This is a genomic window from Streptomyces sp. DSM 41931 (genome assembly GCF_050271085.1).
GTDB lineage: Bacteria > Actinomycetota > Actinomycetes > Streptomycetales > Streptomycetaceae > Streptomyces > Streptomyces albogriseolus.
Map to the genome: position 1 here is coordinate 2,907,936 of NZ_CP189902.1, position 54,545 is coordinate 2,962,480.

57 protein-coding genes, 3 tRNA genes and 1 pseudogene (2 of these 61 cut by a window edge) are annotated in these 54,545 nt (G+C 70.8%); 20 read left to right on the forward strand and 41 right to left on the reverse strand.

All coding sequences use genetic code 11. The annotated features are described in order from the left end of the window. Positions 1–577, forward strand: the 3' portion of a protein-coding gene (locus ACP7TJ_RS13315) for a MerR family transcriptional regulator (protein WP_093765605.1). The gene continues 89 nt to the left of window position 1, outside the view; 577 of the gene's 666 nt are visible here — the last part of the coding sequence; its start codon lies beyond the left edge, outside the window; the stop codon is at positions 575–577. Positions 578–585: 8 nt separating this feature from the next. Here the strand turns inward: ACP7TJ_RS13315 and ACP7TJ_RS13320 are convergent, their stop codons facing one another. Next, positions 586–1,386, reverse strand: a complete 801-nt coding sequence (locus tag ACP7TJ_RS13320) for an exodeoxyribonuclease III (protein WP_367548242.1) — start codon at positions 1,384–1,386, stop codon at positions 586–588. A 51-nt stretch (positions 1,387–1,437) separates the two neighbouring features. Here ACP7TJ_RS13320 and ACP7TJ_RS13325 point away from each other — a divergent pair, with 51 nt between their 5' ends. Together ACP7TJ_RS13325 and ACP7TJ_RS13330 are read left to right on the forward strand one after the other, a co-directional pair. After that, the gene (locus ACP7TJ_RS13325; RefSeq protein WP_093765672.1) at positions 1,438–1,914 is read left to right on the forward strand and encodes a GNAT family N-acetyltransferase; all 477 of its coding nucleotides are present in this window, start codon (positions 1,438–1,440) and stop codon (positions 1,912–1,914) included. 24 nt (positions 1,915–1,938) lie between these two features. Then, entirely contained in the window at positions 1,939–2,289 is a 351-nt protein-coding gene (locus ACP7TJ_RS13330; RefSeq protein WP_380796636.1) for a hypothetical protein, read from the forward strand. Positions 2,290–2,431: 142 nt separating this feature from the next. Here the strand turns inward: ACP7TJ_RS13330 and ACP7TJ_RS13335 are convergent. From ACP7TJ_RS13335 to galU, 7 genes are all read right to left on the reverse strand, one after another. Further along, positions 2,432–2,505: transfer RNA gene (locus tag ACP7TJ_RS13335), tRNA-Ala, on the reverse strand. Between the two features lie 60 nt (positions 2,506–2,565). Beyond that, positions 2,566–3,816, reverse strand: coding sequence for a divisome protein SepX/GlpR (sepX, locus tag ACP7TJ_RS13340; RefSeq protein WP_167743367.1), 1,251 nt, complete (start codon positions 3,814–3,816; stop codon positions 2,566–2,568). Between the two features lie 173 nt (positions 3,817–3,989). Further along, entirely contained in the window at positions 3,990–4,649 is a 660-nt protein-coding gene (locus tag ACP7TJ_RS13345; protein ID WP_093765603.1) for a GNAT family N-acetyltransferase, read from the reverse strand. A 17-nt stretch (positions 4,650–4,666) separates the two neighbouring features. Beyond that, positions 4,667–5,188 carry a MogA/MoaB family molybdenum cofactor biosynthesis protein gene (locus tag ACP7TJ_RS13350; RefSeq protein ID WP_266546824.1) on the reverse strand — a complete coding sequence of 174 codons (522 nt, stop codon included), beginning with the start codon at positions 5,186–5,188 and terminating at the stop codon, positions 4,667–4,669. After that, on the reverse strand, positions 5,185–5,700 hold the full coding sequence (moaC, locus tag ACP7TJ_RS13355) for a cyclic pyranopterin monophosphate synthase MoaC (RefSeq protein WP_093765601.1): 516 nt from the start codon (positions 5,698–5,700) through the stop codon (positions 5,185–5,187). Before moaC ends, ACP7TJ_RS13350 begins: the two co-directional genes overlap by 4 nt. Positions 5,701–5,785: 85 nt before the next feature. Then, on the reverse strand, positions 5,786–7,108 hold the full coding sequence (glp, locus tag ACP7TJ_RS13360) for a molybdotransferase-like divisome protein Glp (RefSeq protein WP_093765600.1): 1,323 nt from the start codon (positions 7,106–7,108) through the stop codon (positions 5,786–5,788). Continuing rightward, positions 7,105–8,016: a UTP--glucose-1-phosphate uridylyltransferase GalU gene (galU, locus tag ACP7TJ_RS13365; protein ID WP_093765599.1), complete on the reverse strand. Its 912-nt coding sequence runs from the start codon at positions 8,014–8,016 to the stop codon at positions 7,105–7,107. The genes glp and galU overlap by 4 nt, the downstream gene beginning before the upstream one ends. 167 nt (positions 8,017–8,183) lie before the next feature. On the opposite strand from galU, the gene ACP7TJ_RS13370 reads away from it, so the two are divergent. After that, positions 8,184–8,744, forward strand: a complete 561-nt coding sequence (locus ACP7TJ_RS13370; RefSeq protein WP_246532086.1) for a 5-formyltetrahydrofolate cyclo-ligase — start codon at positions 8,184–8,186, stop codon at positions 8,742–8,744. A gap of 67 nt (positions 8,745–8,811) precedes the next feature. Here ACP7TJ_RS13370 and ACP7TJ_RS13375 read toward each other — a convergent pair whose 3' ends face one another. Beyond that, positions 8,812–11,622 (reverse strand): penicillin acylase family protein, encoded by a 2,811-nt coding sequence (locus ACP7TJ_RS13375; protein ID WP_385999813.1) that lies wholly within the window; start codon positions 11,620–11,622, stop codon positions 8,812–8,814. A 228-nt stretch (positions 11,623–11,850) separates the two neighbouring features. Between ACP7TJ_RS13375 and ACP7TJ_RS13380 the strand changes: the two genes are divergently transcribed. The 5 genes from ACP7TJ_RS13380 to ACP7TJ_RS13400 all read left to right on the forward strand — a co-directional run bounded on the left by ACP7TJ_RS13380 (position 11,851) and on the right by ACP7TJ_RS13400 (position 17,081). Continuing rightward, positions 11,851–13,425: a potassium/proton antiporter gene (locus ACP7TJ_RS13380; protein WP_266404203.1), complete on the forward strand. Its 1,575-nt coding sequence runs from the start codon at positions 11,851–11,853 to the stop codon at positions 13,423–13,425. 224 nt (positions 13,426–13,649) lie between these two features. Further along, the gene (locus tag ACP7TJ_RS13385) at positions 13,650–14,942 is read left to right on the forward strand and encodes an MFS transporter (RefSeq protein WP_427763267.1); all 1,293 of its coding nucleotides are present in this window, start codon (positions 13,650–13,652) and stop codon (positions 14,940–14,942) included. 67 nt (positions 14,943–15,009) lie between these two features. Further along, the gene (locus ACP7TJ_RS13390; protein ID WP_093765595.1) at positions 15,010–15,321 is read left to right on the forward strand and encodes an FmdB family zinc ribbon protein; all 312 of its coding nucleotides are present in this window, start codon (positions 15,010–15,012) and stop codon (positions 15,319–15,321) included. Between the two features lie 125 nt (positions 15,322–15,446). Next, a complete protein-coding gene (locus tag ACP7TJ_RS13395; RefSeq protein ID WP_176710722.1) occupies positions 15,447–16,289 on the forward strand; it encodes an S-methyl-5'-thioadenosine phosphorylase in 843 nt (280 codons plus the stop codon). Between the two features lie 195 nt (positions 16,290–16,484). After that, entirely contained in the window at positions 16,485–17,081 is a 597-nt protein-coding gene (locus tag ACP7TJ_RS13400; protein ID WP_266546838.1) for a hypothetical protein, read from the forward strand. A gap of 50 nt (positions 17,082–17,131) precedes the next feature. On the opposite strand, the gene ACP7TJ_RS13405 is transcribed toward ACP7TJ_RS13400, so the two are convergent. Further along, positions 17,132–18,160 carry a P1 family peptidase gene (locus ACP7TJ_RS13405; RefSeq protein ID WP_266397981.1) on the reverse strand — a complete coding sequence of 343 codons (1,029 nt, stop codon included), beginning with the start codon at positions 18,158–18,160 and terminating at the stop codon, positions 17,132–17,134. 43 nt (positions 18,161–18,203) lie between these two features. Here ACP7TJ_RS13405 and ACP7TJ_RS13410 point away from each other — a divergent pair, with 43 nt between their 5' ends. Then, the gene (locus ACP7TJ_RS13410) at positions 18,204–18,377 is read left to right on the forward strand and encodes a hypothetical protein (RefSeq protein WP_093765592.1); all 174 of its coding nucleotides are present in this window, start codon (positions 18,204–18,206) and stop codon (positions 18,375–18,377) included. Here the strand turns inward: ACP7TJ_RS13410 and mscL are convergent. Next, on the reverse strand, positions 18,368–18,856 hold the full coding sequence (gene mscL, locus ACP7TJ_RS13415) for a large conductance mechanosensitive channel protein MscL (RefSeq protein WP_093765591.1): 489 nt from the start codon (positions 18,854–18,856) through the stop codon (positions 18,368–18,370). The genes ACP7TJ_RS13410 and mscL overlap by 10 nt on opposite strands. A gap of 333 nt (positions 18,857–19,189) precedes the next feature. On the opposite strand from mscL, the gene ACP7TJ_RS13420 reads away from it, so the two are divergent. Beyond that, positions 19,190–19,936, forward strand: a complete 747-nt coding sequence (locus ACP7TJ_RS13420; protein ID WP_093765590.1) for a DUF6227 family protein — start codon at positions 19,190–19,192, stop codon at positions 19,934–19,936. 213 nt (positions 19,937–20,149) lie between these two features. On the opposite strand, the gene ACP7TJ_RS13425 is transcribed toward ACP7TJ_RS13420, so the two are convergent. The 5 genes from ACP7TJ_RS13425 to ACP7TJ_RS13445 all read right to left on the reverse strand — a co-directional run bounded on the left by ACP7TJ_RS13425 (position 20,150) and on the right by ACP7TJ_RS13445 (position 26,234). Continuing rightward, entirely contained in the window at positions 20,150–20,437 is a 288-nt protein-coding gene (locus tag ACP7TJ_RS13425; RefSeq protein WP_367453800.1) for a hypothetical protein, read from the reverse strand. A gap of 112 nt (positions 20,438–20,549) precedes the next feature. After that, a complete protein-coding gene (locus ACP7TJ_RS13430) occupies positions 20,550–22,658 on the reverse strand; it encodes a PTS fructose transporter subunit IIABC (protein ID WP_427763271.1) in 2,109 nt (702 codons plus the stop codon). A 109-nt stretch (positions 22,659–22,767) separates the two neighbouring features. Beyond that, positions 22,768–23,715 carry a 1-phosphofructokinase gene (gene pfkB, locus ACP7TJ_RS13435; protein ID WP_093764736.1) on the reverse strand — a complete coding sequence of 316 codons (948 nt, stop codon included), beginning with the start codon at positions 23,713–23,715 and terminating at the stop codon, positions 22,768–22,770. Further along, positions 23,712–24,473 carry a DeoR/GlpR family DNA-binding transcription regulator gene (locus ACP7TJ_RS13440; RefSeq protein ID WP_093764735.1) on the reverse strand — a complete coding sequence of 254 codons (762 nt, stop codon included), beginning with the start codon at positions 24,471–24,473 and terminating at the stop codon, positions 23,712–23,714. Before ACP7TJ_RS13440 ends, pfkB begins: the two co-directional genes overlap by 4 nt. Positions 24,474–24,704: 231 nt before the next feature. After that, complete coding sequence (locus ACP7TJ_RS13445) at positions 24,705–26,234, reverse strand: MFS transporter (RefSeq protein WP_189910898.1); 1,530 nt, start codon at positions 26,232–26,234, stop codon at positions 24,705–24,707. Positions 26,235–26,296: 62 nt separating this feature from the next. Between ACP7TJ_RS13445 and ACP7TJ_RS13450 the strand changes: the two genes are divergently transcribed. Continuing rightward, positions 26,297–27,280 carry a helix-turn-helix transcriptional regulator gene (locus ACP7TJ_RS13450; protein ID WP_167743376.1) on the forward strand — a complete coding sequence of 328 codons (984 nt, stop codon included), beginning with the start codon at positions 26,297–26,299 and terminating at the stop codon, positions 27,278–27,280. A 70-nt stretch (positions 27,281–27,350) separates the two neighbouring features. Here the strand turns inward: ACP7TJ_RS13450 and ACP7TJ_RS13455 are convergent, their stop codons facing one another. Continuing rightward, positions 27,351–28,064: a TetR/AcrR family transcriptional regulator gene (locus ACP7TJ_RS13455; RefSeq protein WP_266397997.1), complete on the reverse strand. Its 714-nt coding sequence runs from the start codon at positions 28,062–28,064 to the stop codon at positions 27,351–27,353. Positions 28,065–28,518: 454 nt separating this feature from the next. Further along, positions 28,519–29,517 carry a sigma-70 family RNA polymerase sigma factor gene (locus tag ACP7TJ_RS13460; protein ID WP_093764731.1) on the reverse strand — a complete coding sequence of 333 codons (999 nt, stop codon included), beginning with the start codon at positions 29,515–29,517 and terminating at the stop codon, positions 28,519–28,521. A 194-nt stretch (positions 29,518–29,711) separates the two neighbouring features. Here ACP7TJ_RS13460 and ACP7TJ_RS13465 point away from each other — a divergent pair, with 194 nt between their 5' ends. After that, a complete protein-coding gene (locus ACP7TJ_RS13465; protein WP_093764730.1) occupies positions 29,712–30,230 on the forward strand; it encodes a GNAT family N-acetyltransferase in 519 nt (172 codons plus the stop codon). 48 nt (positions 30,231–30,278) lie between these two features. On the opposite strand, the gene ACP7TJ_RS13470 is transcribed toward ACP7TJ_RS13465, so the two are convergent. After that, complete coding sequence (locus ACP7TJ_RS13470) at positions 30,279–31,040, reverse strand: dioxygenase family protein (RefSeq protein ID WP_093764737.1); 762 nt, start codon at positions 31,038–31,040, stop codon at positions 30,279–30,281. Between the two features lie 164 nt (positions 31,041–31,204). Between ACP7TJ_RS13470 and ACP7TJ_RS13475 the strand changes: the two genes are divergently transcribed. Continuing rightward, entirely contained in the window at positions 31,205–31,723 is a 519-nt protein-coding gene (locus tag ACP7TJ_RS13475) for a MarR family winged helix-turn-helix transcriptional regulator (RefSeq protein ID WP_167743378.1), read from the forward strand. Between the two features lie 88 nt (positions 31,724–31,811). On the opposite strand, the gene ACP7TJ_RS13480 is transcribed toward ACP7TJ_RS13475, so the two are convergent. Both ACP7TJ_RS13480 and ACP7TJ_RS13485 read right to left on the reverse strand, forming a co-directional pair. After that, positions 31,812–33,368, reverse strand: a complete 1,557-nt coding sequence (locus ACP7TJ_RS13480; protein ID WP_167743379.1) for an MFS transporter — start codon at positions 33,366–33,368, stop codon at positions 31,812–31,814. A 147-nt stretch (positions 33,369–33,515) separates the two neighbouring features. Then, on the reverse strand, positions 33,516–34,163 hold the full coding sequence (locus tag ACP7TJ_RS13485) for a TetR/AcrR family transcriptional regulator (protein ID WP_167743380.1): 648 nt from the start codon (positions 34,161–34,163) through the stop codon (positions 33,516–33,518). 350 nt (positions 34,164–34,513) lie between these two features. Here ACP7TJ_RS13485 and ACP7TJ_RS13490 point away from each other — a divergent pair, with 350 nt between their 5' ends. The 3 genes from ACP7TJ_RS13490 (at position 34,514) to ACP7TJ_RS13500 (ending at position 36,992) form a co-directional block, all read left to right on the forward strand. Continuing rightward, positions 34,514–35,806 carry a M6 family metalloprotease domain-containing protein gene (locus tag ACP7TJ_RS13490; protein WP_367496146.1) on the forward strand — a complete coding sequence of 431 codons (1,293 nt, stop codon included), beginning with the start codon at positions 34,514–34,516 and terminating at the stop codon, positions 35,804–35,806. An 85-nt stretch (positions 35,807–35,891) separates the two neighbouring features. Beyond that, entirely contained in the window at positions 35,892–36,704 is an 813-nt protein-coding gene (locus ACP7TJ_RS13495) for an SAM-dependent methyltransferase (RefSeq protein ID WP_167743382.1), read from the forward strand. A 215-nt stretch (positions 36,705–36,919) separates the two neighbouring features. Then, positions 36,920–36,992: transfer RNA gene (locus tag ACP7TJ_RS13500), tRNA-Arg, on the forward strand. A gap of 108 nt (positions 36,993–37,100) precedes the next feature. On the opposite strand, the gene ACP7TJ_RS13505 is transcribed toward ACP7TJ_RS13500, so the two are convergent. The 18 genes from ACP7TJ_RS13505 to ACP7TJ_RS13590 all read right to left on the reverse strand — a co-directional run bounded on the left by ACP7TJ_RS13505 (position 37,101) and on the right by ACP7TJ_RS13590 (position 51,648). After that, positions 37,101–37,229, reverse strand: a complete 129-nt coding sequence (locus tag ACP7TJ_RS13505; protein ID WP_427763276.1) for a hypothetical protein — start codon at positions 37,227–37,229, stop codon at positions 37,101–37,103. 201 nt (positions 37,230–37,430) lie between these two features. Next, the gene (locus ACP7TJ_RS13510) at positions 37,431–38,006 is read right to left on the reverse strand and encodes a hypothetical protein (RefSeq protein WP_427763278.1); all 576 of its coding nucleotides are present in this window, start codon (positions 38,004–38,006) and stop codon (positions 37,431–37,433) included. Continuing rightward, positions 38,003–39,364 carry a tetratricopeptide repeat protein gene (locus ACP7TJ_RS13515; RefSeq protein WP_427763280.1) on the reverse strand — a complete coding sequence of 454 codons (1,362 nt, stop codon included), beginning with the start codon at positions 39,362–39,364 and terminating at the stop codon, positions 38,003–38,005. Before ACP7TJ_RS13515 ends, ACP7TJ_RS13510 begins: the two co-directional genes overlap by 4 nt. A 713-nt stretch (positions 39,365–40,077) precedes the next feature. Then, positions 40,078–41,208 carry a tyrosine-type recombinase/integrase gene (locus ACP7TJ_RS13520; RefSeq protein WP_427763281.1) on the reverse strand — a complete coding sequence of 377 codons (1,131 nt, stop codon included), beginning with the start codon at positions 41,206–41,208 and terminating at the stop codon, positions 40,078–40,080. Further along, positions 41,208–41,420, reverse strand: a complete 213-nt coding sequence (locus ACP7TJ_RS13525) for a helix-turn-helix domain-containing protein (RefSeq protein WP_427763283.1) — start codon at positions 41,418–41,420, stop codon at positions 41,208–41,210. The genes ACP7TJ_RS13520 and ACP7TJ_RS13525 overlap by 1 nt, the downstream gene beginning before the upstream one ends. Next, complete coding sequence (locus ACP7TJ_RS13530) at positions 41,413–42,759, reverse strand: replication initiator (RefSeq protein WP_427763285.1); 1,347 nt, start codon at positions 42,757–42,759, stop codon at positions 41,413–41,415. Before ACP7TJ_RS13530 ends, ACP7TJ_RS13525 begins: the two co-directional genes overlap by 8 nt. An 88-nt stretch (positions 42,760–42,847) precedes the next feature. Further along, positions 42,848–43,153 (reverse strand): SpdD-like protein, encoded by a 306-nt coding sequence (locus ACP7TJ_RS13535; RefSeq protein WP_427763287.1) that lies wholly within the window; start codon positions 43,151–43,153, stop codon positions 42,848–42,850. Positions 43,154–43,173: 20 nt separating this feature from the next. Next, positions 43,174–43,329 (reverse strand): hypothetical protein, encoded by a 156-nt coding sequence (locus tag ACP7TJ_RS13540; protein ID WP_006134826.1) that lies wholly within the window; start codon positions 43,327–43,329, stop codon positions 43,174–43,176. A 15-nt stretch (positions 43,330–43,344) separates the two neighbouring features. Continuing rightward, a complete protein-coding gene (locus ACP7TJ_RS13545) occupies positions 43,345–43,524 on the reverse strand; it encodes a mobile element transfer protein (RefSeq protein ID WP_048456998.1) in 180 nt (59 codons plus the stop codon). 12 nt (positions 43,525–43,536) lie between these two features. Beyond that, positions 43,537–44,235, reverse strand: coding sequence for a DUF2637 domain-containing protein (locus tag ACP7TJ_RS13550; protein ID WP_427763289.1), 699 nt, complete (start codon positions 44,233–44,235; stop codon positions 43,537–43,539). 84 nt (positions 44,236–44,319) lie between these two features. Further along, on the reverse strand, positions 44,320–45,675 hold the full coding sequence (locus ACP7TJ_RS13555) for an FtsK/SpoIIIE domain-containing protein (RefSeq protein ID WP_427763291.1): 1,356 nt from the start codon (positions 45,673–45,675) through the stop codon (positions 44,320–44,322). 5 nt (positions 45,676–45,680) lie between these two features. Then, the gene (locus ACP7TJ_RS13560) at positions 45,681–46,028 is read right to left on the reverse strand and encodes a hypothetical protein (RefSeq protein ID WP_427763293.1); all 348 of its coding nucleotides are present in this window, start codon (positions 46,026–46,028) and stop codon (positions 45,681–45,683) included. 243 nt (positions 46,029–46,271) lie between these two features. After that, the gene (locus ACP7TJ_RS13565; RefSeq protein ID WP_427763295.1) at positions 46,272–46,628 is read right to left on the reverse strand and encodes a DUF6233 domain-containing protein; all 357 of its coding nucleotides are present in this window, start codon (positions 46,626–46,628) and stop codon (positions 46,272–46,274) included. 28 nt (positions 46,629–46,656) lie between these two features. Then, entirely contained in the window at positions 46,657–47,481 is an 825-nt protein-coding gene (locus ACP7TJ_RS13570) for an integrase (protein ID WP_427763297.1), read from the reverse strand. Continuing rightward, positions 47,478–48,329 (reverse strand): sigma factor-like helix-turn-helix DNA-binding protein, encoded by an 852-nt coding sequence (locus ACP7TJ_RS13575; protein WP_427763299.1) that lies wholly within the window; start codon positions 48,327–48,329, stop codon positions 47,478–47,480. The genes ACP7TJ_RS13570 and ACP7TJ_RS13575 overlap by 4 nt, the downstream gene beginning before the upstream one ends. Before the next feature lie 175 nt (positions 48,330–48,504). After that, positions 48,505–48,894, reverse strand: a complete 390-nt coding sequence (locus ACP7TJ_RS13580; RefSeq protein WP_427763301.1) for an ATP-binding protein — start codon at positions 48,892–48,894, stop codon at positions 48,505–48,507. Between the two features lie 97 nt (positions 48,895–48,991). Further along, on the reverse strand, positions 48,992–49,840 hold the full coding sequence (locus tag ACP7TJ_RS13585; RefSeq protein ID WP_427767355.1) for a helix-turn-helix domain-containing protein: 849 nt from the start codon (positions 49,838–49,840) through the stop codon (positions 48,992–48,994). 386 nt (positions 49,841–50,226) lie between these two features. Then, positions 50,227–51,648: a PIN domain-containing protein gene (locus ACP7TJ_RS13590; protein ID WP_427763302.1), complete on the reverse strand. Its 1,422-nt coding sequence runs from the start codon at positions 51,646–51,648 to the stop codon at positions 50,227–50,229. Between the two features lie 524 nt (positions 51,649–52,172). Between ACP7TJ_RS13590 and ACP7TJ_RS13595 the strand changes: the two genes are divergently transcribed. Further along, a tRNA-Arg gene (locus ACP7TJ_RS13595) sits at positions 52,173–52,250 on the forward strand. A gap of 68 nt (positions 52,251–52,318) precedes the next feature. Here the strand turns inward: ACP7TJ_RS13595 and ACP7TJ_RS13600 are convergent. Then, positions 52,319–52,405, reverse strand: a pseudogene (locus ACP7TJ_RS13600) (tyrosine-type recombinase/integrase); the annotation flags it as partial. Positions 52,406–52,638: 233 nt separating this feature from the next. On the opposite strand from ACP7TJ_RS13600, the gene ACP7TJ_RS13605 reads away from it, so the two are divergent. Beyond that, positions 52,639–53,283, forward strand: coding sequence for an SMI1/KNR4 family protein (locus tag ACP7TJ_RS13605; protein ID WP_313896707.1), 645 nt, complete (start codon positions 52,639–52,641; stop codon positions 53,281–53,283). 137 nt (positions 53,284–53,420) lie between these two features. Here the strand turns inward: ACP7TJ_RS13605 and ACP7TJ_RS13610 are convergent, their stop codons facing one another. Beyond that, on the reverse strand, positions 53,421–53,921 hold the full coding sequence (locus tag ACP7TJ_RS13610; RefSeq protein WP_176710940.1) for a YfbM family protein: 501 nt from the start codon (positions 53,919–53,921) through the stop codon (positions 53,421–53,423). Between the two features lie 253 nt (positions 53,922–54,174). Here ACP7TJ_RS13610 and ACP7TJ_RS13615 point away from each other — a divergent pair, with 253 nt between their 5' ends. Further along, on the forward strand, positions 54,175–54,545 hold the 5' portion of the coding sequence (locus ACP7TJ_RS13615; protein WP_093769268.1) for a hypothetical protein. Its footprint extends 94 nt past the window's final position; the window shows 371 of its 465 coding nt (coding positions 1–371); it begins with the start codon at positions 54,175–54,177; its stop codon lies off the right edge, out of view.

Consider the following 54,545-nt stretch of genomic DNA (forward strand, 5'->3'; position numbering starts at 1 on the left):
CCGCTTCTACCGCGAACGCAAACTGCTCCCGCCACCGCGCCGCGAGGGCCGCATCGCCTGGTACGACGACCACCACCTGGCCCGGCTGCGCACCATCACGGCGCTGCTGGAGCGCGGCCACACCCTGAACGGCATAGCCGAGCTGGCCGAGGCCTTCGACCACGGCCGCGGCGTCGGCGACCTGCTCGGCATGGAGGTCCCCACCGAGGAGACCCCGGTCCGCCTCACCCCCGAGGAGCTCGCCGACCACTTCGCCGGCGAGGTCACCCCCGAGAACCTGGCCGCCGCCCTGGACCTCGGCTACCTCGGCGTCGACGGCGAGGAGATCGTCCACATCAGCCGCCGCCTGCTGGAGGTGTCGTCCGCGCTGGTCCGCGAGGGCATCCCGCTCGGCGAGGTGCTCCGCACCGGCGCGGAGGTCCGCACCCACGCCGACACCCTCGCCGACCTCTTCGCCGGCCTCATCCTCCGCCACGCCCCCGAGGAAACCCTCCACCGCCTGCGCCCCCTGGCCCGCAGCGTGGTGGACGCGGAACTGTCCCTGGCGCTGGACCGGAGACTGCGGAAGCGGGACTGAGCTCGGGCCTACCCGTAGACGACCGTCACCGGCGCGTGGTCCGACCAGCGTTCGGCGTGCGTCGCCGCCCGCTCCACGTACGCCTTCACGGCGCGGCCCGCGAGCCCCGGGGTCGTCATCTGGTAGTCGATGCGCCATCCCGTGTCATTGTCAAAGGCCCGCCCCCGGTACGACCACCACGAGTACGGGCCGTCCACGTCCGGGTGCAGGGCGCGCACCACGTCGACGTAGCCGCCGTCGGCCGGGTCGAGGACCCGGGAGAGCCACTCCCGCTCCTCGGGCAGGAAGCCGGAGTTCTTGGTGTTGCCGCGCCAGTTCTTCAGGTCGGCCTTCTCGTGCGCGATGTTCCAGTCGCCGCAGACCACGACCTCGCGCCCGTCGGCGGCGGCCTTCTCCCGCAGCTCCTTGAGGTACGCGAGGAACTCGTCCATGAAGCGGACCTTCTCGTCCTGGCGCTCCGTGCCGACCTCGCCGGACGGCAGGTACAGGGAGGCGACGGTCACACCGGGCAGATCCGCCTCGACGTACCGTCCGCTGCCGTCGAACTCCGCCGAGCCGAAGCCGATCCGCACGCGCTCGGGCTCGCGCCGGGTGTACAGCGAGACGCCCGCGCGCCCCTTGGCGGCGGCCGGCGCGTGCACCACGTGCCACCCCTCGGGCTCCCGCACCGTCTCGGGGAGCTGCGCCGCCTCGGCCCGCACCTCCTGGAGGCACAGCACATCGGCGGAGGTCCCGGCGAGCCACTCCACGAAGCCCTTCTTCGCGGCGGCGCGGAGTCCATTGACGTTGACAGAGGTCACGGTGAGCACCAGGGCACGATACGACACGCGCAGGTCCGGGCATGTTTTACGGTGTTCGTCATGGAAATCCGCCCGGTCCCCTACGACCATCCCGACGCCGTGAAGCTGGACGCAGCCGTCCAGGCCGAGTACGACATCCGCTACGGCGACGGCGGCGACGCCACCCCCATGGACCCCGCGGACTTCCGGCCCCCCAACGGCATCTACCTGATCGCCTACGACGAGCTCGGCGTCCCGGTCGCCTCCGGCGGCTGGCGCGTCCAGGACGCCAACGGGGAGGGCAACCAGGACGGCGACGCGGAGCTGAAGCGCATGTACGTCGTCGAGGAGATGCGCGGCCGGGGCCTCGCCCGCCGCATCCTCGCCGCCCTGGAGGACGACGCCCGCGCCGCCGGCCGCGTCCGCATGGTCCTGGAGACCGGCACCAAGCAGCCGGAGGCCATCGCCCTCTACGCCTCCAGCGGTTACGAGCCCTGCGAGAAGTTCGGTTACTACCGCTTCCACGAGGAGAGCCTCTGCTACGCGAAGAAGCTGTAGGGCGCCTTCGGGCCAGGTGTGCCGGTGGTACGCCTTGTTGGCGATCCGCCGGCCCGCGTCGGTGCGGTACTCGTCCAGGGACCAGGAGCCGAACCTTCCGTCCCGCAGCCCCTCGACGGCGATGTCCGCCGCGGGGCGGCCGACGCGTCCGCGAGCAGCGCCATGCTGGCCCTGGTCGCCACGGGCCACGCGGTCGCCCTGGTCCCGGGCGTCCTGGCGCGCGCCCTGTGCCCCGACGTCACACCGGTCCCCCTGGTGGACCCCCCGACCCGGGGCATCCACGCGATCGCCCCTCGCCGCGACCCGCATCCCCTGACCGCACCACTCCTGGACGATCTGACACGGGTCTTCGCGGCGTCCGGGCGGCGGGGCTGATCCGCGCGCCCGACGGCGGGCCCGGCCTGACGCGCCCTCATGTGGGGCCGCTCACGCCTGCCGGTCCGTGGCCCACGTACGCTCTCGAAGCCCCGACATGCCGAAGCCCCGACCGGGTGAACCCGGCCGGGGCTTCGTTGCGTGGACCTGAGGGGATTTGAACCCCTGGCCCCCTCGATGCGAACGAGGTGCGCTACCGGACTGCGCCACAGGCCCTTGCAACGAGTGAAACTTTAGCATCCCGATCGGGGTGCTCAAAAATCCGTTGGCCGGGCGTTACTCGTTCGCGGCCTTGGGACGGTCGCCGTCCTCGTACTGGTCGAAGAGCGGGGTGCGTCCGCGCTCGCGGGAGCGGCGGGCGGAGGCGGCGCGGCGGGCGTCGGTGCGGCCGTCGCCGGGGTCACGGTCGTCGGCCGCCGGAGGCTCCGGTTCCTCGGCCGCCGCCCGCGCCTTGTCGGCCGGTACGGCGCTGGAGCGGGCCGAGCTCCAGGTGTCCGGGGCGCCGAGGTCGACGTCGCCGGAGGCGCGCGGGGCGACCGGGGCCGTCACGTACGTGGGCAGCGGGACGGGGACCGGGTCCCAGCTGTCGCCGCCCTGACAGGGCCGCCGGCTGCGCTCGCGCTGCTGGTCGACCCACTCGGCGTGGTCGGTCTGCTCGACCAGCGCGCGCCGGTCCGCGGCGAGCGCGGACAGACCCGGGTCGGTGTCGGCGCCCGCTTCCGGGCCCTCCGGTTCGTCCGGGTCGGCCTCGTCGGCGACGGGGCGGCGACGGGGCCGCCGCTCGCGCAGCCGCTGGGCCGCGGCCTCGGCCTGGCGGCGGTCCATCTGGTAGGCGAACCGGCGGCGCTCCTGGGAGCGCAGGTAGGCGATGTAGGCGCTGAGCAGCACGGCGGGCACGCCGGGCGCCCAGAGGAACGCCAACCCGCCGACGGCGGCGACGACCGCGCCGAGCGTGAAGGCGAGGAAGAGCATCGTGATGGTGCGCCGGCGGCGCGCGAGCGCCTTCGAGCGCCGGGCGCGCTCGGCGGCGGCCCGCGCGGTGCGGTCCCGGCGGACGGCGTCCGGGGAGCGGCGCGCGGCGGGGACACGTCCCTGGGCGGCCGGCTCGTCTCGCGTGGACGCCGGTTCGCCGCGCGGGGCGGGCGCCTCGGGCGCGTGCGGTGTGCCGCGTTCCTGCGGGGCCCGCCCGCCGTGGCCGGGTTCCGGGTGCTCGTCCGGGAGGGGCGGTACGGGCGCCTGGGTCTGCGGACGGGTCTGGGACACGGCGAAGGCCCGGACGTCCACCGAGTCGGTGATCGCATCCGGGTCGTGGACGCCCTGCTCCCCCTCGTCGGCGGAGCGCGCCCGCAGGTCCTTGGCGTACCGGCGCTCCATGCCCGCCCGTCCGGACAGCAGTCGGATGGCGGTGCTGAAGCGTTCCGTCGGACGTGCCTCGTTCAGCTCGTCCTGCCTACGGAGCCACATCGGCACCAAGTAGGCGGCCCAGGCCCCGACGATGACTGCGTAGATGAGGCCGCTGCTGCTCACGCCTCACACCGTAGAGGGGTTTGCACGGGGCCATAGGCCAATTGGGCCGGTGTGTCGCACGATCTGGCTGATATTTCGAACTTTTCTTGTGATGGATGCGATCAGACAGTCGCCGGATCCCGGTAATTGCCGGTTCCGAGTCGGTCACCCGGTGTCGCAATTCGAACGTATATTCAATTACCGGGACCGTGCGGGATTCCGCGGTCGCGCTGTTCGCGTCCGGGCAGCTCACGGGACCGCTCCTGCGCGCGGGTACGGCGCCAGCGGGCGAGGAGACCGTCGGGGACCTCTTCCGCGGTGAGCGCGAACACGAGGTGGTCGCGCCACGCGCCGTCGATGTGGAGATAGCGCGGACGCAGCCCTTCCGCGCGGAATCCGAGTTTCTCCACGACCCTGCGGCTCGGCCCGTTCTCGGGGCGAATGCAGACCTCGATGCGGTGCAGTCCGACGGTGCGGAAACAGTGGTCGACGGCCATCGCCACGGACGTCGGCACCACGCCCCGTCCGGCGACGGCCTCGTCCACCCAGTAGCCGATGTGCCCCGAGCACATGGAGCCCCAGGTGATCCCGGCGACCGTCAACTGCCCGACCAGGCGCCCCTGGTACTCGATGACGAACGGCAGCATGCGGCCCGCGCCGGCCTCGGAGCGCAGGTGGCGCACCATCTGCCGGTAGGTGGGGCGGTGGGTGACGGGGCCGCTGGGCGTGGGCGGCGGGATGGTCGCCTCCCAGGGCCGCAGCCAGTCGCGGTTGCGGCGGTTCACCTCGCGCCAGGCCTTCTGGTCGCGCAGCTTTATCGGCCGGAGGACGATGTCGCCGTCCACCAGCTCCACGGGCCAGTACGGGGTGTTCAGCGCGCGCCCCCGTCGTCGTCGGCCGGCCGGGGGTGGTCCCCGCCGCGCAGCTGGTCCACCGCGTGCCTCAGCAGCGGCTCCAGGACGGCGAGGCCGTCCTTCACCCCGCCGCTGGAGCCGGGGAGGTTGACGATCAGCGTGGTGCCCGCGACGCCGGCGAGGCCGCGGGAGAGGGCGGCGGTGGGCACCTTGTCCCGGCCGTACGCGCGGATGGCCTCCGCGATGCCGGGGACCTCGCGGTCGATCACCCGGCGGGTGGCCTCGGGGGTGCGGTCGGTGGGCGAGATGCCGGTGCCGCCGGTGGTGACGACGACGTCGTACCCGGCGTCGACGGCGGCGCGCAGGGCGGCCTCCACGGGGTCGCCGTCGGGGACGACCCGGGGGCCGTCGACGGCGAAGCCGAACCGCTTCAGGCCGTCGGCGATCAGCGGGCCGCCCGTGTCCTGGTAGACGCCGGCGGCGGCCCGGTTGGAGGCCGTGACGACGAGGGCCCGGTACGGGGCCGCGGGGGGCGTCATGACCGGCTCCAGTCGCCCGACTTGCCGCCCGTCTTCTCCTCCACCCGCACGTCCGTGATGACCGCCTCCTTGTCGACCGCCTTGACCATGTCGATCACGGTGAGCGCGGCCACGGACACCGCGGTGAGGGCTTCCATCTCGACGCCCGTGCGGTCCGTCGTCCGTACGGTCGCCGCGATCTCCACGGCGTCGTCCGCGACCGACAGGTCCAGTTTCACACCGGACAGCGCCAGCGGGTGACACAGCGGGACGAGGTCGGGGGTGCGTTTGGCGCCCATGATGCCCGCGATGCGCGCGGTGGCGAGCGCGTCGCCCTTGGGCACGCCCTCGCCGCGCAGCAGCTCGATCACCCGGGGCGCGACGAGCACGCGGCCGGTGGCGCGTGCGGTGCGCGCGGTGACGTCCTTGCCGGACACGTCGACCATGCGGGCGGCGCCCGCCTCGTCGATGTGGGTCAGACGGGACTGGTCGTCGGTGGGTCCGGGGGTGTCCCCCCGGGAAGGCACGGTCATGATGGTGTGGCGCTCCCGGTCCTGGCCCGGCGCGGTGCGGGGCGCGGGCCTGCTGTGCGCGACACGGTACCGCCAAAGGGCTGGCTCAGCCGAGCAGGACCACCTCGACCTCGGTGCCCGGCGCCACGTCCTCGACGTCCTCGGGGACCACGATGAGCGCGTCGGCCCGGGCGAGGGCGGCGACCAGATGCGATCCGGCGCCGCCGACGGGCGTGACGACGCCGTCGGCGTACCGGCCGCGCAGGAACTGGCGGCGGCCCTTCGGCGAGGTCAGTGCCTTCTCCGCCCTCAGCTCGGCGCGGACCCGCGGCCGGTGGACGTCCTCGAGCCCCATCAGGGCGCGGATGGCGGGGCGGACGAACAGCTCGAAGGAGACGTAGGAGGAGACCGGGTTGCCGGGGAGGGCGAGCAGCGGGGTGTGGTCGGGGCCGATGGAGCCGAAGCCCTGCGGCTTGCCCGGCTGCATGGCGAGCCTGCGGAACTCCACGCCGCTGCCGGGCTCGTCCTCGTCGCCCGCGTGCGACAGCGCCTCCTTGACGACGTCGTACGCCCCGACGCTGACGCCGCCGGAGGTGACCATGAGGTCGGCGCGGACGAGCTGGTCCTCGATGGTGTCGCGGAGGGTCTCGGCGTCGTCGGCGACGGCGCCGACGCGGTAGGCGATGGCGCCGGCGTCGCGGGCGGCGGCGGTGAGGGCGAAGCTGTTGGAGTCGTAGATCTGGCCGGGGCCCAGCGGCTCGTCGGGCTGGACGAGTTCGCTGCCGGTGGAGAGGACCACCACGCGCGGGCGCGGGCGCACCCGGACCGTGCCGCGGCCGACGGCGGCGAGGAGGGAGATCTGCGGCGGGCCGAGGACGGTGCCGGCCTCCAGGACGCGGTCGCCGGCCCGGACGTCGCTGCCCTGGGCGCGGACGTGCGCGCGGGCGGGCGCGGGGCGGTGGACGCCGACCTGTCCGGTGGCGCCCTCGGGGGCGAGGCTGCGGGCGCGCATCCCGGCGGCGCGGCCCTCGCCGAGCCCGCCGTCGGTCCACTCGACGGGGACGACGGTCTCCGCGCCGGGCGGGAGCGGGGCGCCGGTCATGATGCGGGCGGCCTGCCCGGGGCCGACGTGCGGGAGGTCGGCCGCGCCGGCCGCGACGTCGCCGACGACCTCGAGGGAGGCCGGGTACTCCTCGCTCGCGCCCGCGACGTCGGCGACCCGCACCGCGTAGCCGTCCATCGAGCTGTTGTCGAAGGGGGGCAGGGACACCGGGACCGTGACGTCCTCGACGAGGACGCAGCCCTGTGCGTCGAGGAGGTTCAGCTCGATGGGGTCGAGCGGGCGGACGGTCGCGAGGATGTCGTCCAGGTGCTCGTCCACCGACCAGAGTCGGTCCGGTTCTGCGGTGCGGGGCGCGGCGCTGCTCAACGTTGCTGCATCTCCTCGGTGACGAATCGCTGGAGCCAGGTCCGGAAGTCCGGTCCCAGGTCCTCACGTTCGCACGCGAGCCTGACAATGGCACGCAGGTAGTCGCCGCGGTCTCCGGTGTCATAGCGGCGGCCCTGGAAGATGACGCCGTGCACCGGTCCGCCGAGCGTGGCGTCGGCGGCGAGCTGCTGGAGGGCGTCGGTCAGCTGGATCTCGCCGCCGCGGCCGGGCTCGGTCTTGCTCAGCACGTCGAAGACGGCCGGGTCGAGGACGTAGCGGCCGATGATGGCGTAGTGGGAGGGCGCCTCCTCGCGGGAGGGCTTCTCGACCAGGCCGCTGAGCCGGACGACGTCGGCGTCCTCGGTGGCCTCGACGGCGGCGGATCCGTAGAGGTGGATCTGCTCGGGGGCCACCTCCATCAGCGCGACGACGCTGCCGCCGTGCTCCTGCTGGACCTCGATCATGCGCTGGAGCAGCGGGTCGCGCGGGTCGATCAGGTCGTCGCCGAGGAGGACGGCGAAGGGCTCGTCGCCGACGTGCGGGGCGGCGCACAGCACGGCGTGTCCGAGGCCCTTCGGGTCGCCCTGGCGGACGTAGTGCATGGTGGCGAGGTCGCTGGATTCCTGGACCTTGGCGAGACGCTCGCCGTCGCCCTTCTTCTCGAGCGCGGACTCGAGTTCGTAGTTGCGGTCGAAGTGGTCCTCGAGGGGGCGCTTGTTGCGGCCCGTCACCATGAGGACGTCGTCGAGGCCGGCGGCGACGGCCTCTTCGACCACGTACTGGATCGCCGGCTTGTCGACCACCGGCAGCATCTCCTTGGGCGTGGCCTTGGTGGCCGGCAGGAACCGGGTGCCGAGGCCGGCGGCGGGGATGACAGCCTTGCTGATCCGCGGGTGTGACTGAGACATGGGCGACACCCTAGCCGGTGCCTTTGTGCTGAATCTGTGACTCCGCTGAAAAAATGCCCATATGAGCATATTAAGACAGTACGGGAATCGACTTGAGACAGAACCAGGGTCAGCCCGAACCTGACAAGCGCAGGCGACGGCGTGAAGTCCTCGAAGTGAGGAACGGATTGACGGCCGATGACGTTCAGGGGCACGCCGACGCCCTGGCCCGCCGGGCGCTCGCGCTGCCCGAGCTGGCCGGGGCGCGCACGGTGGCCGCGTACGTCTCCGTGGGGAGCGAACCGGGCACCCTGGCGCTGCTGGACGCGCTGCGCGCGCGGGGCGTGCGGGTGCTGCTGCCCGCGCTGCTGCCGGACAACGACCTGGCGTGGGGCGTGTACCGGGGGCCGGAGTCTCTGCTGCCCGCACAGCACGGCGGCGGGCGGATGACCTTGCTGGAGCCCGTCGGGGAGCGGCTGGGTCCCGGCGCCGTGACGGAGGCGGACGCCGTGCTGCTGCCCGGTCTCTCGGTGGACGCCCGCGGGATGCGGCTGGGCCGCGGCGGCGGCTCCTACGACCGCGTCCTCGCTCGCCTGGAGCGGGCCCGCGTGCGTCCGGCGCTGGTGGTGCTGCTGTACGACTGGGAGGTCGTGGAGCGGGTGCCGGAGGAGCCGCACGACCGGCCGGTGGACGCGGTGGTGACCCCGTCCGGGGTGCGGCGGTTCGGCCGTCCCGCCCCGGAGGCCTGAGAAACGCGGACCGGCCTCCACGCGCGCGTGGAGGCCGGCCGTCGTGTCCGCGGGGTGCGGCGGCGGGTCAGGGCTTGAGCACCAGGGTGTCGGTGGTGGAGTCCTCGACCGCCTTCTCCGAGTAGGCCCACTCCAGCAGTTCGCCCTCGGCCCACTTGTCCGTCTGGTCGACGTAGTGGGCGTTGTAGGCGTGGCCGGAGGCGCCGGTGAGGTTGATCCAGCGGGACTTGTCGAGGTCGTCGAGGTTGACCACCATCCGCATGGACGGCACCCACACCACCCCGTAGCCGCCGGAGGCGTTCCAGCCGGTGGCGTTGACGGTGGCCTCGCCGCCGCCGAGCTTCCACGGGCCGCGGTTGAGCACGTACTTCACGAAGCCGGGCCCGTCGCTGCCGAGCGTCTGGTTGTCCAGGAACAGGCGGTGCAGCCGGCCCCAGCTCCAGCTGTCGATGTCCTTGCCGAGCTTGGCGGTCAGCTCCCAGCGGGCGTCGATCAGGGCCCGCTTGAACAGCTCGTCACGGTTCTCGGCGCCCGGCCGGGTGCCGCGCTTCGGCGTGGTCCACCACTCGCTGTCCTCGTCGGCCATCAGCCGGCGGACCACCTCGAACCAGCGGTCGCCGCCGTCCGGCTGCGCCTGGCTCGCGGAGCGCTGGCCGCACTCGCGGACCTTGCCCGCCTCGTCGGCCGGGCCGGTGGTGTTGACCGGCTCGACCCACAGGCACTGGCCCTTGACCCGCAGCTCCTTGGGCAGCTTGTGGCCGAAGGAGAGCTTGAGGATGTTGCGCCAGACGGAGTTGAAGTACGCGGCGGCCGCCGAGTCGGCGTCCTGGGTGTAGTCCCAGCCCTCCAGCAGCTTCTGCGCCTCGCGGACGTGCGGGTCGTCGACGTCGATCTTGAGCAGTTCGGGCACCAGCAGCTTGGCGATGGCGCTGGAGTTGTCCAGCTGCATCTGCCGCATGTCGTCGGTGGAGATCTTCCCGCCGTCCTTGATCTTCGACTGGATCAGGTCGTTGATCCGCTGGCTGCGGGCGCCGTAGCCCCAGTCGGTGGTCAGCGTGTACGGGTAGTCCTCGTCGACGACGGCCTGGTTGGCGGTGACGATGTAGCCGCGCTCCGGGTCGAACTCGTAGGGCAGTTCGTCCTGGTCGACCCAGCCGGTCCACTCGTAGTCCGGGTCCCAGCCGGGGGCGGGGACGGAACCGTCGTGCTTCTCCGCACGGGTCGGGATCTTGCCGGGCAGGGTGTAGCCGATGTGGTCTTCGGTGTCCGCGTAGACGAGGTTCTGCGAGGGCACCTCGAACAGCTCGGCGGCCTCGCGGAAGTCGTCCCAGTCCTTGGCCCGGTTGATCGCGAAGACGGCGTCCATGGTGCGGCCGGGGTCGAGGGCGGTCCAGCGCAGCGCCACGGCGTAGCCGTCGCCCCGGTCGGGGGCGGCGCTGTCGACGGCGGCCTTCTTGCCGGTCTTCACCAGGTCGTCCGAACGGTCCGACAGCAGCGGGCCGTTGTTGGTCTCACGCACGACGATCTTCCGCGAGGCGCCGCCGGCGACCTTGATGGTCTCCTCGCGCGTCTCGAAGGGCACCACCTTGTCGCCGTACTGGTAGCCGTCGCCGGTGATCTTCTCCAGGTACAGGTCGGTGACGTCGACGCCGGAGTTGGTCAGGCCCCAGGCGATGTCCTGGTTGTGGCCGATTATCACGCCGGGCATGCCCGCGAAGGTGTAACCGGTGACGTCGTAGCGGCAGTTGTCGGAGACGCTGCGGCAGTGCAGGCCCATCTGGTACCAGACGGACGGCAGCGAGGCCGACAGGTGCGGGTCGTTGGCGAGCAGCGGCTTGCCGGAGACGGTGTGGTCGCCGGAGACGACCCAGGAGTTGGAACCGATGCCGTCGCCGTTCACGCCGACGGCGGTGGGGAGGTCCTCCAGCACCCGCTGGAGTCCGGTGAGCTGGCTCTCGAAGCCGGACGCGTCACCTTCCGCACCGGATCCCGTGCCGCCCTCCGAGCCGCCGCCGAGCTCCGAACCGGCGCCCTCACCCGAACCGGACCCGTCGCCCTCGCCTTCACCGTCGCCCGAGCCGCCCGCGGCCTCGAAGGTGCCGCTGCCCTCGTCGTAGCCGCCCTCCTGGACGACCGGCTTGTTCCGGCTGTACGGGTACGACGGGTACAGGTCGGCGATCTGCTTCGGGCCGAGGCGGCTGGTCAGCAGCGCCCGGTCGATCTCGTCCTGCATGTTGCCGCGCAGGTCCCAGGCCATGGCCTTCAGCCAGGCCACGGAGTCGACCGGCGTCCACGCGCCCGGCGCGTAGTCGTTCTCGAAGCCCAGCGCCGCGTACTCGAGGGAGATGTCCTTGCCCTCCTTGCCCTCCAGGTAGGCGTTGACGCCCTTGGCGTACGCCTGGAGGTACTTCTTGGTGGCGGGGGAGAGCTTCTCCTCGTACTCCTGCTTCGCGACGCGGTCCCAGCCGAGGGTGCGCAGGAACGCGTCGTTGTCGACCTGGCCCGCGCCGAACATCTCCGACAGCCGGCCGGACGTCATGTGCCGGCGCACGTCCATCTCGTAGAACCGGTCCTGCGCCTGGACATAGCCCTGCGCCATGAACAGGTCCTCGTCGGAGGAGGCGTAGATCTGCGGGATGCCGTAGCCGTCGCGTCTGACGTCGACGGGTCCCGAGAGTCCCTCGAGGGTGATCGACCCCTTGGTCTGGGGGAAGGAGGCGCGCACGGTACTGACGGACCAGTACGCCCCGTAGGCGACGCCTCCGATCAGGGCCAGCACCAGGACGAGCACGATGAGACGGCCTTTGCGCCCCTTCTTCCTGCCGGACGTGCCGGCGGCCTGCTGACCCGTGGAGGCGGCGGTGGTGTCGGTGGGCATCGCTGTCCTTGCTGTCCTAACGCGAGCGGCAGGTCGGGCTGTGCTTTTAACTGAGCGCTGGAGCAACGATAGGCGCAGGGCCCCGCGCCCCTTGACGCGGAGTGGGGAACCAGCCCGGACGGGCGTTCGATCTTGCCGCCTTTCGCGTCAAGAACGCGTCAAGAGTTAGGTAAGGTAACGAAGTAGTTCGCCGTGACCATCGATGCGGTTCGCCCGGAAAGCGGGCGCATCGCCCGCGACGGACGCGCGCTCCCCCACGGGTGCGCTGGGCCGGGGAAGGGAACGCCGCTGACTGTCCACCACCTCAACCAGCTCCTGCTCGTCTGCTCGCTCGTCCTGCTCGTCGCCGTGGCGGCGGTCCGGGTCTCCTCGCGCAGCGGGCTCCCCAGCCTGCTCGTCTACCTGGGCATCGGCATCGCCATCGGCCAGGACGGCATCGGCGGCATCCAGTTCGACAACGCCGAGCTGACCCAGGTCATCGGGTACGCGGCGCTGGTCGTGATCCTCGCCGAGGGCGGTCTGGGCACGAAGTGGACCGAAATCAGACCGGTCCTGCCCGCCGCCTCCGCGCTGGCGCTGGCCGGCGTCGCGGTGAGCGTCGGGGTGACGGCCACGGCGGCGCGCCTGCTGATCGGGCTGGAGTGGCGGCAGGCGCTGATCATCGGCGCGGTCGTCTCCTCGACGGACGCGGCGGCCGTATTCTCGGTGCTGCGGAAGGTGCCGCTGCCCGCGCGGGTACGGGGCACCCTGGAGGCCGAGTCCGGCTTCAACGACGCCCCCGTCGTGATCCTCGTGGTGGCCTTCTCGACGGCCGGTCCGGTCGAGCACTGGTACGTGCTGCTCGGCGAGATCCTCCTGGAGCTGGCGATCGGCGCCGCCATCGGTCTCGCCGTCGGCTGGCTCGGCGCCTGGGGCCTGCGGCACGTGGCGCTGCCCGCCTCCGGTCTCTACCCGATCGCCGTCATGGCCATCGCGGTCACCGCCTACGCGGCGGGCGCGCTCGCCCACGGCAGCGGCTTCCTCGCCGTCTACCTCGCCTCGATGCTGCTCGGCAACGCCAAGCTGCCGCACTGGCCCGCCACCCGCGGCTTCGCCGAGGGGCTCGGCTGGATCGCCCAGATCGGCATGTTCGTGCTGCTCGGCCTGCTGGTCGCCCCGCACGAACTCGGCGACGACATCGTGCCCGCGCTGGTCGTCGGACTGGTGCTCACGATGGTGGCCCGTCCGCTCGGCGTCGTCCTGTGCCTGACGCCGTTCCGGGTGCCCTGGCAGGAGCAGACCCTGATGTCCTGGGCGGGCCTGCGCGGCGCCGTGCCCATCATCCTGGCGACGATCCCGATGGTGCGGGGCGTCGACGGCAGCGAACGCGTCTTCAACATCGTCTTCCTGCTGGTCGTCGTCTACACCCTGGTGCAGGGCCCGACGCTGCCCGCTCTCGCCCGGCTGCTGCGGCTCGGCGAGTCCGGTGCCGCCGACCTGGGCGTCGAGTCGGCGCCCCTGGAGCGGCTGCGCGGCCATCTGCTGTCGGTCACCGTTCCCGAGGGGTCGCGGATGCACGGCGTCGAGGTCGGTGAACTGCGGCTGCCCGCCGGGTCCGGCGTCACCCTGGTGGTGCGGGACGGGACGTCCTTCGTGCCGTCCCCGGAGACGATGCTGCGCCGCGGGGACGAACTCCTCGTCGTCGCGACCGACCCGGTACGGGACGCGGCGGAGCGCCGGCTGCGCGCGGTCGCCCGGGGCGGCAAGCTCGCCGGCTGGCTGGGCACCGACGGCGGCGCCGAAGGATCGCAGGCCGGACGCTGAGAGGGTGCTCACTTTCACAGGCGTGCACGCCCTTACCCCCTGTATCATGAACCGACCCCAGATCGAACCAACTCTGCCTGACGCAGAGCTGGCGCGACCGTATGGCGGCCGGGCGCCCTGAGCTGTGGCGCCGGTATCTACCGCAGTCAGCGCAAGAGGACAGCTCTCGGCGTGCCCGCGCGGCCTCGCGCGGGGCGCTACCAGGTGGCGGAAAGGCACGGGCCGTGGCATCCACGGTCACCACGTCGAAGGACTCGGCGGCCACCTCCCGACCGGGATACGGCCGCCTGCTGCGCACCCGCGGCGCGTGGACGTTCCTGCTCCCCGGCTTCGCGGCGCGTCAGCCGTTCGCGATGCTCACCCTGTCCATCGTGCTGCTCGTCCAGCACACCACCGGCTCCTACGGCGCGGCCGGCGCCGTCGCGGCCGTCACCGGCGTCTCCATGGCGCTGTTCGCCCCGTACACCGGCCGGCTCGCCGACCGCCACGGCCAGCGCGCCGTCCTGGTGCCCGGCGTGCTGGTGCACGCGGCGGCCGGACTCGGCCTCACCGCCCTCGCGCTGAACGGCGCGCCCCTGTGGGCGCTGTTCGCCGCCGCCGTCCCCACCGGCGCCTCCGTGCCGCAGGTCGGGCCGATGGTGCGCGCCCGCTGGGGCGTCCGCCTGAAGGGCTCCCCGCTGATGGCGACCGCCGCGGCCTTCGAGTCCGTCACCGACGAGTTCACCTTCGTCGTCGGCCCGCTGCTCGCCACCGCCCTATGCACGACGGTCGACCCGTCCGCCGGCCTGGTCACCGAGGCCGCGCTCACCCTGGTCGGCGGTCTGCTGTTCGCCGCGCAGAAGGGCACCCAGCCGCCGGTCGACACGTCCGGCGACGGCCACACGCGCGTACGGCACGCCTCCGCGCTGCGCGTGCCCGGCGTGCGCGTGCTGATCGTGACCTTCCTCGGCATCGGCTCCGTCTTCGGCGGCATGCAGGTCTCCCTGGCCGCGTTCACCGAGTCCATCGGCGAACCGGGCCTCAACGGCGTCCTCTACGGCGTCTTCGCCGCGGGCAACATGCTCGCGGGCCTGGTCTGCGGCGCGATCGCCTGGAAGGTCGCCCCGCAGCGCCGCCTGATCGTCGCCTACGCCGCCCTCGCGCTGGCCGCGTCCGCGCTGTGGACGGCCGACTCGGCGCCGCTGCTGGGCGCGCTCGGCCTGCTGGTCGGCATGTGCATCGCCCCGGCGCTGATCACCGGTTACACGCTGGTGGAGAGCCTGGTCCCGGCGGGCGCCCGCACCGAGGCGTTCACCTGGCTGACCGGCGCCGTCGCGCTGGGCCAGGCCGCCGCCGTCACCATCGCCGGGCAGTTCGAGGACCGGCTGTGGGACGGCGCCGGATTCCTGGTGCCGATGGGCGGCACCCTGCTGGCCCTGGCGACCCTGCTGGCCCTGCGCTCGCGGCTCGCGGGTGCTCCGCGCGGGCGTACCGTCGCACGTGGCATGGGTCACCGCGAGCCCGTCGCAGTGGACTAGGCCCGCGGAATGCGTCACTATGGACCGTCGTTAGCACTCATTGAGTGAGAGTGCCAGGAGGAAGACAGTGCCGACCTACCAGTACCAGTGCACCGAGTGCGGCGAGGGCCTCGAGGCGGTGCAGAAGTTCACCGACGACGCCCTGACCGAGTGCCCCGCATGCCAGGGCCGACTGAAGAAGGTCTTCTCCGCGGTCGGCATCGTCTTCAAGGGTTCCGGTTTCTACCGCAACGACAGCCGCGGCTCCTCGTCGAGCTCCTCGCCGGCGTCGTCGAAGTCCTCCGGATCCTCGTCGTCGAGCTCCTCGTCGTCGGACTCCGGTTCCGGCTCGTCCTCGTCCGGCTCCTCCGGCAGCTCGACGAGCACCACGGCGGCGTAACCGCCTCACGCGCGCTTCGCAGGACCCTGTCGTCTCCCGACGGCGGGGTCCTCGGCGTTCGGGCCCCCGGGGGGCGGCCGACGGGGCTCTCTCCCGGCGTTTCCGGGTGCCGTTAGGGTCGGGCCATGGCGAACATGGCGAACGCCGAGATCGGCGTGATCGGCGGATCCGGCTTCTACTCCTTCCTCGACGATGTGACCGAGGTCCAGGTCGACACCCCCTACGGGGCGCCCAGCGACTCCCTCTTCCTCGGCGAGGTGGCCGGCCGGCGGGTCGCCTTCCTGCCCCGGCACGGACGCGGCCACCACCTGCCTCCGCACCGCATCAACTACCGCGCCAACCTGTGGGCGCTGCGGTCGGTCGGCGTGCGCCAGGTCCTCGGCCCGTGCGCGGTGGGCGGCCTGCGCCCCGAGTACGGCCCGGGCACGCTGCTGGTGCCTGACCAGCTCGTGGACCGCACCAAGTCCCGGGTCGGCACCTACTTCGACGGGCTGCCCCTGCCCGACGGCACCGTGCCGAACGTCGTCCATGTGTCCCTGGCCGACCCCTACTGCCCCACCGGGCGGGCGTCCGCGCTGAAGGCGGCGCGTGACCGGGACTGGGAGGCGGTGGACGGCGGCACGCTGGCCGTCGTCGAGGGTCCGCGCTTCTCCACCCGCGCCGAGTCGCTGTGGCACCGGGCGCAGGGCTGGTCGGTGGTGGGCATGACCGGGCACCCGGAGGCGGCGCTCGCCCGTGAGCTGGAGCTCTGTTACACGTCGTTGACGCTGGTCACGGACCTGGACGCGGGCGCCGAGACGGGCGAGGGCGTCTCGCACGACGAGGTGCTGCGGGTGTTCGCGGCCAACGTGGACCGGCTGCGGGGGGTGCTGTTCGACGCGGTGGCGGCGCTGCCGTCGACGGAGGAACGGGACTGTCTGTGCGCGTCGGCGCTCGGCGGGATGGATCCGGGGTTCGCGCTGCCGTAGGCGGCGGGCCGGCGCCGCGGAGGCGCACGTTCGGGTGGCGCGGTTTTCCACAACCGAGGATGCGTTCACAGCCCCCGGCGGGATCCCGTCGGGGGCTTCATCCTGGGGTGCGCAAGCCGTTCCCGCGTCCCAGGTGGTGGTCCCGTGTCCGTGTCGTCCCTGTCGTCCATGTCGTCCGTGTCATCTGCACCGTCCATGCCGTCCGCATCGTCCATGTCGTCCGCGTCGTCTCCGTACCGTCGTTCCGCGTTCCCGCGTCCGCACGGCGCCGATGTGCCGCCGCCGTGCGAGGTGCCGCACTTCGATCCGGTGCGGGTGCGCGGTGCGCTGCCGTTCGCGGGCCGGCTGGTGCGGCACCGCAGGCGCGCGGTGGCGGTCGGTCTCGCGGTGACCGCGGCGGCGCTCGTCGCGGCGGGCCCGAGGGACACCGACCGGTCGCGCGGGCATCCCGAGCCCGCCACGGCGGCCGGGACCCCCGCGGCGTCCGGCGGCGACGACCGTCCCGTACGGCAGCGGCGCGCGGGCGCGACGGTCACCGCGCCGGTGCGGATCGCCGACGCGGCCACGGTCCGGCTGCTGCGGCCCGGCGACCGGGTGGACGTGATCGCGGCCGAGGAGACGATGTCCGGCGGTGAGGCGAGAGTGGTCGCGCGCGGGGCGCGGGTCACCGAGGTTCCGGAGCCACCGGACGGTGACGGGGGCGCGCTGGTCGTCCTGTCGGTGCCGCGTGACACGGCGGCCGGGCTGGCGGGCGCGAGCGCCACGGCACGGCTGGCGGTGACGGTGTGGTGAGGCGCGCGACGCCGGCGGTGTCCCCGGTCGGCGGTCGCCCCCGCCTGCCCTCAGCTTCCCCCGTACAGCTCGCCGTACGACGGCCACGCACCGCCGGGACCGTCCACCGGGGCGGCGGCCCGCACGGCGCGGACGATCGCCCGGGTCACCAGGTCCGCGCCCGCCGCGAGCACCTCGTTCAGCGCGAGCGGGTCCTTCGCGTCCAGCGGGCGCGTGCCGGTGGCGAGGGCGAAGACGGTGTCGCCGTCGTTCAGCAGATGCACCGGGCGTACGGCGCGCGCGATGCCGTCGTGCGCGGTGCCGGCCACCTTCTGCGCCTGCGCGCGGGTCAGGCCGGCGTCGGTGGCGACCACGGCCAGCGTGGTGTTCATCGGCGGAGGGGCGTTGCGCTCGGCCGCCTCCGCCAGCCGGCGCCGTGCGGCCCGGTGCACCTCCGGGTCGGGCAGACGCGGGCGCCCGCCGAAGTACTCCCCGTAGAGCACCCCCGTCTCCAGGTCCACCGCCGACCCCACCGCGTTGGCCACCACCAGCGCGGCCACGGTGATCCCCGACGGCAGGACCGTGCTCGCCGAGCCGACCCCGCCCTTCAGCGTGCCCACCACGGCGCCCGTCCCGGCGCCCACGCAGCCCTGCGGCACCGGCGCCCCGGGATCGGTGGCCGCTGCCGCCTCGACCGCCTCGCGGCCCAGGGCGGCGTCCGGCCGGGCCCGGAAGTCGCCGCCGCGGCGCAGGTCGAAGACGCAGGCGGCCGGCACGACCGGCACCACGTGCGTCGGTTCCGGACCGACCCGCACCCCGCGGCCCCGCCCCTCCAGCCAGGCCATCACCCCGGACGCCGCGTCCAGGCCGAAGGCGCTGCCGCCGGTCAGGGTGACCGCGTCCACGCGCTGCACCACGTTGCGCGGGTCGAGCGCGTCGGTCTCCTTCGTGCCGGGCCCGCCGCCGCGTACGTCCACCGCGGCGACCGCGCCTCCCTCGGGGGCGAGCACCACCGTGGTCCCGGTGAGCCATCCGTCGCCGGTCCGCGTCGCGTGTCCCACGCGCATGCCGGCCACATCCGTCAGAGCGTCAGCCTTCATGCAGGCAGTCATGCCCCCGCGGCCCCGGCCGTACCCTGGACGCATGAGTACCGCCCCCGAGCCCTCGCGCGAGCCGAAGCCCGCGCTGGTCTTCGACGACCCGCTGGACCAGCCGGCCTCCGACGACACCGACCGCGGATGGGGCGAGCGCCCGTCCGGCGACAGTGCCGCCGACCTGAGGCGCTTCCTCGACGAGAAGCCGCCGCATCACCTCTGACCGGGCGGCGGGGTCGTGCCCTCGTTCTGCTCACGCTGGGCCAGCAGGGCGTCGCGGATGTCCTTCAGGACCTCCAGCTCGGTCACCTGGACGACCTCGTGGGCGCCTTCCTTCGCCTTGCGGCGGGCCTCCAGACGGGCCAGGTACTTGGCCATGGGCAGCACCATCAGGAAGTAGACGACGGCCGCCGTGATCACGAACTGCAGCGTCGCGCCCAGCACCGAACCCCACAGGATCCGCACCCCGGTCGCCGCGTCCCCGGTGCCCTCGCAGGGGCCCTTCAGGCAGGACGTGTAGCTGTCGAGGTTCTGGGTGCCGAACGCACCCACCAGCGGGTTGATGATCCCTTCGACGACCGAGTTGACGATGTTGGTGAAGGCGGCGCCGATGACGACCGCCACCGCCAGATCGACCACGTTCCCGCGCATCAGGAAGGCCTTGAAGCCCTGCCACAGGCTCGTCTTCTCCTGATCGCTCACTCCGGGGCCTCTTTTCTCGTGCGTAGGGTGCGGAAGAAAGCGCTCCGCAACTTACGTCACCACCGAGGCGGCGTGTCCCAGGGGGTCGAACGGCGGGACGGGGCCCCCGGCGTGCGCGGTCCGGCGCGCAACGGGTCGCATCCCCTCCCCCACGCACCCCTGAAGTACCGTTTGACCAGGAACAATTCATGCCGGGGCAGGGTTCCTCGGGAACTTCTCGTGTGTTCCGCTCGTCGTTCGGGCATACGTTTTCTCGGTTCCCGGACACGACGTCCGGCCGAGGGGCTACGGTATGCACCCACTAGGTGACATGCAGCAACGCCGGGAGAAACCTTGAGCGTTCCGTACGAGACGGCAGCGTGCGAACCACCTGACTCGTCCGACTCGCCGGAGGAGCATCTCGCGCGCCTCCTGGGCCGCGCCCTGAACTCCTTCGAGCTGCCGGACGAGACGATCCGCCGGCTGGACTGCGCGCTGGCGCACGACGGTTCCCTGCATTCGGCGCACCACAGCGCGGGTCTGCACCGGGAGACGTACCGGCACACGTGGCTGCTGGCGGACGGTTCGGCGCTGACGCTCTGGGAGTTGGTGCACAACACCGCTCCGGGCAGCGAGCCGCAGCACGAGGTGTACGTGGACGAGGAGGAGTTGCGCACGGCGACGGCGCGGCTGCCGTTGCCGCCGGAGGCCCCGGACTTCGAACTGCCGGTGACGGCGCCCGCGTTCCCGCTGCCCGCGGTGCGGCATGTGTACGTCCCGGACGACTCCCCTGATCACGCGCGGCGTTTACTGCGCCGGGCGGAGAACGCGGACCGGCCGGGCGCCGAGACGGCGGCGCTGCTGTCGACGGCGTGCGCGCACCGCATCACGCAGGCGTTCGGCCGCCCGTCGCGGGCGGGCCGTCCGGCGCTGTGCTTCTCGCTGTACGAGCACGCGTTCCTGCTGGGTGACGGCGGGGAGGTCTCGCTGTGGGAGGTCGAGCACACGGTGACGCCGGACGGGCGGCACATGTGCGAGGTGTACGCGAGTGAGGACGCCGCGCGGCGGGCGATGGAGCGCCGGGCCGCGCAGGGCCGCTGAACCCCTGAGCGGGGTGCGGAGCCGGTCTAGGGTCTCTCGTTTGGATCATCCCGGCGTCGCGGGGTCTGGCACGCACATCTGCGGCGTTGTCGTCGGTTGCCAACGCTCCGCGTTGACGCCCTCCTCCGCCTTGCAGCTGCACGCACCAGACCCCGCTCGGGTCGGCCGAAGAAGCACCGCGCCTCACCGCCGACCTGATCCAAACGAAAGACCCTAGTCCCCTTCGGAGAGGCGCCGTACGAGGACGGCGAACGCGTCGCGTTCGGCCTCGGTGAGGCGTACGGTCTCCACGCTCGGGCCTGTGGCCCGCTGACGCGGGACGGTCGGGGTGCCGTGGTGGGTGTGCGCCGGAGTGGGCTCCGCCCCGGCGTGGTGGTGCGCGCGCCTGCGGAGGCGTACGCGGCGCCGGAGGGCGTCGGCCAGACCGGCCGCGCAGGCCACAACCACCAGGGTGAGGACGGTGGCACCCGTCGTCCGCGATTGGGTCTCGTGCTCAGCCATGCCGCCCAGTACACACCACGGTCCGGGGAGTTGTACCCCGGACCGTGACGATCGTGATCTATATCGCACTAGGCATGAACTGCCCACACACCCCCAAACGGACGCATCGTCATCACGGCTGCGCGGCGACCGTTTCCTTGCTCGTTCCCGCTCCCCCGGCCGCCGGTGCCGGGGCGGTGTCCTCGCCCGTCGCCGGGCTGGCCGGATCCGTCGTGCCGCGCAGGCCCTTGAGCACGATCACGAGCGCGGTGGTGACGCCGACGCCGGCGGCGATGGCGACGAGGTAGAGCAGCGGGTTGCCGATGAGGGGCACGACGAAGATGCCGCCGTGGGGTGCGCGCAGGGTGGCGCCGGACGCCATGGACAGGGCGCCGGTGACCGCGCCGCCGGCCATCGAGGCGGGGATGACGCGGAGCGGGTCGGCGGCGGCGAAGGGGATGGCGCCCTCGGAGATGAAGGAGGCGCCGAGGACCCAGGCGGCCTTGCCGTTCTCGCGTTCGGCGCGGTTGAAGAGCCGGCCGCGCACGGTGGTGGCGAGGGCCATCGCGAGCGGCGGGACCATGCCGGCGGCCATCACCGCGGCCATGACCTTCATCGCGGAGTCGCCGGGGTCGGCGACGGCGATGCCGGCGGTGGCGAAGGTGTAGGCGGCCTTGTTGACGGGGCCGCCGAGGTCGAAGCACATCATCAGGCCGAGCAGGGCGCCCAGCAGGACGGCGTTGGCGCCGGTGAGGCCGGCCAGCCAGTCGGTCATGCCCTTCTGCGCCTCGGCGATGGGCTTGCCGATGACGACGAACATCAGGAAGCCGACGACCGCCGAGGAGATCAGCGGGATCACCACCACCGGCATGATGCCGCGCAGGGCCGCGGGGATGTTCACCTTCTGGATGGCGAGCACCACGCCGCCGGCGATCAGTCCGGCGGCGAGGCCGCCGAGGAAGCCGGCGTTGATCGTGAGGGAGATGGCGCCGCCGACGAAGCCGGGGACGAGTCCGGGCCGGTCGGCCATGCCGTAGGCGATGTATCCGGCGAGGACGGGGACGAGGAAGCCGAAGGCGACGCCGCCGATCTGGAAGAGCAGCGCGCCCCAGCTGTCGGCCTGGGTCCACACGAAGTGGTCCATGACCGACGGGGCCTCGTTGATCTCGTAGCCGCCGATCGCGAAGCCGAGGGCGATGAGCAGTCCGCCGGCGGCGACGAACGGGACCATGTAGCTGACGCCGGACATCAGCCATCGGCGCAGCCGGGTGCCGTAGCCCTCGCCGTCGGCGCCGGCGCGTTCCACGGGGGTGGAGGCGGGGGCGGCCTCGGTGGTCTCTCCGCGGGCGGCCTTGTCGCGGACCTCGGTGATCAGGGCGGCGGGGCGGTTGACGGCGGCCTTGACGCCGGTGTCGACGGTGGGCTTCCCGGCGAAGCGCTGCTTGTCCCGTACGGGGACGTCGTGGGCGAGGATGACGCCGTCCGCGGCGGCGATCAGGGCCGGGTCGAGCCGGGTGAAGCCGGCGGAGCCCTGGGTCTCGACGACGATCTCGACGCCCGCCTCGCGGCCGGCGTTCTCCAGGGACTCGGCGGCCATGTAGGTGTGGGCGATGCCGGTGGGGCAGGAGGTGACGGCGACGATCCGGAAGGGGCGGTCGCCGGCGGTGGGGCCCGTGGCGGCGCCGGCGGAGGCCGCCGCCGGCGCCGCCACGGAGTCGTCGGGGGCGGTGTCTTCGGAATCCGCCTCACCCTCGTCGGCGCCGGTGTCGACCGAAGCCGCCTCCGGGCCTCCGGGAGCCGTCTCCTCCCCTCTGATCAGCGCCGCCGCGTGCTCCGCGTCGGTGGCGGCGCGGAGGGCGTCGGTGAACCCGGTGTTCATCAGGCGCCGGGCGAGGGCGGACAGAAGGGTGAGGTGGGCGTCGTCGGCGCCGGCCGGGGCCGCGATGAGGAAGACCAGGTCGGCGGGTCCGTCGGGGGCGCCGAAGTCGATGCCGGCGGCGCTGCGGCCGAAGGCGAGGGTCGGCTCGGTGACGTGTGCGCTGCGGCAGTGCGGGATGCCGATGCCGCCGTCGAGGCCGGTCGGCATCTGCGCCTCACGGGCGGCGACGTCGGCCAGGAAGCCCTCCAGGTCGGTGACCCGGCCCTGGGCCGCCATGCGTTCCGCGAGGGCGCGGGCCGCCGCTTCCTTGGTGTCGGCGGACAGGTCGAGGTCGACCAGGTCCGCGGTGATGGTGTCGCTCATCGCGGGCTCCTTCGCACGCGTATCGCCCGGGTGGCCCGTACGGCGGGGCGGGCGGGGGTGGGGACGAGAGGGGGACGGGGGCGCTCGTACGGACGGGGGGCGGTGGGGGTCATCCGGCCGCTCCGTTCAGCGGCCGGTCGACGGGGATGCCGGCGGTGACGGTCACGGCGGCGGGGTCGAGGTCGTCGGGGGACGGCATGACGCTGCCGGGGAGGCGTACGGCCGCGGCGCCGTGGGCGACGGCGGAGGCGAGCGCCTCCGGTCCGCGTCCGCCGGCGACGAGGAACCCGGCGAGGGAGGCGTCGCCGGCGCCGACGTTGCTGCGGACGGCGTCGACGGGGGCGGTGCCGTACCAGGCGCCGTCGTCGTCGACGAGGAGCTGGCCGGCGGCGCCGAGGCTGGCGAGGACGGCACGGGCGCCCGTCTCGCGCAGGTCCTCGGCGGCCTTGAGGGCGTCGCCGACGGTGGCGAGCGGCCGGCCCACGGCCTCGGCGAGTTCCTCGGCGTTGGGTTTGACGACGTCGGGGTGTTCGCGGAGGGCGGCGAGCAGGGCGGGTCCCGAGGTGTCGAGGGCGATGCGGAGGCCGGCGGCGTGGACGCGGGCGACGAGTTCGGCGTACCAGGAGGGGCCGAGGCCGCGGGGGAGGCTGCCGCAGCAGACGATCCAGTCGGCGCCGGCGGAGTGGCGGCGGACGGTGTCGAGGAGGTTCTCCTGCTCGGCGGGGGTGAGGTCAGGGCCGGGTGCGTTGATCTTCGTGAGGACGCCGTCGGCCTCGGCGAGGGCGATGTTGGAGCGGGTGGCGCCGGCGACCGGGACGGGGGCGACCTCGATGCCCTGGGCGTCGAGGAGGTCGGCGACCAGGGCGCCGGGGGCGCCGCCGAGCGGCAGGACGGCGACGGTGCGGCGGCCTGCGGCGGCGACGGCGCGGGAGACGTTGACTCCCTTGCCGCCGGGGTCGACGCGTTCGCCGGTGGCGCGGACGACCTCGCCGCGGTCCAGGGACGGCACCTCGTAGGTGCGGTCCAGGGACGGGTTGGGGGTGACGGTGAGGATCATGCGCGTACCACTTCCGTGCCGCCGGCCTCGATGGCGGCGGCGTCCTGCGGGCCGAGCCCGGTGTCGGTGATGAGCAGGTCGACGTCGTCGAGGCCGCCGAAGCGGGCGAAGTGTTCCTTGCCGTGCTTGGAGGAGTCGGCGAGCAGCACGACGCGCCGGGCGGCGGCCATCGCGGCGCGTTTCACGGCGGCCTCGGCGAGGTCGGGGGTGGTGAGCCCGTGCTCGGCGGAGAACCCGTTGGCGGCGAGGAACAGCACGTCGGCGCGGATCTCGGCGTACGCCCGGAGCGCCCAGGCGTCCACGGCGGCGCGGGTGCGGTGCCGTACGCGTCCGCCGACGAGGTGGAGCTGGATGCCGGGGTGGTCGGCGAGGCGGGCCGCGATGGGCAGGCTGTGGGTGACGACGGTGAGGGTGAGGTCCGGGGTCAGGAAGCCGGCGAGGCGGGCGGCGGTCGAGCCGGCGTCGACGATCATGGTGCCGTCGGCGGGGACCTCGGCGAGGGCGGCGCGGGCGATGCGGTCCTTCTCGTCGGCGGCGGTGGTCTCGCGTTCGGCGAGGTCGGGTTCGAAGTCGAGGCGTCCGGCGGGGATGGCGCCGCCGTGGACCCGGCGCACGAGTCCGGCGCGGTCGAGGGCCTTGAGGTCCCGGCGGATGGTCTCGGCGGTCACCTGGAACTCCTCGGCGAGCGAGACCACGTCGACGCGTCCGCCGTCGCGTGCGAGGCGCAGGATCTCCTGCTGCCGTTCCGGTGCGTACATGACCGACTGCCTCCCGGTTCCGTCCGCGTCCGCACGCGTCGCATGGCCGCGTCCGTGTCCGTATCCGTATCCGTATCCGTGTCCGTGTCCGAACGTGTGATTTCGCTGGGAGGCTACGGCGGGATGTCCGGAAAGTAAACAGCCGGAGCCCGGAAACGGGCATGACCGGGCGTCCGATCATGTCTGCTTCCGGGGCTTCGGCAAGTAACGACCAGGGAGCGACGGGGCCCGTCAGGGCACCAGCTCCGGCTCCTTCTCCCCCGCCACCGGCGCCTCCTCGGCGTCCGCGGCACCCTCGACGTGCTGCGCCGGCCGCTTCGGCAGGGCGAACATCAGCAGGAAGATCGCGCCGAGCACCGCGGCCACCCAGCCCAGCGCGTGGGTGAAGCCGTCCACGAAGGCGGGGCCCACCTCGGCGGGCGCGAGTCGCTCGTCGATGACGCCGAAGAACACCACGGAGACCAGGCCGAGGCCGAGGGCGTGGCCCATCTGCTGCACGGTGTTGATGAGTCCCGACGCCGATCCGGCGTGCTCGCGCGGCACCTCGGACAGCACCGCGTCGGTCAGCGGGGCCACGATGAGGCCCATGCCGGCGCCCATGACGACCAGCGGGAGCGCCATCTGCCAGGAGGTGATGCCGAGTCCGTACCGTTCGGCCTCCGCCAGGTAGATCAGCACGCCGGCCGCCATGACCAGGGCGCCCGCCTGGAGCACCTTGCGGCCGAAGCGCGGGACGAGCTGCTGCACGGACATCCCGGCGGCCAGCGACACCGCGACGGAGAACGGCACGCCCGTCAGTCCGGCGCGCAGGGCGCTCCAGCCGAGCCCGATCTGCATGTAGAGCGTCCAGACCAGGAAGAACACGCCGAGGCCGACGCCGAACACCGTCTGGACGGCGATGCCCGCCGCGAAGCTCTTCACCCGGAACAGGGACAGCTCGATCAGCGGGGACCCGTCCCGGGCGCCCTTGGCCCGTTCGTAGGCCACCAGGGCCGCGAACACGACGAGCGCGCCGGCCATCGACACATAGCCCCACACCGGCCAGCCCAGCTCGCGGCCGCGGGTGAGCGGGTAGAGCAGCATGAGCAGGGCGAGGGTGACGAGGGCGACGCCGGGCAGGTCGAGTTTCAGGGCGCGGGGCGCCTTGGACTCGGTGATGAAGCGGCTGCCGAGGACGAGGGCGGCGACGCCGACGGGCAGGTTGATCAGGAAGATGGGCCGCCACTCCAAGCCGAAGAGGTTCCCTTCCGTCAGCAGCGCGCCGAGCAGCGGTCCGGAGACCGCGCCGAGGCCGACGATCGCGCCGAACAGGCCGAAGACCTTGCCGCGTTCGTGCGCCGGGAAGGTGGCGTGCACGATCGAGAGCACCTGCGGCACCATCAGCGCGGCCATGGCGCCCTGGAGGATGCGGGAGGCGACCAGCATCTCGGGGTTCACGGCGAGGCCGCACAGGGCCGAGGCGACGGTGAAGCCGCCTATGCCGACGAGGAAGACGCGCTTGCGCCCGTGGATGTCGCCGAGGCGTCCGCCGGTGACCAGCCCGGCGGCGAAGGCGAGCGCGTAGCCGGCGGTGATCCACTGGATCTGGCTGAAGGTGGCGCCCTCGTCGCGCTGGATCGACGGGACGGCGATGTTGACGATGGTGACGTCGACGAGGTCCATGAAGGCCGCGGTCATCACGATGGCCAGCGCGAACCAGCGCCGGCGGTCGCCCGTGGCGGGCTCCGGCGTCCGTGCGTGAGCGATGTCGGTGGAGTGCATGTCCGTGACGCTAGAACCCCAGTAGGTCAGATCCGGTCCTAGTGGTGAGGCATGCTCGGTGCATGACGACGGACACCCCGGCACGGCTGCTCCAGTTGCTCTCCCTCCTCCAGACGCCCCGCGAATGGCCCGGCGGCGAGCTGGCCGACCGGCTCGGTGTCTCCCGGCGCACGGTCCGCCGGGACATCGAGCGGCTGCGGGACCTCGGCTATCCCGTGCAGGCCACGATGGGATCGGACGGCGGCTACCGGCTGGTCGCGGGGAAGGCGATGCCGCCGCTGGTGCTGGACGACGAGGAGGCGGTCGCGATCGCGGTCGGCCTGCGGGCCGGCGCCGGACACGCCCTGGAGGGCGTGGACGAGGCGTCGGTGCGGGCGCTGGCGAAGCTGGAGCAGGTGCTGCCCGGCAGGCTGCGTCACCGGGTCAGCGTGCTCCAGGCCGCGACGACGCCGCTGACCAGCGGGGACGGTGCGACCATCGCCCCGGAGACGCTCACGGCGATGGCGTCCACGGTGGCCGGGCACGAGCGGTTGCGGTTCTCCTACCGCGCCGCCGACGGCACCGAGTCCCGGCGCCTGACGGAACCGCACCGGCTGGTGTCCACCGGCCGCCGCTGGTACCTGGTCGCCTACGACCTCGACCGCGCGGACTGGCGCACCTTCCGCGTCGACCGGGTCAGCGACCCCTTCGCCACCGGCGCCCGCTTCGCGCCGCGCGAACTGCCGACGGGCAGCGCCGCGGAGTTCCTGCGCCGGTCCATGAACCGCGCGCACGAGTCGTACGAGGTCGTCGTCACGTTCGCCGCGCCCGCCGCGACGGTCGCGGCGCGGCTCCCGCACTGGATGGGCGCGCCCGAGCCGCTGGACGAGGGCACCTGCCGGCTGCGTGCGACGGTGAGCGGTCCGAAGGACTGGACGGCGGTGCGCCTGGCCATGATGGGCCACGCCTTCACCGTCCAGGAGCCGCCGGAACTGGCTGAGGCGGCACGGGCGTTGGGCGCCCGGCTGACCGACGCGGCGGGCGCCGCCGGGGAAGCGTCCCCTTGAGGCGTGTCCCTTGGGGCGTGTTCCTTGAGGCGCGTCCCTTGAGACGCGTCCCTCACCTGAGGTGCGTCCCTCACCCCTCCCGCGTCGGCACCACCGTGTCCCACGGGAAGTCCCGCAGTGCGGCCAGGTTGGCGGCCGCCAGTTCGGCGGGGCCGTCCGGGCCCTCCGCGGGGCCGTCGCCCGCCGCCCAGCTCTCCATGGCGGTGCGGACGGCGGCGCCGGCGACGGCCGCCGCGAAGCACAGGCGGCTGCGGGCGGCGACGTCGCCGTCCGGCCGCGGGGGCAGGCCGCCCGTCAGACGGTGGGCCAGCGCCTCCGCCAGCTCCCGTTCCGAGGCGCGGCAGGCCTCCGCCCACACCCTGCCGAGCGCGGGGTTGTCCGCCGCGAGCCGGATGAGGGTGCGGACCCAGTTCCAGGACTCCTCGGCGACCCCGAGGCCGGGGGTGAGGGTGTGCCGGGCGGCCTCCTCCAGCACGCGCGGCAGGGGTGTGACGGCGGGGGCGGTGCGGACCCTGTCCACCCAGCGCCGGGCGCCGAGCGCGTAGAGGGGGCCGATGGCCTCCTCCTTGGTGGGGAAGTACCGGTAGAAGGTGCGCGGGGCGACGCCTGCCGCGTGGGCGATGTCCTCGGCGCGGGTGGCGCGCAGGCCGTTACGGATGAAGAGCCCGGCGGCGGTGCGGGCGATGTGGAGGCGGGTCTGCGCCTTGCGCCGTTCGGTCAACGAGCCGTCGGCAGCCGGGTCTTCGGGAAACGGCGGGGGCGGCGTCGGGGTGGTGCTGCTCACCTTCGGCAGGCTATGCCCATGTGGCACAATCTGCCATCTGGCGGGCCACCCCGGGGTTCAGGTCCGGGGTGACCCGCTGTCAGCGCGGCCCCGCGTCCTCGGGTCGGGAGACCGTACCGGGCACGGAAAGAGCCGGGCCCGGCGCCCGGGGGGACAGGCGCCGGACCCGGCCTGGGAAGTCCCGGCGCCGGGGGGGTGGTGCGTCGGGACGTGGCGCGTGGGCCGGCCCGGGGGCACAGGGCCCCGAGGCCTTCCGACTACTGGGTTCTCACGTCTTGTTCCCTGGCCCCAGCGGGTTGAAGCGGCGGGGAACGGCCATGTTTGCGCGGTCTTCCGCCACCCGGCGCACGCGGCCCGCGCCCCTCATCCGACGGCGCGGGCCCCGGCCGTCACGCGGGACGGCCGGTGCGCGCCCATGGGGGCGGTCCGCCGCGCCGGCGGACGGAAGCTCCCGTCACGCCGCCGCGTCGAACCCGGTGGAGCGGGCCAGCTTCTTCAGCTCCAGCAACGCGTGCTTCTCGATCTGGCGGATGCGCTCGCGCGTCAGGCCGTGCTCCTTGCCGACCTCGGTGAGCGTGCGCTCCCGGCCGTCCTCGATGCCGTAGCGCATCTTGATGATGGAGGCCGTGCGCTGGTCGAGGCGGCCGATCAGGTCGTCCAGCTCCTCGCTGCGCAGCAGCGTCATCACGGACTGCTCCGGCGACACCGCGGAGGTGTCCTCCAGGAGGTCACCGAACTGGGTCTCGCCCTCGTCGTCCACCGACATGTTCAGCGAGACCGGGTCACGCGCCCAGTCGAGCACGTCGGTGACGCGCTCCGGCGTGGAGCCGAGCTCGGCGGCGATCTCCGCGGGCTCGGCGTCACGGCCGTGCTCACGGTTGAACTCGCGCTGCACACGGCGTATCCGGCCCAGCTCCTCCACCAGGTGGACGGGCAGACGGATGGTGCGCGACTGGTCGGCTATGGACCGGGTGATGGCCTGCCGGATCCACCAGGTGGCGTACGTCGAGAACTTGAAGCCCTTGCGGTAGTCGAACTTCTCGACCGCGCGGACCAGGCCGGCGTTGCCCTCCTGGATCAGGTCGAGCAGCGGCAGGCCGCTGCGCGGGTACCGCCGGGCGACGGCGACGACCAGACGGAGGTTGGAACGGATGAAGACGTCCTTCGCCCGCTCGCTCTCGTCGACCAGCGCCTGGAGCTCCTCGGGGGTGGCTCCGGCCTTGTTCTCCTCGAGGCCGTCGAGGATCTGTCGTGCGAACACACCCGCTTCGATGATCTGGGACAGCTCGACCTCCTTGGCGGCGTCGAGCAGCGGCGTGCGCGCGATTTCGTCGAGGTACATGCCGACCAGGTCGCGATCGGCGATCTCGCCGCCATGGGCGCGAACACTGCTTGCCGCGTCGGCCGTCTCGCCGGAGGCGGACTGACGACGGGCGACGGCACGGGTTGCCATGCGTGCTCCCTTGCGATGGTGAGGTCAGCGGGTGGTCCTGTGGACACTCGGCACGGTGTTCAGGGTCCCTTCCGGACTCTGCTCGGGTGCCCGCATCCGTAGGAAACAACGACTGGAATCAGGACAGAATTCCCAACCCGTCCCCCGATTTTTCTGATCATGCAGTACCCTGTCCGGCCACGCAGGGAGGCGCGATGCCGTCGGAGCATGCAGAGGTGCAGGTCAGGCCGGGAGGCGAGGGCGACCTCGTGGCCCTCACCGACCTCTACAACCACTACGTACGTGAGACGGCCGTCACGTTCGACACCGAGCCGTTCACTCCGACGGAGCGACGCCCCTGGCTGCTCTCCCACCCGGTAGACGGCCCCCACCGCCTGATGGTTGCCACGGCCGCCGGGACGGGCCGCGTCCTGGGGTACGCCACGTCCAGCCCGTTCCGCCCCAAGCCCGCGTACGCGACGTCCGTGGAGACGACGGTGTACGTCGCCCCGGACGCCGGCCGGCGCGGCATCGGCACCCTGCTCTACCAGGCCCTTTTCGACGCCCTGGCGGACGAGGGCCTGCACCGCGCCTACGCGGGCGTCGCCCAGCCGAACGCCGCCTCGACGCGGCTGCACGAGCGGTTCGGCTTCCGACACGTCGGCACGTACCGCGAGGTGGGTCACAAGTTCGGCCGCTGGTGGGACGTGGCCTGGCACGAGAAGGAGCTGTGACGCGGGGGGGCGCAGCCTCCGGTCACAGCTCCGGACCCGCGGCGGCCCTCAGCCGAACTGCACCGACCGCTTGGCCAGCCCCATCCAGAACCCGTCGATCACGGACTTCTGTTCCCCGAGCTCGCCGGCCGCGTCGGCGGCGCCCATGGTGACGAAGAGCGGGGCGAAGTGCTCGGTGCGCGGGTGGGCGAGCCGGCCGGCCGGGGACTTGCGGGTGAAGTCGAGCAGCGCGTCCACGTCCCGCGCCTGAAGCGCCTCCCTGCCCCACGCGTCGAACTCGGCCGACCAGGCGGGGATGCCGCCCTGGCGCAGCGCGGCGAGGTTGTGGGTGAAGAAGCCGGAACCGAGGATCAGCACGCCCTCGTCGCGCAGCGGCGCGAGGCGGCGGCCGATCTCCATCAGCTTCACGGGGTCGAGGGTCGGCATGGACACCTGGAGGACGGGGACGTCGGCGTCCGGGTACATCTCGACGAGCGGGACGTAGGCGCCGTGGTCCAGGCCCCGGTCGGGGACGTCCTGGACGGGGGTGCCGGGGGCGCGCAGCAGCTTGCGCACGGACTCGGCGAGCTCGGGGGCGCCGGGGGCGGGGTAGGTCACCCGGTAGTAGTGCTCGGGGAAGCCCCAGAAGTCGTAGACCAGCGGGACGGTCTCCGTGGCACCGAGGGCGAGCGGGGCCTCCTCCCAGTGGGCGGAGACGACGAGGATCGCCTTGGGGCGGGGCAGGTCCGCGGACCAGGCGGCCAGCTCGCCGGGCCAGACAGGGTCGTCGGCCAGGGGCGGGGCGCCGTGGCTGAGGTAGAGCGCCGGCATGCGCTCCTGAGTGGCGGCGGTCATGACGGCGACTCCTTCCTGCGGCTCTCGCGACGCGCCCTGGGCGTCTCACGCGGGCACCGTACTTGAACTCTCAACTTTCACTCACGACTGTACGCCTCATTTGTTTAACCTTCAAGGAGAGCGCCCGTACAGTGGAGTGCATGAACACGGCACCCGCATCATCGGCAGCCGCCGGGGAGCCCCGCTGGCTCACCGACGAGGAACAGCGCGTCTGGCGTGCGTACGTCGACGCCACCACGCTCCTGGAGGACCACCTCGACCGTCAGCTCCAGCGGGACGCGGGCATGCCGCACGTCTACTACGGTCTGCTGGTCAAGCTGGCCGAGGCGCCGCGCCGGCGGCTGCGGATGACGGAGCTGGCGAAGGACGCCAAGATCACCCGCTCGCGCCTGTCGCACGCGGTCGCGCGCCTGGAGAAGAACGGCTGGGTGCGCCGGGAGGACTGCCCCTCCGACAAGCGCGGCCAGTTCGCCGTGCTCACCGACGAGGGCGTGGACGTGCTGCGCCGCCACGCGCCGGGTCACGTCGACGCCGTACGGCAGGCGGTGTTCGACCGGCTCACCCCGGAACAGCAGAAGTCCCTCGGCGAGATCATGGGGATCGTCGCCGAGGGACTTCAGCCGAGCGAAGCGGGTGCGGACCTGCCCTGGCTCCGCTGACGCCGCGAAGCCGGGGCAGGTCCGGGGAGCCGTACGGAAGGGGCGTCCCCTTCCCCTCCCGCACGGGTGGCCGGGGAGGCGGGCCAGGTCAGTGCATGGCCACCGGCACGGCGGCCTCGTTCTCCATGGCCGCGTCGGAGGACCCGGCAACCGCCGTGGTGCCCGGACGGCCCGCGTTGATCAGGGTCAAGGCGATGACCGCGGCCGCCACCAGGATCCCGACCGCGAACCAGATGGCGCTGGTGTAGCCCTGCACCTGTCCCTGGAGCTGGACCAGCTGCTGCTGGGCCCGGCCCGAGGCGCCGCCGATGTGGTCGGCGACGTAGGCGGTGGTGGCGGAGGCGGCGATCGTGTTCAGCAGGGCCGTGCCGATCGCGCCGCCCACCTGCTGCGAGGTGTTGACCATCGCGGAGGCGACACCGGAGTCACGCGGCTCGACGCCCAGGGTGGCCAGCGACATGGCCGGCATGAACGCCGTACCCATACCGAGGCCGAGCAGCAGCATGCCCGGCAGCAGCACGGCCGCGTACGAGGTGCCGATCTCCAGCTGGGTCAGCAGCAGCATGCCGAGCGCCGCGACCAGGAAGCCGGGGCCCATCAGCAGACGGGGCGCGACCCGGGTCATCAGCCGGGTGCCGATCTGGGTGGAGCCCGTGATCATGCCCGCGATCATCGGCAGGAAGGCGAAGCCGGTCTTCACCGGCGAGTACCCCTTCACGACCTGGAGGTAGTACGTGAGGAAGAGGAACAGGCCGAACATCGCGATGATCGCCAGACCCAGCGACAGATAGACCCCGCCGCGGTTGCGCTCGGTGATCACGCGCAGCGGCAGCAGCGGCGCCTTGACCCGCGCCTCGACGGCCACGAACGCGGCGAGCAGCACGGCCGAGGCGACGAACATGGCGATCGTGACGGAGTCGCTCCAGCCCTCGGACTCGGCGCGGGTGAAGCCGTAGACCAGCGCGACCAGGCCCAGGGTGGACAGGACCACGCCGGGGACGTCCAGCGGGGAGCGGTTGCGGCCGCCCGCGGGCTCACGGACGACGAAGTACGCGCCGGCCGCGGCGACGACGGCGAACGGGATGTTCACGAAGAACGTCCAGCGCCAGTCCAGGTACTCGGTGAGGAAACCGCCGAGGATCAGGCCGACGGCGCCGCCGCCACCGGCGATCGCGCCGTAGATGCCGAACGCCTTGGCGCGCTCCTTGCCGTCGGTGAACATCACCGCGAGCAGCGACAGCGCGGCGGGCGCGAGCAGCGCGCCGAACGCGCCCTGGAGTGCGCGGGCGCCGAACATCATGGCCTCGTTGGTGGCCGCGCCGCCCAGCGCGGACGCCAGCGCGAAGCCGCCAAGACCGACCACGAAGGCCCGCTTGCGCCCCCACAGGTCGGCTATCCGGCCGCCGAACAGCAGCAGACCGCCGAAGGCCAGGGCGTAGGCGGTGACCACCCACTGGCGGTTGCCGTCCGAGATGCCGAGGTCCTGCTGGGCCGAGGGCAGGGCGATGTTCACGATGGTGGCGTCCAGGACGACCATCAGCTGGGCGATCGCGATGAAGACGAGCGCTTTCCAGCGGTTGGCGTCCGGACCGCCGGCATCGGCGCGGCCCGGGGCCTTTCCGGCCGGAGAGACTGTTTCAGACATGGGGGTACCCACTTCGGGACTTGTAAGGGAATGAACGTGTGAGTAACGAAAAATCGGGCGTGTTCGGGTAACGGCGCGTCCCCGTCGACGGCCGTCCACACCGTTGCCCGTGATCAGGACGGGCGGCCTGAGGGAGTCAGGAGTGGCTCAGCGGCGCAGATCCTCCACGGTCACGGCCGAACCCGGCAGAACGGACCGGGCAGGCGCCCGCATCCCGTCCAGGAACAGCTGGAGATGGCGGTGGACGAAGCGGTCGGCGCTCATGCAGCCGGTGCCGGCCGGGGGCCGGCTCAGCTGCGCGACGCCCACCAGCAGGTCGCCGTACTCCACGTCGTCCCGCAGCTGGCCGGCCGCCCGGGCACGGTCCATCAGCTGGACGACGAGGCTCTCGACGCGCCGCCGCGCATCCTCCAGGTCGGGATGGCTCTGGTCGAAGGTGCTGGAGATCATCGGGCAGAGCGCGCTGATCCGCTCGTCGGCGGCCGCGTGCGCGAAGCGCTCCAGCGCCTCGAAGGCGTCCCCGGTCTCGTTCAGCGCCTGCTCGGCCGCCCGCACCGTACGGTCCATGACGGAGCAGACGACCTCGCGCACGAGCGCGTCGCGGTCGGGGAAGTTGCGGTACACCGTGGCATTGCCGACGCCGGCCCGGCGGGCGACCTCGTCGAGGGGCACCTCGCACCCGAACTCGACGAACATCTCGCGGGCGGCGGCGACGATCCGCTCCCGGTTGCGCAGGGCGTCGGCGCGGGGCCGGGGCGCCTTGCGCGTCACGGGGGTCTCGGTCGTCGCGGTCACGGTGCACTCCTCCGGGTGTTGCTCTGACGTCTGTGCTGCGTCTGCGGCGATCCGGGGATTCCGTCCCCGGATCGTGCGGACACAGGCGTAAACGGGGAAACGATCCCCGGTTATTTCCCGGACGGGAAGTTTTCCATGTGACCCAGGTCACATCTAAATGGAAGGCCGGTCAACGCGCCGGCCCGGCGGACGATCGCCAAGGTCGACGGCCCCGACGACAGCGCCCCCGCCGCCGGGCGGCACCGGACTCGATCGGACCACCCGGCGAGCGCACCCCCGACCCGTGACGCAGGGTGATCACGAGGGTGCAGTCGGAGACGGCGGCTGCCGTGCGGAGCGGAGGTCCCCCCATGCAGCCGCAGCCGAGCCGAGGCCGGATATCCCCGCGCCGCCTGGCCGCCCTGGGCTCCGTCGCCGCCCTCACCCTCGCGGTCTGCAGCTCGGCAGGCAACGGCCACCTCTCCCCGACGACCACCGCCCCCGGCGCCGGCCCGAGCGCCCTCTCCCGCAGCTCCGCCCACGGACCCTGCATGATCGGCAGCGACCGCGACGTCCAGATGTCCGAGGGCATCCCCACGGACCCCGGCTACACCCGCTCCACCGGCACGGTCCGCGCCCTCACCCTGATGATCGACTTCTCGGACGCACCCGGCGAGGGCGACGCCCTGGACCGCTACCGCGAGTTCTTCCCGCAGACCCGCGAGTGGTTCACCACCAGCTCCTACGGCCGCCTCGACTACCGCCCCGAACTGCCCGTCCCCGAGTGGCTGCGCATGCCCAAGTCCTTCCGCCAGTACGGCATAGAGCGCGGCGCCCCCTTCGACCCCGGCTACCGGGAGCTGATCCGCGACATCGTCTCCGAGGCCGACACGGAGGTGGACTTCCAGGCGTACGACCTGGTCAACGTCCTCGTCACCCCCAACGCGGGCCCCGCCGCCCTGGACACCGTCCTGTCCGTCACCTTCGCCGGCAACGAGGAGGCCCCCACCGCGGACGGCGCTCCCCTCTCCAACGCGTCCTTCGTCTACTCCCGCCAGGACGACGGCTCCGGCTCCTACGACCGCACCGGCTACCGCGTCCTGCCCCACGAGAACGGCCACGTCTTCGGCCTGCCCGACCTCTACACCGCCGACGGCGGCGGCGCCGTCGGCCACTGGGACATCATGAGCGAGGACTGGGGCGCCAACAACGACTTCCTCGCCTGGCACAAGTGGAAGCTGGGCTGGCTGGACACGTCCCAGGTGAGCTGCGTGGCCCAGCGCGGCTCACGGGAGTACGTCCTGACGCCGCTGGCCCGCGCGGGCGGCCCCAAGCTGCTCTTCGTCCCGCTCGACGCGCACTCCGGGTACGCGGTCGAGCTGCGCACGCGCGACGGGAACGACGAGGCGGTGTGCCGGCCGGGCGTCCTGGTCTACCGGGTCGACGCGGACGTGGACACGGGCATGGGTCCGATCACCGTGCACGACGCGACCCGGGACAGCGGCGGCTGCACCCGGGCCCCCAATGTGCACGCGGAACTGTCGGACGCGACGTTCAGGCCGGGGCAGAGCTTCGTGGACCGTGCGGAGGGGGTACGGGTGGCGGTGCTGGCGGAGGACGAGGACGAGTACCGGGTGAGGGTCACACGCACGTCGGCGCGGTGAACGCTCGCCGGGGTGCGGCCCCCTCACCCAACTCACCCCGCTAGGTTGCTCCTTGACAGCTGCCGGCCAGCTCTGGGAGGACCTAGTGACGGAGATATCCGCGGCATCGCTCGAGGCGCGCAAGCGCATCAGGACCGACCAGCCGCACACCGCCCGCATCTGGAACTACTGGCTGGGCGGCAAGGACAACTACCCGGTCGACCAGGCCGCCGGCGACCAGATCCGCGCACTGCACCCCGGCATCGGCGACTACGCCCTCGCCGACCGGCAGTTCCTCGGCCGCGCGGTGCGGCACCTGGCCGGACAGTGCGGGATCCGGCAGTTCCTCGACATCGGCACGGGTCTGCCCACCGCCGACAACACCCACGAGGTCGCCCAGCGCGTCGCCCCCGACTCCCGCGTCGTCTACGTCGACAACGACCCCATCGTGCTGGCCCACGCCGAGGCCCTGCTCACCAGCACGCCGGAGGGCAGCACGGCGTACCTCGACGAGGACCTGCGCAACATCGACGCCATCCTCGAACAGGCCGCGAAGACACTGGACTTCGGCAAGCCGGTCGCCCTGGTCCTGCTGGGCGTGGTCATCTTCATCGAGGACGACGAGGAGGCGTACGGGGTGGTGCGCAGCCTGATGGACCGGCTCCCGTCCGGCAGCCACCTGGTCCTCTCCCACACGATCACCCGCCCTGACATGCCGGACGTGGACGCGGCGGTCGCCTTCTGGAACGAGAACGGCACCCCGAAGCTGACGCAGCGGACACCGGGGGCGGTGTCCCGCTTCTTCGAGGGGCTCGAACTGCTGGAGCCGGGCGTGGTCTCCTGCAACCGGTGGCGCCCGGACTCCAGTGAGGTTCCGGCGGAGGTGGCGATGTTCGGAGGGGTGGGGCGGAAGGCCTGAGGCTGCTGGGGAGGGCGGGAGGCCGGGAGGTCGAGGGGTGGGGGGCCGTCGGCGGCCCGAGGCGGCGGCCCGAGGCGGCTCTCCCCTCCCCGTCCCCCACCCGCCCGGACTCCGATCCGGTACCCTGTGGATCGAGCGCCCCGGCGGTCACCGCTGTCCCCGTAACCGGGCCCGCGGCCACCACCCAGGACGCTCACGGCTTGACCGCCGACCACGCCTTCGTAGCTCAGGGGATAGAGCACCGCTCTCCTAAAGCGGGTGTCGCAGGTTCGAATCCTGCCGGGGGCACAGGCAGAAGGGCCAGCTCAGGAGGGGTTCCCTCCCAGGCTGGCCCTTCGTCGTGTTCAAGGTCGTGCCACACGCGTGCCACTAGAGTCCACGCGGAGTCCACGTCCTCTAGCCGGAGACCCCTCCCCCGTCGTCGCGGATCATGGCCCCGAGCCGGTCGGCGATGGCCCGGTCTCGGTCGCTGAGCAGTCGGTAGCGCGGTGCGATGGAGTCGGCGCCGGCGAAGACCTCCGCCACCGTGAGGACCTGCCGCTCGGGTACGTCGCCGCCACCCCAGGCACCGTGAAACAGACGGGGCCCCTGGCGTCCAGGTGGAGCGCGCTATTGAACGAACGACCTGGACGGACAGGGGCCGCGCCTGCTCGGCTCTGCCTGGGTGGCGACGGACGGGATGGGAGCCGGGGTTAGTAGTGGATAAATTTGCAATACGTCAAACTGCTACATGGCAGGAGGTGGCTGCGGCTGCTGTGCTTGGCTAGCGGCGTTCGTTGCTGTATTTGAAGCGCGCGACAGAATCTTCATGTCGTCTGGGTCGCTTCGATGCAGCACGAAAATCTTCGCCAATGCGAGCAAACTTGGACCGCACAGAATAATAGATAGCCAGGGCGCCGAGCCGACGACCGTAATACTCGCCACCAGAAGTGCGATAGAGATTACTGCGCCGACACTTACATTCACAACATGCCGGCGATGGCGCAGTTGCTCGACCTGTGCGACGGCCTCTCGCTCAGCTACCTCGCGTTCAGCCTGTGCCCTCCATTCACTCTCTTCCTTCTGTGCCTGAATTCGATCCTTTTCGAGTTCATAATTCAAGCGAAGGCGGAGAGCGGTCTCTTCTGACCGTAGAGCCCGTTCGGCTTTAGCTGCGGCAAGAGCCGCGCGAAAAATCTCCGGAGGGGCGTCAGCCCACTGCGCAACGAGCCTGTGCGCCTCAACTGCCAAAAGGTTTTCAATCGGCTCAGGCTCTTGCTGCTGCTGCGGAACCGGAAGAGATCCCGCGTCGTCCGTATTCACTCTCGGGTTCCCCCACCGCCACTATTAACGGGTTCGTAGTTGCCTTTACCGGCCACTTCCGGAGGTGGGCCAAGTTTCAGAAACAACGCAATAAGGTCCGAATTCACAGCCTCCCGCGCTTCCCGGGCTAGACGTTGCGCTTCAATCAAGCTTCGAGGGCCTCTTTGCTTTACAGCATCTACGCCCCGACGAGCCCCTCTCGCCTCATGAAGGTCGTGCGCAGCATCTTCAAGAACTTCTGTTACGCGAGCCGCATGGGAAGCGAATAGTTCATCGAGCGAAGGAACGTCAAGATTAACCTCGGACGATGACAAAACATCATCAGAGGGGAGCGTATCGCGTGAACCGCAGGCGCCTTGGGCCTCTGGAGAGCCATCGCCAACAAGGTCGCCGTGTGCAAGTTCCTCGCGAGCCACAGCAGTAGAATATGTGGCCTTTATGCAACCCTCATCGAGAGGGATTTCTGATGATTCACCTTGCCCTTCAGTAAGGAGGTTTGCCTTTTTGAAGATATAGGCAATTTCCGTAGCGGAAAAATTGACGTGAGATTCTTTGATTAGACGGTCCACGCGTTTAAGATCATGCGCGGAGAAGGAAAGGGGGCTGTAAGCTTCCCGGTTTTCCTGATTCAGGAGTTCCCTCAGGGGAATGGAGTGCAAAAAGGAACCATGGCCAGCGGAAGCGTCCAGCAAGCCCTCAATGTTTTCGCTGGCGAGTTCGATGTTTTTCAGATCGGCCATGATTTGTGTTAGTTGTCGCGGTGTGAAGAATCTTCCCCGCTTCCCAACTTCCACTTCCTGAACCGTGTCGAGCGCCCGCTGCCAGACCCCCAGAGCATCCTCGTGGCGGCCGGCGCTGCTCAGAGAACCCGCAAGCCCAACCAGGGTGCGAACCGTGTCGGGGTGGATGGGACCGAAGGTGGTTTCGGACAGGTCGAGCGCCCGCTGCCAGACCCCCAGAGCATCCTCGTGGCGGCCGGCGCTGCTCAGAGAACCCGCAAGCCCAACCAGGGTGCGAACCGTGTCGGGGTGGATGGGACCGAAGGTGGTTTCGGACAGGTCGAGCGCCCGCTGCCAGACCCCCAGAGCATCCTCGTGGCGGCCGGCGCTGCTCAGAGAACCCGCAAGCCCAACCAGGGTGCGAACCGTGTCGGGGTGGATGGGACCGAAGGTGGTTTCGGACAGGTCGAGCGCCCGCTGCCAGACCCCCAGAGCATCCTCGTGGCGGCCGGCGCTGCTCAGAGAACCCGCAAGGTGCTTAAGAGCAGTGACTGCTTGAGGGCTCTCAGAGCCGAACATGCCTTCCGCCTCGGCTAACCCTTGCTTAGCTCGCTGCACAACATCTGGCGTTTCGTCCACTCGCTCACCCCCGAAGGCCATCGTGCCGTACGGCGACTACAAAGTCACCCGCTTCGCTACTGGCAAGTTTGTACCAGTTGTGCTCACTGGCCTGGACGTAGGGCTTCGATTCACCTAGGCCAGCTCCCGAACCGGCCTAAAATGATCGCAGCTTCCTAAATGGCCCGCTGACCAGCTCAACAACCCCCGACGACCTCCCAGCCGAGAGTTCGGGACGAAAGAGGTCACCGGGCCGTCTGTGGGCCGTCAAAGGGGGGCCCGCAGCGGCCAACGACGACCGGCAACGACTGCTTGGCCCCTGGCTGTTGCTGCATGGACGTCTGTCAGTCGAGGTCGCTCCCACGCGGCGTCACTTTCTGCGCAACAAGCTCCAGGAGTGGGAGAAGTACCGCTCCGAGGCGGTGGTTGAGGGTAGCCACCGCGCACCCCAGTACCCGCAACAGCACCTGACGGCAGTTGTTGACGGCAACGTGTGTGCACACTGCCGTACTCAGAAGCCCATCCAAAGACCGCTCGTCCGAATGCGAGGAACGAGAAGCTGATCCCTGAGCACCCCGGAGCAACTCCTAAAGCGGGTGTCGCAGGTTCGAATCCTGCCGGGGGCACAGAGCAAAGGGCCAGCTCAGGAGGGGTTTCCTCCTAGGTTGGCCCTTCGTCGTGTTCGCGGCCGTGCCACACGCGTGCCACTAGAGTTCACGCGGAGTCCACATCCCCTAGCCGGAGGCCCCTCCCCCGCCGTCCCGGATCATGGCCCCGAGTCGGTCGGCGATGGCCCGGTCACGGTCGCTGGTCATGTGCTGATAGATCAACGCGGCCCGGGAGCTGCTGTGCCCCATGCGCGTCATCAGCTCTCGCGTGCTGGCCCCGGCCGTCGAGGCCAGCGTGTTGCCCGTGTGCCGCAGATCGTGGAAGTGCAGCTCGTCCGTGACGCCCGCGGCTTTCCGGGCCTTGACCCAGTCGTCGCGGAAGTTGCTGCGCCGCAGCTGCCCGCCCTGCGGCCCGACGAATACGTGCCCGTCGCGGCCAGGAGCGGCGAAGTGCTCCAGGTGGTGCGTGACCGCGTCGAGCAGTTCGGCCGGGAAGGAGACGGAGCGCACCCCGGCCGCAGACTTCGGCGCCTTGTCGAAGAGCCGGCCGTCCTGCAACTCGGCCTGAGCACGGCGCACGATGACGGTCAGCCCCTCCAGGTCGATATCCCGGCGCCGCAGAGCCGCCAGCTCCCCGAACCGCAGGGTGGTGAAGGCCGCCAGGAACACGAGCAGCCGGTAGCGCGGCGCGATGGAGTCGGCAACGGCGAAGACCTCCGCCACCGTGAGGACCGGCCGCTCGGGCACGTCGTAGCGGTCCGCGCCCTTGATGCGGCACGGGTTGCGCCGGATCAGCTCGTCGTCCACGGCCGTGTTCATCAGGGCGCGCAGCAGCTGGTACGCCTTAACGACCGACGGCTCACCGACGCCGGCCGCCAGGAGCTTTCCGCGCCAGCTTCGCACTCGGGCCGTCGTCACGTCCGCCACGCTCCCGGCCCCGAAGGTGGGCAGGATGTGCAGCCGCATCACCGACTCGCTCCGCTCACGGGTGCGGTCGGCGAGCTTCCGGTCCCGCAGCCACGCGGTGGCGTACTCCTCGAAGTTCACCGCCCCGGCGTCCGGGTCTGACCACTGCCCGCGCGCGATGTCCGATTCGATGTGCGTCAGGGCGACTTGGGCATCGGTCTTGGTCGCGTATGTCTTCTCCGCCGGGCGCAGCTGCCCCGTCTCCGGGTCCCGGTAGCGGACCTGCCAACGGCCGGACGGAAGCTGCCGGACCGAGCCGAAGTTCCGTCGCTTCCCTCTTTTGTTGGCCATCAGGCGGCCCTCCCCAAGGAGCTGCGGCGGTCACCGATCGGATGCACCGTGTTGGCGTCGATGAAGGCGTTCAGTGCGCTCTCCGGGATCCGGACGTGCCGACCGACCTTGACGAACGCGATGCGCCGCTCGGCAATCAGGCGGCGCGGAAAACGTTCCGTGGTGCCGAGGAGTTCGGCCACCTGTGCCACGGTCAGGTAACGGTCAGCCATGAGTCGGTTCTCCTTCCGGTGAAGTAGCGGAGTTGCGAGAGGTGGCGAGCCAGGTCTCTGCGGCGGTGAGTCCGGTGCCGGCGAAGCGCCAGTGGGAGAGAACGAGCACGGTGTCCGGGTCGGGCAGCGGATGGCCGGCCTCGGCCGCGCGTTCGCGGGTGAGGGCTTCGTTGTGGTCGGCGCGTTCCTGGCGGAGGGCGCCGAGGGTGACGGAGTAGGCGCGGGATTTGGTGGAGAAGTGGCCGCGGAAGCCGAGCATGTGGGCCCACTTGCGCAGGCGCAGGTCTTCCAGCTCGGGGAGCGCCCCGAGGTGCCAGCAGGTGAGGATCATGCGCCGGGCGTGGTCGCTGACGCCGGAGCCGATCAGGTCCGTGATCGGATTGCGGATAGGCCGGTCGAGGGTGCCCGCCGTCTCGGCTCCCTTGGTGGCGTACTTGGCGATGTAGGCGGCCACGGCGCGGCTGGACAGTTCCGAGCTGCCTGCGAAGTCGGCCGAGCGGATGGGGCGGATGTCGAGCTGGTCGCCGAAGCGGAAGGTGTACGCGCGGCTGTCGAGGACCGGACCGGGTGCCTCGGCTTCCCTGGCCGCCCAGCGGATCGCATCGGTGAGGAGTTCGGTCGTGGCCCAGGCCGGCGGGGCGTCCTCGGCGCCGTCCGGGCCGTCGAGGCGGATGACGGCGTGGAAGTGGACGGCACCGCGCCGCTGGTACTCGGCGACCTTGGCGTAGGAGACCTTGAGGCAGTGCCGTAGCGCCGAACGGCTCAGGCCCGCGCGGGAGGCGAGGTGCTGGCGCAGGTAGGTGGTGAAGCGGCCCCAGAGCTTCCCCGCGTGGGCGTTCCACAGGACGGCCGCGCGGTAGTCGTATCGGTCCGGGTCCAGGGGCGTGCCGAGGGCGGGGTCGTCGTCCGGGTGAAGGCGTCCGCAGCGGCACCGGCCACCGCCGGGGCGGTTGTGCACGGGGCCGAAGGACGGTGCGGTGAAGGTGGCGAAGACACGCGGGTGTTGGGCCACGGCCGGGCCGATGCCTTTGCCGCCGCTCAGACCGGCCGTGACGAGGTGGAAGGTGTCTTTGCGGTACACCTCGGCGCAGGATGCGCACCGGGTGGCGCGGCGGTTGTTGCAGCGGATGAGGAGCTGTCTGACCGGGAGGTCGCGGTCGGCGACTTCCCGGACGATCTCCCCGGTGGCGGCGTGGACGTCGAGCCGGTGGCCCTCCATTCGGATGGGCCGCTCGCAGCCGCCGAGGCACTGGATCTGGTGGGCGTAGGCGCTGAGGTCGCCGTGCCGGGCGAGTGCTGCCAGCTGGCGGATAGCTGTGGTCGGAGCCGCAGGAGTCATGGGCGGGGTCCTCCTTGCATGGGCTTGCGGTTGGTTTTGTCGAGGGGACTAGACAGCGTGAGAAGACCGAGAGGCCGGGGCGGTGGTGTCAGCGTCGGGCGACGACGGAGCGGATGGCGACGGCGCACACGGCCAGAGACGTGGCGGTGAGGGCGACGGCGAGAAGCATGGAAACCAGGACGGTGCCGACGACCAGGACAACGGCGGTGCCACCGCCGACCAGGGCGAGCACGGTGCCCGGCGTGAGCTGGACGACCGAACGGTTCGGGGCCGGGGTGGCGGCTGTCGACGCCCGGGCCGGGGCGTGCGGCGTGATGGTGGTCGGTTCGGCGACTGCGGGCGTGGTGGTCAGGGCGGTGGGCTGCGGCATGGTCGGGACCTTCGGTCGGAACATGAGCGGTCTCCATTCGCGGGTCACTTGAGGGCGGGGTCGATGACAGGGGCGAGCAGGCTGTCGGCGAGGAGGTAGCCGCCGAGGAGCAGTACGGCGATGAGCCACCAGGGCGGGCGGATGAGCTTGACGCCGAGGACGCCGACGACGAGCAGGGCGAGCCAGAGCGGAACGTCCATGTCGGTGGTCTCCTGTCAGGCCGGGCAGCGGTGGGTACGGGCGGCGAGGTCGGCGGCGGCACGGCTGTCGTACTCGGCGGAGAAGTCGCAGCGGGGAGCGGTGCAGGCGGCCAGGTGGCGGTTCCGGCCGCGTTCGACGTAGGAGGCGACGTTGACGGGGCCGATGCGTCGGAGGTTGCGGAAACGGCGGTTCACGGTGGGCTCCTCTCAGAGGTGTGCGGCGACGGATGCGGTCATGGACGGGGGCAGGCCGAGCCGAGTGCGGACGGCGTCGGGGTCGGCGGGGCGGCCGGTGGCCGAACGGTGTTCCTCGGCCAAGGCCCGGGCGCGGTCGACGAGGGCGGGCGGCAGGGCGACGGCTGGAGCAGGCGCCGGGGCGGGAGCGGTGGCCGGTGCAGCAGCAGGCTCGGGAGCCGGTTCGGGATCGGCGCTGTACGGAACCTTGTGATCGGGCCCCTCCATGTCGGACGAACCGCCGTCAGGAGCCGTAGCGGCGTCCGTCGCGGGAGAGGCGGCGGGCTCTTCCTCGGTGTGCGGAGCGTGGGCCAGCAGCGTGCCGCCGAAGAAGGCGACAGCGGGCCAGCCCGCGACCGTCACGCGGAGCCAGGCGGGTACGTCGTCCAGGTCGAGGAGGCCGGCCGTGGCGACGTTGGCGCCGAGGGACGCGGCCAGGGCTACGAGGAACCACAGGCGCGGACCGCCGGCCGCCCGGCCCGCTCGCTGTGACTGGCGCATCCGACGCCAGGCGGCGACCAGGAGCAGGTCGACACTCACGGGATAGGCCCACGCCTTCCAGCCGTCCTGTCCGGCCGCCGCGGCGACGTCGTGTAGGTGGGAGAAGGACAGGGCACCGGCGATGACGGCCTGCACGATCACGGCGTCCACGCGGGCCAAGTGGGCACGCATCGGCTCGGGCTCCTTCGGTTTGGGCATGGCAGGGGTAGGGACTTGGCGTGAGGCGGTCACGCCGGCCGTTGGAGGGAAGTGCGGCTACCCGGTCACCGGGCGCGTGGCGGGCTGTGCGACGGGAGCAGTGGAAGGCTGCGGCACCACGGGGCGGAAGGTGTCCAGGCGGGGCAGTTCCGGAATCAGGCCCGAAGTGTCGCGGCAGACGGCCGCCGCATTGTCGAGGGTGAGGTGCGGGGAGCGGACGCGGGACCAGCCGCCGGAGGAGTCACCGACGACCGCGACGCCGGGTCGTTCGGCCGGGATTCGGGTGGCCGCCAGCGCTGCTTCCGGTGCGATGTCGCCGAGGGCCATGTTGGCGGATGTCTCGTCGTTGACGCGGTGGCAGACCCGACCGGTGAGCTGGGCGCGGAGCATGGTGGCGCCCTTGCCGAGTTCAGCGCCGAAGCGCTGCCCGCACACCTCCAGATAGATACCGGCCGCGCGTCCGAGCTGGGCGAGGCGGATGAGCTTGGTGACCATGGCGTCTCGCCGCTTCTCGTCGTCCTTGCTCGCGGCGAGGAAGAGTTCGGCGACCTCGTCGACGACGACCACGACCGGCACCGGCCGCGCCTTCTCCGGCAGGCCCCAGACGTCCGAGGTGAGCACGGCATCCGGACCGGCCCCGCCCCTCATGCCGATGAGGCGGAAGCGTGCCTCCATCTCGTCCACCAGAACGTCAAGGAGGTCGTTCGCACGGTCCGGCGTATCGGCGAGCGCCGACAACCGGGGTCCAAACGGCGCCAGTTCGACGCCCCATTTGCAGTCGATGCCGATGAGTGCGACGGGTTGCCGGGCCAGCCCGCAGAGCAGGTTCCGCAGGTACACGGACTTACCCGACTGCGTTGCGCCGAGGATGAGTTCGTGCGGCACGGTGCGGAAGTCCCGGACGTGCCAGTGTCCGTCCTCACGCAGTGCCAGGGGCAGGGTCAGCGATTCGGTCCGCAGCCGCCGACGAGGGGGCCGGACGTCGGCGAGGACGTCCCAGCCGACCAACCGCAGCTCCAGCCTTCCCGGCTTGGTGGGCCGGACGTGCACGGCGTGCACACCCCAGGCGTGCCGTAGCCGGTCAGCCGAAGCGTTGAAATCTTCGGGTGCCTGGCCGGCCGCCATGCGCAGCCGCATCACGAGTCCGGACCCGGTCGGCAGTGGCAGCGACCGACGAGGCGGTACGGGAGCGGCCTGTCGTCCCACCATCCGGGCGGTGGCCCGGCGCATGGCAGAGGCGGGCACCGTCAGGCCGCAGGCGTCCATGGTGGCCCGGTACGTGGCGAGCACCCGCAGCGTCACGGCCGGATACCCGACCAGCCACCAGAACAGGACCGGCAGTCGACGGCGTACAACGGCCAGCGCAGCCGCCACCAGCAGCGCTAACAGCAGAATCCACAGGGCGTCGGTCATGGCGCTCAGCCCTGCACCGCGGCCGGGGTGTCGACCATGACTGCGTCCGCCCGGTAGGCGATGCCGTGCCGAGTACGGCCGCCGAACTCGCTTTCCCAGGGCCGGGCGACAAGGCCGGACAGGAACACCGGTGCGCCCATGGCCAGTCCTTCGCCGATGCCCTTCTCGGGCACGGTGACCTTGATCATGTCCGAGCCGCCCTGGGCGATGAACACCAGCTCCATGACCATGAGCCGGTCGTTGGTGACCGGGTCCACGGCCACCTCGCCGGTCTGCCGGTTCCTCACCTTGACCTCGGGGAGCTTGGTGACCAGGAGAGTGGCGGACGAGGTGTCCACGGGGATGACACGCATTCTGTACCTCACTTGATTCGGGCGTCCTCGTGGACGCCGAGCCGTTGAATACCCCCCTAGACAGCACAGGGAGGCGACCACCCCAACTGTCTAGGGGGGTTGACGCCTACCGTAAACCGACGCCCCGTCAACTGTCTAGGGGGGTATACGAGCGTGTCGCGCGAGCGTCGATGGGACCACCCGATCTCGCAGCGGCCAGTGACACCATTCGGGAGCCCCTCGCCCGCTTTCAGACCACCACCGTCACGAGTTGTCGAGCAGGCCCAGCGCCGTATCCGGGCGGCAGTGCACGCACGCCGGCACGCCATGCCGCAAAGCTTCAACCACCTGCTCGCGGGACGCGGGACGACACCGGCCCGACTTCGTCGCTGCCCAGCAGTCCCCGGCATGGACGGCGTCCACGTTCCTCCGGTTGAGCCCGTACTGGAGCAGCCAGTCCGGAGGCGGCGGCCGCATCTCCTCACCTCGGCGCCGCTCGGCCTCACGCCGCTCCTCGTCCGCGATCCACCCGTCGAGTTGCCGCACGGCGGCCGTCGCCTGCTGCACGACCACACGGCGCGCGAAGCGCAGCAGCTCCAGTCGGGACGGTTGGTCGCTCACACGTTCGATTCTATGGTTGGGTGTGCGGCTACGACGAGGGCACCCAGTGGAGAACCGTGGCGTCGTCCCTCGCCTTTCCGCGAGGCCATCGCTGCCCGTCGGGATCGCCGTTCTCCGCTTCCCGTACACGGCGGATGAGTTCGTCCGGGCCGGCAGACGCGAGCACGTCCAGCACGTCCGTCCAGTCGGCGAGGCCGAACCGGTCGACGAGTCGTGTCGCGCCGTCGCTCAGCAGGGTCACGGACGCCAGCGACTCCAGCGGCACCGTTCCGGTGAGGGCGTGCTCGGCTGCCCGCGGTTCGGGGCCTGCGATCCAGAAGCCGCCCGGCCGGTTACGGAGTCCCGTCAGGTCGTCGCGGTACTGGGCCAGGGCGGCAGCGTGCTCGGGCGTGCCGGTGGGCAGTCGGTCGACCGACGCACGGAGTTGCTTTCCGACCTGGTCCAGGCGGTCGTCGGTGACAGCGGTCGTCTTCCCGTCCTGACCGGCGAGGAGGAGGGTCGAGTCGCCGAGGACGAGGTACTCCAGCGCTCCCCCGCCGACTCGGACCGCGACGACCGTGCTGGTCGGGCTGGCCCGGTAGGCCAGATCGCACGTGTCCTCGTGCAGGGATCGAACGCCGCGGATCGCGCCGGCGAGACAGTCGGCGAGCGGCCGGGCGGGATCTCCAGCGATGTTGCCCAGCAGCAGTCCGCCCAACGTCGAGGAGAACCACGCGATGCCGTGCACGCATCCGGTCTCGGCCCCGGCGACGCCGGCACCGTCGAGGAGGACGGCCGCGCCGGGGGCGACGGCCGCGAAGTCCTCGTTCTGCTGGTTGAGTTCGGCGGGCAGCGTGCCGAGGGCGACGTTCACGCAGTCGTCTCCTCGTCGTGCAGGTAGAGGGGGCAGAGGAGTTCGGCGGATTGCGGCTCTTCGGTCTCGGGGTCGTATTCGACACTCACCAGGGTGGAGAAGTGCCGCTCCCCCACCTGTCCCCACAGCGTGCTGAGGTCGGAGGTGAGCAGGTGGACGACGCCGAGGGAGCCTGCCGTGTGGATGCCGGCGATGGCCAGCACCGAGCCGTTGCCGTTCGGGCGAGGCAGTCGGCCCAGGTATCCGACGTCGTGCGGACGGCTCGGCTCGAGGTCCGCGCCTGCGTGGTACGCCGTGCCGGTGCGCCGGTCCACCAGCGCCCAGGGCTCGCCCTCCGGATGTTCCCAGGCGAGTACCGGGTCCTGGGCGTACAGGTCGCGCATGGCCTGGGACATGCCCGGCCCGCAGACGACGACCAGGCCGTCACGGTTGAGGTCGACCTCGCCGCTCACCTGCACGTGGCCGGAGCTGACGTCGAGCCCGTACGACTTCGCAAGCTCCTCCAGCCGCTTGCCGGAGTTCATGTCGGCCATGGCGACGACCGGGCGCTTCTTCGTGTCGTCCCACCGGAGCGGTGTCACCACCGTGACGGAGCCCGTCCCGAGGAAGGCTCCCTCAGGTGCCGGGCCGGTGTGCCGGATCTGATGGATACGCCCGCGGCTCAGGCCGGCCTTCTCGGCGATCTGCGCGTAGGACATTCCTTGCGCGTGGAGGTCCTGAACCACGCGACGGCGGAGCCGGGCGAGTTCGGTCACCTCCTGCTGCGCAGCGGCCAGCCTCGTGGTGACCTCACGCAGGAGCAGGTACGGATCATCGATCGCCATGATCCGCTGCAACTCGTCCGACATGACCACACCTCCCAGAAGTACCCAGGAGTCTAGGGCCCTAGACGGAATGGGTGGGAGGCGCCGTCCCGTACGACTTTCAACGACGAAGAAGCGCGACCTCCGCCGAGGCACACCCCGAGGAGTCACCCGTCACCGCCGGCACGGCAACAGCCGCCCATCAGCGACCGGCACCCGATCACGCGCCCTCCCAGGCCAGCTCCGCCCACACGGAACGCCCGTCGGGCCAGTTCTTCACACCCCAGCCCTTCGCACAGGCCGCGATCAGCCGCAGCCCGCGCCCGCCCTCTTCTTGGCTGGTCACATCGCACAGGTGCGGGACCCGTTCGCCGCCCTGGTCGACCACCTCGATACGGACGAAGCCGTCACCGAAGCCGACGACCACGAGGAACCAACCGCCTTCCGCCCCGCTCAGCGAGTGACGAACGGCGTTGGTGGCCAGTTCGCTGACAACCAGGGTGGCGTCATCCACCGGCCCCTTCTCGGCGACTAAGGCAGCGACGAAGTGACGGGCCTGGGCCACTTGTTCGGCCAGACCCGGGAAGGCGCGGCACCACTTAGTACGCATGGCAAGCTCCTTGTCTGCGTCTAGGGGACTAGACAGTGCGACGGCAGGCTATGCCCACAGGAAGCCAGCACGCTAGGCATGTAGAGGAATTATTCCTCTAAGGGGTGACCGTGTCACCCAGCTCGCGGAACTCCTTCATCACCCGCAACAACAGCTCACGTACCTCGTCCCCGAAGACGGCTGCCCCATGGAAGCGGTCGAAGGTCTCCTCGTACGCAGCCACCTCGGCGGAGTCGACCGACACCCGCTCACCGGTGAACGCCTCAATCACGACAGCCTGCTCGTCGCACAGAGTGAATCCGTGACGAGGCAGAAGCGGCACCGAGCGACGCCACGGGATGACGCCGAGCCGCACGGTGCTCAGGCTCTCGACGGCGAGCAGCCGGTCGAGCTGGGCCAGCATCAGCGCCGGCGTGCCCGGCCAGGTCCGCAGCACGGCCTCCGTCAGCACGAACACCGACTCGCGCCCCGGCTCGTACAACACGCTCTGCCGCTCCACACGGGCAGCGACAGCCCGACCGACCACCTCAGAGGTCGAGTCCGGCGCGCTCTCGAAAACATGCCGGGCATACTCCGCGCTCTGGAGCAGGGCAGGCAGAACGACGCACTGGAAGGACCGCACCGACCGAGCACCGCGGACCGCATCATCAACGACGAGCCCAACGGGCAGCCCCGCAGGTTCGGAATCGGTGGCGATCACAGACTCAACAGCGACGAGCAGGTCATGGACTTCCCCGGCCGCCGACTCATCGAGGTTGAGTGCTCGGCACAGCCGGTCCAACACATCGACACTGGGAACCATGCGCCCTGTCTCCACCTTCGAGACCGTCGGCTGACCAACGCCAGCCCGCTGAGCCAGAGCAGCACCCGTCAGACCAGCCTCCGCACGCAGAGCCCGAAGACGTGCCCCAAGCACCCGCATCCGCTCGCGCCGTTCACTCCCCATACCCAGGGTTCTACACCACGAGCCGACAGCGACCTGGCGCAAGAGCAGCATCAACAGCCGCCAGTGTGAGTGTGATTCAAAGTCTCTCTACTGGTTCAAGGCGGCTCGCTCCGCTCACCGCGCGCGGCCCGGCCCCCGGCCGGGCCTGCGCTCCTGTCTCCGCCCCGCTCCAGCCCGGCCGGCGCCCGTGCCGCGCGCATAGCAATCAGCCACCTGATGTCAGAGAAGGGATACGTTGTAGCTGGGGCAGTCGGCTCCACGGCTTTAGGCAGCCAGTTTGACGCGAGCCTCGAAGATCATGGCCCAAAATCGGGCACTAACGGGTAGGCTCACAAACCTGCCCGATCCGGGGGCTAGCGGAATGGGCCATGATCACTGAGGTTTTCTCAGTGAATGTCCAACGCCTTCCGTAGTGCGCTGATCTGCATTTCCAGATCATGCACCGAGGCTGCTGTAGCGACAAGCCGCTGTCGCCCTTCCTGGGCTTCCTTGACTAGACGATCACGCTCTTCGTCTGACGCGCTAGGATCTATGCCACGCGCCGCTCTTTCGCTTACAACAACCATTTCTTTCGCCATGTCGCGCTCTCTGCGAGCAGCCTGAAGCAGCCCTTTGAGTTCGAACAACTCATCTACCAGAGCGCGATATTGGTTGGGTTCCCCCTCGCGTTCAGGGGCCGAATCCTCCGATTCCTCTGCTGCATTTTGAACCATGCTAACGAAATGTTGGAAGCGATCGAAGCAGGCTGCTGGAATCGCGATAGCGACATCACCGCCCCTGGTGCGCCGACGCGTTCGCATGGCCTTGAGAAGTCGGCGCGTTTCTTCAGCCGCTAGTTCGTCTTCTGCGCTCAGTGAGCCATCGGAAGGGGTATCAAAGTCGTCATAGCGGGCGACGATGGCATTGTAGAGGCGTCTGAAGTGTGCGATGGGGAGGACGACCGAAACGGAGCTTTGTGAAAGAGCATCACGCACGTTCTTCGCCTGTTGCATGGTCGACTGGCTTACGGACGCCCCCAGTACCTCCTTCGCCATGCCGAGGAATTGCGGGAGTTGAGTCATCAGAAGATCTTGAGCGCAACGTTCTCTGAACTCCGCGAGGAGCTCAGGACGTGCCCCGACTACGAGGCCTGCCTCCTTTTTGACCCAGTCGTCCTTGATGTCATTCGTGACCAGCAAGACAGGCGTTTGCCGCAGCGCGGCTTCCCTCAGTAGCTGCTCCCAAACGAAGTAGTCTCCATGCGCGTTCTCGGTCTTACCCGCATCCCGGTAACCAGGAGGAACTTGTTCAGCAACCCGCTCCTGAAAAGAGGAAATCAGAGCACTGCTATCTTCATCGGAGAAGGGGTCGCCTGTTTTACCGTCCAAAATCCGAGCGAGGGATGAAAGAACTGGGTCGTTGCGAACGACCTTCGCCAGCGATAGGTCAAACGCGTCGGAGTGACGTCGCACCTCCGCCTCAACTCTATTGAAGGCTTCCTCAATAGGGTCCGTCAGCAGCCTTTTATCGTCGTCACCCATGGAGCATCTTTTTGCTAAAGTTCGCACCTCCTGCAAGGCCTTATTGCGGAGCGTCGATAGAGTGTCGGGTACTGTACTGTAAAGATCGAGGTGTTCACGCACAGCAGTGAACCGGCGCTTGTGATATTCACTCACCACTTGATGAGGGACCCACAAACGCTGACCCAGTTGTTCCAGCACGTCTAGTAGTTCATTGCGCGCCTGAGGCGTAAATCGATACAATTCCAGCAAAACGTTCGTATCTAGCACGATAAGATAACTTTTGACGGCTTCCTTGTAGTCCTCCACAGGTCGAGCCCAAAGTCCATCGAAGCCAGCAAGAAACGTCGACACAGCACACCCCCACTCCAGCGATCAGGTTATCCGAGTACGTGCACTCTTGGTTGGTCCTTGGAGGTGCGGTCTGGCGGTCTGCGGTAGGAGCGACAGGAGGCTCGACTAACCGTCGGTACCACTTCACGCGGTCGTCCATCCCGTCGGCAGGACCGGATCCGGCAGACCGCAGCAGACCCGGCCGCGTCGCGCGCCTAGAACCGTCCGCGAACGATCGCAGCTTCCCAAGCTGAGGGCTCAGGCACCGTCAGCACGTGCCGGCCGTCATGGCTTGCTCTGGTCGACGACACTGGCAGCGTGGTGGAGGCCGGTGGGGGTGCAGCGAGGCACACGCGCGCCTGGTCGGTTGGCGCACTCGCCATCGTGGCGGGCTGTCGTCGGCTGAGGTTCGTGCCACAACCGTGCCAAATGCAGGGGTCAGCCACGGGCAACACCGGTGTGTCATGGTCGAGTAGCCGCTCGCTTCCTCGCCCGGTGAAGCCGCAGCTCAACCGGAAGATCACCCAGCCTCTCTCCTAAAGCGGGTGTCGCAGGTTCGAATCCTGCCGGGGGCACCAGGGAGAAGGCCCCGGACCGATCATGGTCCGGGGTTTTTGACATCCACTTCTGACATCAACGGCGTCGGTCACTGACGACCGGGACGCCGCTTCCTGAGCAGCCGGTCCATGTGGCTCATGGCCTCCCGCTGCGTGTCCTGCACGACGTGCGGATGCTCCGCTACGTCGTCGAGCAGACCTTCGCCCTCCTCCACCAGTTCAAACGCCTCGCCGTCCGCTGGGAACGCCGCACCGAACTCCACAATGCCTTTGCCTCCCTCGCCTGCAGCCTCATCTGCTGGAGACGCCTCAAGAAGACCAGCCACGATCGCGCCACAAGCTCTGAGCACGGGCATCGATGAAGGGTGAGCAGCCCTCGAGACCGCGGCCACATGCGACAATCCGTCCCGTGTCGCAGGAGCTCTCGCGTTGGTACAGAGGTCGTCTGGCAGGCGGACCGTTCAGAACGTTCGACCCAGGCGAGTGCACCGCACTTGAGCAGGAGCTCGGGCTGCCCCTGCCACCCGCGTACCGCTCCTTCCTGGCAGCCGCCGGCGGGGAGAGACTGGATTACTCGGTCCGCCTCCCGGCCTGTGAACCAGAACCGATCCAGAGCTTCGACAGCCTTCATCAGTTGGGCCGTGACGACGCCGGTGAGTACGGCTGGGGCACTCTTCTGGGCGAGTACCGGCGCAGTCGCGACGGGTGGCTCGCCGAGAACGTGCCGTTGACCGGCCTGCTGCCCATTGCCCGCAACGGCGGCAGCGACGTCCTCTTCCTGGACCTGAACCCGGCCAGTCATGGCCAACTTCATGCGTTCGTCCACGCCATCGCCTGGCCGGGGTATCTGGGCGACCACGTCTTCACGAAGGTCGCGGACGACTTCGACGCCTACCTCGACAGCCTGTTCATCGATCCCGATACGGCGGAGGATGCCTGGGCGGACGTCGCCGGAAGCGATCCCTCGGATCCCTGGCGGAGGACAGTCGAGGAATGGCTGGACAAGGAACTGCCGGCCTGGCGTGCCGAAGCCTGGGCCACCCCTTTGACCTGAAGACGCTCCCCCAGGGCGCTTTCCTCAGCTCCCCGTAGCCCAGGCAGCCGACTCCAGCACGCTTGGCGTACGCAACGTTTCGACGAGAGCCTGACTTCAGCTTCCCAAGCTGAGGTCTCATCGCCGTCGGTGGCCCGTCAGTCCAGCCAGACAAGCATCGCGTCGTCCACCCTGGCAGCAGCCTCGAAGAACTGTGTGAGGCCGCCGTACCAAGGGCGCCCCCATTCCAGTGAGCCGAGCTCACTCCATCCAAGGGGATAGACCTCGGCGCTGGTCAGTTCGGCAGGATCCACGCCACTGACGAGCTGGTCATAGCTCGTAGCCCGCAGAGTTTCCGCCGCAAGCCGGACCCGCTCAGGCCGCAGGTACTTCGGAGGTCCGTACCCCCAGTCCTCGTCCTCGGCGAACGGCTCCTCACCGTGGATCACGTTCACGGGAAACTCGGCGCGCGACAGAAGGAAGCGGAGCATGTCCCAGGTCTTGTACGTGCTGAAGTGACGCGCCTCGGCCGGCGCCGGCTCCGCCTCCTCCTCGGCGTCCTGAGCCTCTTCGACGAAGCCCAAAGCCCAGTCGGGGTCTTGGATCGCTCGCTCAAGCTCAGCCGCCGTGACACGTAGGTACTCACCGATCATGCTCATGGCCGGACGCTAGGCGAGGCCACTGACAACGGCCGTCGGACGGGCCCGTCTCAGTTTCCGTCTCATTCAGCCCGGTTCACCGACGTTCAGCCGAGACCGGCAGCCGATCCCAGCCTGGTGACGAGCCCTCGATGAACGCAGATGAAAGCCCCTGCACACTGCCCACCACCCCATCAGCACAGTTGGAAAGCGTGTTGGCATCGGAGTTGGGTTACGGCCTGCGGAGGACGGCGATGCGTGATCAGCTTGGGACGTGGAGACCATCATTGCCAGCGGCATAGCAGTCCTAGGGACGCTGCTTGGTTCGGGGATCACCCTGGCGTTCCAGCAGCGCACCACCGACAGGAGCCACCAGTTCACCCGCCGCGAGAAGCTCCGGCAGGAACGACTCGATGCCTACTCTGCCTACGCCGGCGCGCTGGTCAACTACCGCCGCTGCCTCGTTCACCTCTGGTTCTGCGAGCACGAACAGCCACCACCGGAGGACCCCGACACAGTGCGGATCCGCGCCTATGACCTGCGCTCCAGCGCCCAAGAGGCGCTGTTCCGAGTGCAGATGCTCACCGATGACGAGACGCTGAGCCGGGCCGCTGAGGACGTACTCACAGACGTTACGGCGTTGTC

Bases quoted from the DNA above. Each gene is read 5' to 3' on its own strand.
- ACP7TJ_RS13325 (WP_093765672.1), top strand. From the start codon at position 1,438: ATGGAAATCCGCCCGGTCCCCTACGACCATCCCGACGCCGTGAAGCTG.
- ACP7TJ_RS13350 (WP_266546824.1), bottom strand. From the start codon at position 5,188: ATGACGCCCCCCGCGGCCCCGTACCGGGCCCTCGTCGTCACGGCCTCC.
- moaC (WP_093765601.1), bottom strand. From the start codon at position 5,700: ATGACCGTGCCTTCCCGGGGGGACACCCCCGGACCCACCGACGACCAG.
- galU (WP_093765599.1), bottom strand. From the start codon at position 8,016: ATGTCTCAGTCACACCCGCGGATCAGCAAGGCTGTCATCCCCGCCGCC.
- ACP7TJ_RS13375 (WP_385999813.1), bottom strand. From the start codon at position 11,622: ATGCCCACCGACACCACCGCCGCCTCCACGGGTCAGCAGGCCGCCGGC.
- ACP7TJ_RS13395 (WP_176710722.1), top strand. From the start codon at position 15,447: ATGGCGAACATGGCGAACGCCGAGATCGGCGTGATCGGCGGATCCGGC.
- ACP7TJ_RS13400 (WP_266546838.1), top strand. From the start codon at position 16,485: ATGCCGTCCGCATCGTCCATGTCGTCCGCGTCGTCTCCGTACCGTCGT.
- ACP7TJ_RS13405 (WP_266397981.1), bottom strand. From the start codon at position 18,160: ATGAAGGCTGACGCTCTGACGGATGTGGCCGGCATGCGCGTGGGACAC.
- ACP7TJ_RS13410 (WP_093765592.1), top strand. From the start codon at position 18,204: ATGAGTACCGCCCCCGAGCCCTCGCGCGAGCCGAAGCCCGCGCTGGTC.
- ACP7TJ_RS13425 (WP_367453800.1), bottom strand. From the start codon at position 20,437: ATGGCTGAGCACGAGACCCAATCGCGGACGACGGGTGCCACCGTCCTC.
- ACP7TJ_RS13430 (WP_427763271.1), bottom strand. From the start codon at position 22,658: ATGAGCGACACCATCACCGCGGACCTGGTCGACCTCGACCTGTCCGCC.
- pfkB (WP_093764736.1), bottom strand. From the start codon at position 23,715: ATGATCCTCACCGTCACCCCCAACCCGTCCCTGGACCGCACCTACGAG.
- ACP7TJ_RS13440 (WP_093764735.1), bottom strand. From the start codon at position 24,473: ATGTACGCACCGGAACGGCAGCAGGAGATCCTGCGCCTCGCACGCGAC.
- ACP7TJ_RS13445 (WP_189910898.1), bottom strand. From the start codon at position 26,234: ATGCACTCCACCGACATCGCTCACGCACGGACGCCGGAGCCCGCCACG.
- ACP7TJ_RS13450 (WP_167743376.1), top strand. From the start codon at position 26,297: ATGACGACGGACACCCCGGCACGGCTGCTCCAGTTGCTCTCCCTCCTC.
- ACP7TJ_RS13460 (WP_093764731.1), bottom strand. From the start codon at position 29,517: ATGGCAACCCGTGCCGTCGCCCGTCGTCAGTCCGCCTCCGGCGAGACG.
- ACP7TJ_RS13465 (WP_093764730.1), top strand. From the start codon at position 29,712: ATGCCGTCGGAGCATGCAGAGGTGCAGGTCAGGCCGGGAGGCGAGGGC.
- ACP7TJ_RS13470 (WP_093764737.1), bottom strand. From the start codon at position 31,040: ATGCCGGCGCTCTACCTCAGCCACGGCGCCCCGCCCCTGGCCGACGAC.
- ACP7TJ_RS13475 (WP_167743378.1), top strand. From the start codon at position 31,205: ATGAACACGGCACCCGCATCATCGGCAGCCGCCGGGGAGCCCCGCTGG.
- ACP7TJ_RS13480 (WP_167743379.1), bottom strand. From the start codon at position 33,368: ATGTCTGAAACAGTCTCTCCGGCCGGAAAGGCCCCGGGCCGCGCCGAT.
- ACP7TJ_RS13490 (WP_367496146.1), top strand. From the start codon at position 34,514: ATGCAGCCGCAGCCGAGCCGAGGCCGGATATCCCCGCGCCGCCTGGCC.
- ACP7TJ_RS13520 (WP_427763281.1), bottom strand. From the start codon at position 41,208: ATGGCCAACAAAAGAGGGAAGCGACGGAACTTCGGCTCGGTCCGGCAG.
- ACP7TJ_RS13525 (WP_427763283.1), bottom strand. From the start codon at position 41,420: ATGGCTGACCGTTACCTGACCGTGGCACAGGTGGCCGAACTCCTCGGC.
- ACP7TJ_RS13530 (WP_427763285.1), bottom strand. From the start codon at position 42,759: ATGACTCCTGCGGCTCCGACCACAGCTATCCGCCAGCTGGCAGCACTC.
- ACP7TJ_RS13535 (WP_427763287.1), bottom strand. From the start codon at position 43,153: ATGTTCCGACCGAAGGTCCCGACCATGCCGCAGCCCACCGCCCTGACC.
- ACP7TJ_RS13540 (WP_006134826.1), bottom strand. From the start codon at position 43,329: ATGGACGTTCCGCTCTGGCTCGCCCTGCTCGTCGTCGGCGTCCTCGGC.
- ACP7TJ_RS13550 (WP_427763289.1), bottom strand. From the start codon at position 44,235: ATGCGTGCCCACTTGGCCCGCGTGGACGCCGTGATCGTGCAGGCCGTC.
- ACP7TJ_RS13555 (WP_427763291.1), bottom strand. From the start codon at position 45,675: ATGACCGACGCCCTGTGGATTCTGCTGTTAGCGCTGCTGGTGGCGGCT.
- ACP7TJ_RS13560 (WP_427763293.1), bottom strand. From the start codon at position 46,028: ATGCGTGTCATCCCCGTGGACACCTCGTCCGCCACTCTCCTGGTCACC.
- ACP7TJ_RS13575 (WP_427763299.1), bottom strand. From the start codon at position 48,329: ATGTCGGACGAGTTGCAGCGGATCATGGCGATCGATGATCCGTACCTG.
- ACP7TJ_RS13580 (WP_427763301.1), bottom strand. From the start codon at position 48,894: ATGCGTACTAAGTGGTGCCGCGCCTTCCCGGGTCTGGCCGAACAAGTG.
- ACP7TJ_RS13585 (WP_427767355.1), bottom strand. From the start codon at position 49,840: ATGGGGAGTGAACGGCGCGAGCGGATGCGGGTGCTTGGGGCACGTCTT.
- ACP7TJ_RS13610 (WP_176710940.1), bottom strand. From the start codon at position 53,921: ATGAGCATGATCGGTGAGTACCTACGTGTCACGGCGGCTGAGCTTGAG.